Annotated in this window: 39 protein-coding genes and 1 pseudogene; 15 read left to right on the top strand and 25 right to left on the bottom strand. The window is 45.1% G+C overall.

Features of this window, described 5'->3' with window-relative positions; genetic code table 11:
• Nucleotides 1-360 precede the first annotated feature (360 nt).
• Together AB4507_RS12950 and AB4507_RS12945 are read right to left on the bottom strand one after the other, a co-directional pair.
• Nucleotides 361-798 (bottom strand): annotated as a pseudogene (locus AB4507_RS12950) (iron-containing alcohol dehydrogenase); the annotation flags it as partial.
• Between the two features lie 260 nt (nt 799-1,058).
• Nucleotides 1,059-1,211 carry a hypothetical protein gene (locus AB4507_RS12945; protein ID WP_017060903.1) on the bottom strand — a complete coding sequence of 51 codons (153 nt, stop codon included), beginning with the start codon at nt 1,209-1,211 and terminating at the stop codon, nt 1,059-1,061.
• A 213-nt stretch (nt 1,212-1,424) separates the two neighbouring features.
• Between AB4507_RS12945 and yjjG the strand changes: the two genes are divergently transcribed.
• Both yjjG and yddG read left to right on the top strand, forming a co-directional pair.
• Complete coding sequence (yjjG, locus tag AB4507_RS12940; RefSeq protein ID WP_372182796.1) at nt 1,425-2,099, top strand: pyrimidine 5'-nucleotidase; 675 nt, start codon at nt 1,425-1,427, stop codon at nt 2,097-2,099.
• A gap of 254 nt (nt 2,100-2,353) precedes the next feature.
• Nucleotides 2,354-3,286, top strand: coding sequence for an aromatic amino acid DMT transporter YddG (gene yddG, locus AB4507_RS12935; RefSeq protein WP_372182795.1), 933 nt, complete (start codon nt 2,354-2,356; stop codon nt 3,284-3,286).
• 47 nt (nt 3,287-3,333) lie between these two features.
• Here the strand turns inward: yddG and AB4507_RS12930 are convergent, their stop codons facing one another.
• A complete protein-coding gene (locus tag AB4507_RS12930) occupies nt 3,334-4,230 on the bottom strand; it encodes a cation diffusion facilitator family transporter (RefSeq protein WP_017064786.1) in 897 nt (298 codons plus the stop codon).
• A gap of 288 nt (nt 4,231-4,518) precedes the next feature.
• Between AB4507_RS12930 and AB4507_RS12925 the strand changes: the two genes are divergently transcribed.
• Nucleotides 4,519-4,869: a hypothetical protein gene (locus AB4507_RS12925; RefSeq protein WP_052880051.1), complete on the top strand. Its 351-nt coding sequence runs from the start codon at nt 4,519-4,521 to the stop codon at nt 4,867-4,869.
• Nucleotides 4,870-4,903: 34 nt separating this feature from the next.
• On the opposite strand, the gene AB4507_RS12920 is transcribed toward AB4507_RS12925, so the two are convergent.
• Nucleotides 4,904-5,782: a LysR family transcriptional regulator gene (locus tag AB4507_RS12920; protein WP_016797108.1), complete on the bottom strand. Its 879-nt coding sequence runs from the start codon at nt 5,780-5,782 to the stop codon at nt 4,904-4,906.
• 161 nt (nt 5,783-5,943) lie between these two features.
• Between AB4507_RS12920 and AB4507_RS12915 the strand changes: the two genes are divergently transcribed.
• The 3 genes from AB4507_RS12915 to AB4507_RS12905 all read left to right on the top strand — a co-directional run bounded on the left by AB4507_RS12915 (nt 5,944) and on the right by AB4507_RS12905 (nt 9,410).
• Nucleotides 5,944-6,543 (top strand): class I SAM-dependent methyltransferase, encoded by a 600-nt coding sequence (locus AB4507_RS12915; RefSeq protein ID WP_372182794.1) that lies wholly within the window; start codon nt 5,944-5,946, stop codon nt 6,541-6,543.
• A gap of 330 nt (nt 6,544-6,873) precedes the next feature.
• Nucleotides 6,874-8,439 (top strand): YjjI family glycine radical enzyme, encoded by a 1,566-nt coding sequence (locus AB4507_RS12910; RefSeq protein WP_372182793.1) that lies wholly within the window; start codon nt 6,874-6,876, stop codon nt 8,437-8,439.
• 56 nt (nt 8,440-8,495) lie between these two features.
• Entirely contained in the window at nt 8,496-9,410 is a 915-nt protein-coding gene (locus tag AB4507_RS12905; protein WP_372114235.1) for a YjjW family glycine radical enzyme activase, read from the top strand.
• Between the two features lie 75 nt (nt 9,411-9,485).
• On the opposite strand, the gene AB4507_RS12900 is transcribed toward AB4507_RS12905, so the two are convergent.
• From AB4507_RS12900 to yccS, 5 genes are all read right to left on the bottom strand, one after another.
• A complete protein-coding gene (locus tag AB4507_RS12900) occupies nt 9,486-10,397 on the bottom strand; it encodes a LysR family transcriptional regulator (RefSeq protein ID WP_065584590.1) in 912 nt (303 codons plus the stop codon).
• Between the two features lie 75 nt (nt 10,398-10,472).
• Nucleotides 10,473-11,735, bottom strand: a complete 1,263-nt coding sequence (locus AB4507_RS12895; RefSeq protein ID WP_029235254.1) for a hydroxymethylglutaryl-CoA reductase — start codon at nt 11,733-11,735, stop codon at nt 10,473-10,475.
• Nucleotides 11,736-11,896: 161 nt separating this feature from the next.
• The gene (locus tag AB4507_RS12890) at nt 11,897-12,217 is read right to left on the bottom strand and encodes a hypothetical protein (RefSeq protein ID WP_017060893.1); all 321 of its coding nucleotides are present in this window, start codon (nt 12,215-12,217) and stop codon (nt 11,897-11,899) included.
• A gap of 121 nt (nt 12,218-12,338) precedes the next feature.
• Nucleotides 12,339-12,524 (bottom strand): hypothetical protein, encoded by a 186-nt coding sequence (locus AB4507_RS12885; protein ID WP_029235859.1) that lies wholly within the window; start codon nt 12,522-12,524, stop codon nt 12,339-12,341.
• A 332-nt stretch (nt 12,525-12,856) separates the two neighbouring features.
• Nucleotides 12,857-15,040 (bottom strand): YccS family putative transporter, encoded by a 2,184-nt coding sequence (gene yccS / locus AB4507_RS12880; RefSeq protein WP_372097306.1) that lies wholly within the window; start codon nt 15,038-15,040, stop codon nt 12,857-12,859.
• A gap of 177 nt (nt 15,041-15,217) precedes the next feature.
• Between yccS and helD the strand changes: the two genes are divergently transcribed.
• Together helD and AB4507_RS12870 are read left to right on the top strand one after the other, a co-directional pair.
• Entirely contained in the window at nt 15,218-17,293 is a 2,076-nt protein-coding gene (gene helD, locus AB4507_RS12875; RefSeq protein ID WP_372182792.1) for a DNA helicase IV, read from the top strand.
• 87 nt (nt 17,294-17,380) lie between these two features.
• Nucleotides 17,381-17,731, top strand: coding sequence for a VOC family protein (locus tag AB4507_RS12870; RefSeq protein WP_017071128.1), 351 nt, complete (start codon nt 17,381-17,383; stop codon nt 17,729-17,731).
• 120 nt (nt 17,732-17,851) lie between these two features.
• Here the strand turns inward: AB4507_RS12870 and AB4507_RS12865 are convergent, their stop codons facing one another.
• Both AB4507_RS12865 and torT read right to left on the bottom strand, forming a co-directional pair.
• Nucleotides 17,852-18,307, bottom strand: a complete 456-nt coding sequence (locus AB4507_RS12865; RefSeq protein WP_017064778.1) for a methylglyoxal synthase — start codon at nt 18,305-18,307, stop codon at nt 17,852-17,854.
• Between the two features lie 60 nt (nt 18,308-18,367).
• Nucleotides 18,368-19,396 (bottom strand): TMAO reductase system periplasmic protein TorT, encoded by a 1,029-nt coding sequence (torT, locus tag AB4507_RS12860; protein WP_372129027.1) that lies wholly within the window; start codon nt 19,394-19,396, stop codon nt 18,368-18,370.
• Between the two features lie 92 nt (nt 19,397-19,488).
• Between torT and torS the strand changes: the two genes are divergently transcribed.
• Nucleotides 19,489-22,494 carry a TMAO reductase system sensor histidine kinase/response regulator TorS gene (torS, locus tag AB4507_RS12855; RefSeq protein ID WP_372182791.1) on the top strand — a complete coding sequence of 1,002 codons (3,006 nt, stop codon included), beginning with the start codon at nt 19,489-19,491 and terminating at the stop codon, nt 22,492-22,494.
• Nucleotides 22,495-22,629: 135 nt separating this feature from the next.
• Here torS and AB4507_RS12850 read toward each other — a convergent pair whose 3' ends face one another.
• The 3 genes from AB4507_RS12850 to AB4507_RS12840 are packed head-to-tail and all read right to left on the bottom strand — an operon-like array spanning nt 22,630 to nt 26,670.
• On the bottom strand, nt 22,630-24,210 hold the full coding sequence (locus tag AB4507_RS12850) for a hydantoinase/oxoprolinase N-terminal domain-containing protein (RefSeq protein WP_372182790.1): 1,581 nt from the start codon (nt 24,208-24,210) through the stop codon (nt 22,630-22,632).
• A 4-nt stretch (nt 24,211-24,214) separates the two neighbouring features.
• Nucleotides 24,215-25,339 carry a DUF917 domain-containing protein gene (locus AB4507_RS12845; RefSeq protein WP_081230672.1) on the bottom strand — a complete coding sequence of 375 codons (1,125 nt, stop codon included), beginning with the start codon at nt 25,337-25,339 and terminating at the stop codon, nt 24,215-24,217.
• 5 nt (nt 25,340-25,344) lie between these two features.
• Entirely contained in the window at nt 25,345-26,670 is a 1,326-nt protein-coding gene (locus tag AB4507_RS12840) for a cytosine permease (protein ID WP_017064775.1), read from the bottom strand.
• Between the two features lie 93 nt (nt 26,671-26,763).
• Between AB4507_RS12840 and AB4507_RS12835 the strand changes: the two genes are divergently transcribed.
• Complete coding sequence (locus tag AB4507_RS12835) at nt 26,764-27,702, top strand: LysR family transcriptional regulator (RefSeq protein WP_017069448.1); 939 nt, start codon at nt 26,764-26,766, stop codon at nt 27,700-27,702.
• 123 nt (nt 27,703-27,825) lie between these two features.
• Here the strand turns inward: AB4507_RS12835 and AB4507_RS12830 are convergent, their stop codons facing one another.
• The 3 genes from AB4507_RS12830 to AB4507_RS12820 all read right to left on the bottom strand — a co-directional run bounded on the left by AB4507_RS12830 (nt 27,826) and on the right by AB4507_RS12820 (nt 33,370).
• Complete coding sequence (locus AB4507_RS12830; RefSeq protein WP_372182789.1) at nt 27,826-30,180, bottom strand: fatty acid cis/trans isomerase; 2,355 nt, start codon at nt 30,178-30,180, stop codon at nt 27,826-27,828.
• A gap of 229 nt (nt 30,181-30,409) precedes the next feature.
• Nucleotides 30,410-32,074 (bottom strand): VRR-NUC domain-containing protein, encoded by a 1,665-nt coding sequence (locus AB4507_RS12825; RefSeq protein ID WP_372182788.1) that lies wholly within the window; start codon nt 32,072-32,074, stop codon nt 30,410-30,412.
• Between the two features lie 57 nt (nt 32,075-32,131).
• Nucleotides 32,132-33,370 (bottom strand): OFA family MFS transporter, encoded by a 1,239-nt coding sequence (locus AB4507_RS12820; protein ID WP_017067032.1) that lies wholly within the window; start codon nt 33,368-33,370, stop codon nt 32,132-32,134.
• A gap of 594 nt (nt 33,371-33,964) precedes the next feature.
• Here AB4507_RS12820 and AB4507_RS12815 point away from each other — a divergent pair.
• Entirely contained in the window at nt 33,965-34,345 is a 381-nt protein-coding gene (locus tag AB4507_RS12815) for a hypothetical protein (protein ID WP_017064770.1), read from the top strand.
• A 179-nt stretch (nt 34,346-34,524) separates the two neighbouring features.
• Here the strand turns inward: AB4507_RS12815 and AB4507_RS12810 are convergent, their stop codons facing one another.
• Nucleotides 34,525-34,869, bottom strand: coding sequence for a YajD family HNH nuclease (locus AB4507_RS12810; protein WP_017060876.1), 345 nt, complete (start codon nt 34,867-34,869; stop codon nt 34,525-34,527).
• Between the two features lie 284 nt (nt 34,870-35,153).
• Between AB4507_RS12810 and yghU the strand changes: the two genes are divergently transcribed.
• From yghU to AB4507_RS12795, 3 genes are all read left to right on the top strand, one after another.
• Entirely contained in the window at nt 35,154-36,011 is an 858-nt protein-coding gene (gene yghU, locus AB4507_RS12805; protein ID WP_017064768.1) for a glutathione-dependent disulfide-bond oxidoreductase, read from the top strand.
• Between the two features lie 276 nt (nt 36,012-36,287).
• The gene (locus AB4507_RS12800; RefSeq protein WP_372182787.1) at nt 36,288-40,775 is read left to right on the top strand and encodes an SslE/AcfD family lipoprotein zinc metalloprotease; all 4,488 of its coding nucleotides are present in this window, start codon (nt 36,288-36,290) and stop codon (nt 40,773-40,775) included.
• 205 nt (nt 40,776-40,980) lie between these two features.
• Nucleotides 40,981-41,304 (top strand): DOPA 4,5-dioxygenase family protein, encoded by a 324-nt coding sequence (locus tag AB4507_RS12795; protein ID WP_017060873.1) that lies wholly within the window; start codon nt 40,981-40,983, stop codon nt 41,302-41,304.
• 169 nt (nt 41,305-41,473) lie between these two features.
• On the opposite strand, the gene fruA is transcribed toward AB4507_RS12795, so the two are convergent.
• The 3 genes from fruA to fruB are packed head-to-tail and all read right to left on the bottom strand — an operon-like array spanning nt 41,474 to nt 45,352.
• Nucleotides 41,474-43,216 carry a PTS fructose transporter subunit IIBC gene (gene fruA / locus AB4507_RS12790; RefSeq protein ID WP_372182786.1) on the bottom strand — a complete coding sequence of 581 codons (1,743 nt, stop codon included), beginning with the start codon at nt 43,214-43,216 and terminating at the stop codon, nt 41,474-41,476.
• Between the two features lie 15 nt (nt 43,217-43,231).
• Nucleotides 43,232-44,209 (bottom strand): 1-phosphofructokinase, encoded by a 978-nt coding sequence (pfkB, locus tag AB4507_RS12785; RefSeq protein WP_017060871.1) that lies wholly within the window; start codon nt 44,207-44,209, stop codon nt 43,232-43,234.
• Nucleotides 44,210-44,218: 9 nt separating this feature from the next.
• Nucleotides 44,219-45,352 carry a fused PTS fructose transporter subunit IIA/HPr protein gene (gene fruB, locus AB4507_RS12780; RefSeq protein ID WP_372182785.1) on the bottom strand — a complete coding sequence of 378 codons (1,134 nt, stop codon included), beginning with the start codon at nt 45,350-45,352 and terminating at the stop codon, nt 44,219-44,221.
• A 363-nt stretch (nt 45,353-45,715) separates the two neighbouring features.
• Here fruB and cra point away from each other — a divergent pair, with 363 nt between their 5' ends.
• Complete coding sequence (gene cra, locus AB4507_RS12775; RefSeq protein WP_372182784.1) at nt 45,716-46,720, top strand: catabolite repressor/activator; 1,005 nt, start codon at nt 45,716-45,718, stop codon at nt 46,718-46,720.
• 33 nt (nt 46,721-46,753) lie between these two features.
• Here the strand turns inward: cra and AB4507_RS12770 are convergent, their stop codons facing one another.
• The 4 genes from AB4507_RS12770 to nirB form a co-directional block, all read right to left on the bottom strand.
• The gene (locus tag AB4507_RS12770; RefSeq protein ID WP_372182783.1) at nt 46,754-48,544 is read right to left on the bottom strand and encodes a protein kinase domain-containing protein; all 1,791 of its coding nucleotides are present in this window, start codon (nt 48,542-48,544) and stop codon (nt 46,754-46,756) included.
• Between the two features lie 167 nt (nt 48,545-48,711).
• Nucleotides 48,712-50,181 carry a NarK family nitrate/nitrite MFS transporter gene (locus tag AB4507_RS12765; protein WP_017060867.1) on the bottom strand — a complete coding sequence of 490 codons (1,470 nt, stop codon included), beginning with the start codon at nt 50,179-50,181 and terminating at the stop codon, nt 48,712-48,714.
• Nucleotides 50,182-50,324: 143 nt separating this feature from the next.
• Complete coding sequence (gene nirD / locus AB4507_RS12760; RefSeq protein WP_136977923.1) at nt 50,325-50,669, bottom strand: nitrite reductase small subunit NirD; 345 nt, start codon at nt 50,667-50,669, stop codon at nt 50,325-50,327.
• 58 nt (nt 50,670-50,727) lie between these two features.
• The gene (nirB, locus tag AB4507_RS12755; RefSeq protein ID WP_372103210.1) at nt 50,728-53,310 is read right to left on the bottom strand and encodes a nitrite reductase large subunit NirB; all 2,583 of its coding nucleotides are present in this window, start codon (nt 53,308-53,310) and stop codon (nt 50,728-50,730) included.
• Nucleotides 53,311-53,557: the final 247 nt, after the last annotated feature.

The raw sequence follows: 53,557 nt of genomic DNA, 5'->3' as shown, positions 1-53,557 counted from the left end.
ATCTAAGCGGAGAAGAGCCACAGAGCTAATGATGATTAGTGGTTAATAAACTCTAATCCGCCTAGTTTATTTTTTAGTTTCTGAGACTAAATCATTCCTTCGAGATTGATAGGAAGCAAAACTCAGGATCAATTAGGAAATCTTCACAGTTCAGTGGCTTTAAATTCTGCCGCTTATCCACAGAGCCACAATCAAAATCTAGCCGCCTTGGTAAAGCATAAGTAAATTAGTGGGTTGACGTTCTCTGGGGGGGGGGGAGGGGAATGTTGCTATATCTTTGTGGCATAGAGAGGAATTGATGAAAACAAAATGTCCAACTTTTAGCCCACTACTTTACGTCCAACTTTTTAGCCCACCGTATGTCATTTCTGATGCTGTACCAGCCGTAGTGTTGATAGCGATAAGAGGCATCATTGGCTTTTCAGATTGGTCTACGCCTTCGTAGTCTGCAATCTTGCCGCCGTTAGAAGCAACCAGAGCAATGCCTTTTGCACAGTCGTGTGGAGAACCGCCACCTAGAGAAACAACGAAATCACAATCGTTGTCAGTCAGCAATTCAAGACCATCGTTAACGTTCGTGATGGTTGGGTTTGGTTGAGTGCCATCGAATACAACTGCGTCTACGCCTCGCTGGCTAAGAAGGTCTTGTACCTGCTTAACTACACCAATTTGATTCAAGATCTTATCAGTTACGATCAGACCTTTTTTAAAGCCTTGAGACTGAATACTATCAGCAGCATCCTTCAGACAGCCAGTACCCATGAAGTTGATTGTAGGGATGTAAAATGCAGTAGACATTGGAAAACTCCGTTAATTATGATTTTTAATTTCCTACATGTTGTCGGCATTCAAGTGGTCGACCATTGATCTGGAACAACTTTGAATTCGAACTACCACTTTGTGGCTAGTCGTTGTGATAGGGCTCATATAGCAATCGTTTTCATGGTTTTTGGCTGTGTTGATTGTCAGTAATAGATCGCGATAAATCGACTAAATTAGAGACAGTATGGAGCTCTATAACAATGAAAAATAAGGTTTTTCATTGAAAACTCTTCTAGTTAGGCTGGTGTCGACGTTTTATCTGAGTCATCGCTGCATTCAATTTCAGGTTCTTGTGACTCTTCAGAATCAAGCGTGTCTTCTGACTCCTCGTCATAGTATTTGACAAGAAAAGGGGTAAGCATGACAGACGATGGTAAAAAGTGCTTCATAGTACCTCCCGGTACCTAAGTGTATTTATTGTATGGTATTGGTTTAATATGTGGCAAAATTTGCGATACATCATGACTTGTGGCTTGTTTTCTATAAATTATTAGAACTATATTCAGGCTCACAAAATTGGTAGTAGAATGAACATCTGGTCTTTGAGCCAATGAACAACTAAAGATAAACGCAGCTCAACAGCGCGAATAATAGGAAATAAAATGAAGTACGATTGGATATTCTTTGATGCGGATGAAACCTTGTTCCACTTTGACGCTTTTCAAGGAATGAAGTTAATGTTCTCACGTTTTGGTGTGGATTTTAGCGAACAGGATTATTCCGTTTATCAAAAAGTTAACCTACCACTATGGGTCGATTACCAAGATGGTCGAATTACGGCTGATCAACTGAAACACACGCGCTTCGAAAGCTGGGCTGAGAAACTAGAGACAACAACTGCCGCTTTAAACAGTGCCTTTTTAACAGCGATGGCGGACATCTGTTCTTTATTACCAGGTGCACAAGAGTTGGTGGAGTCTTTAAAAGGCAAGGTGAACATGGGCATCATCACTAACGGTTTTACAGAGCTGCAGTCAATCCGTTTAGAGCGCACAGGAATGACGGATTACTTTGAGCACGTGATCATTTCTGAAGAAGTTGGGGTAGCCAAACCGGATGCCGAGATTTTTGAATATGCGCATAAGCTGGTTGGATTGCCATCTAAGCAAAGAATATTGATGGTCGGGGATAACCCACATTCCGATATTCTAGGTGGACTCGATTTTGGCATCGAAACGTGTTGGTTAAACAGCCAAGAAAAGGCAGCGCCAGCGGGTATCAATCCTCACTACCAAGTGAAGTCTTTGGCTGACTTGCAAGCTCTACTGCTGGCTTAGTGAATAGTTAACAACTGACCGCCACTAGCGAATACACAATCATAATCGGTTGATTTCTTTAATCGACCAATGTTTTGTAAATTGATTGGCGTTTCGTTAATTGACCAATGATTTGTTAATTGATTGATGCTTCGTAGATTGATAGATACTTTGTAAACAAAGTGTTGATGGCCGAGTACGAAAATGTACTCGGCCAATTATTTTGAACTTGGTTTTACCATAGAGTGACCATCAAAACAGATAAAGGAAAAGGTGTGCTGAAATCTCATCGTTATAGTTGCTGCGGTATTATCGCCATTTTACTATGGAGCTGCTTGATTGCTCTGTCTCGTAGCGTCTCAGAACAGCTAGGTCCAATTGGTGGTGCGGCCAGTCTTTATACGGTGAGTTCGCTGTTGTTGGTCTGTGTTATGGGGCTACCTAAGTTTTCACGCTTTTCTAAGTCTTATTTGCTGATTGGCGGCACCTTGTTCGTTTGTTATGAGATCTTCTTGGCTCTGGCTTTAGGAATGGCAAACAATAGACATCAAGCCTTGGAAATGGCTGTCATCAACTACTTATGGCCAGCACTGACGGTGTTATTTGCGGTGCTGCTGAGCGACAAGAAAATTAACTGGTTGGTTTACCCAAGTATCTTCTTGGCCTTCTTTGGCGTCGCTTGGAGCATCAGCGGCGATCAGGGGCTTTCTGTTGAACAAATCGCTGCCAATGTTGCTACTAACCCAAAAACTTATTCAATGGCGTTTTTCGGCGCGATTATTTGGGCGGTTTACTGTAATTACACTCAGAAAGTGGCGAAAGGGCAGAATGCGATTGTGTTGTTCTTTATCGCAACGGCAATCACCTTGTGGATCAAATACGCATTGAGTAACGAAACCGGCATGGTGATGACAACCAGTGCTGCGATTGACTTAGTGTTGGCAGGCGTGTGTATGGGCGCAGGTTACGCGCTTTGGAATACCGCGATACTTGGCGGCAATATGGTCTTCTTGGCGACCATGTCGTATTTCACGCCTATTTTTGCGACCTTACTGTCTTCTATTATTTTGGGTTTGTCATTGAGCATGACGTTTTGGCAGGGCGTTTGTATGGTAACGATTGGCTCTTTAGCTTGCTGGTGGGTAACCAGAGACAAAAAGCCGACGGTTACGGCGTCGGCTTCTAAAAAGGTTCAATCAGAGTCTTAGTCAGCGAGAGGTTGATTGGTTAGCTCTTGGTTCTTAACTCTCGACTCTTAACTCGCGATATTGAGATTCAATTGAAGCTCATAAGGCATCTTCGATAAGCGTCGCTTAAGTTGGCGGCGCGTACGTTCAATATCATCGACCGCAATCGCTTGTTGGTCGTTGGTATGAATATCAACATTGATTCGTAATTCTGGACCAACCTTAGTCACACCCATCAGCTCCAAATCTTGCTCCGCTTCTTTGTCTACCGCGACAACGTTCTTATCTACCGCATCACAAATATCTTTGTTTGCCGACATCATAAGCAGTTCGCGCATGGCTTCACGTAACATGTCGAAAGGCACTTTGATGAAGTAGAAAGACATTAGCAACATCATCATTGGGTCGGCATACACTGCGTATTCTGCAAGCGGAGAAAAAGTAATTAACCAAGCCGCTACGAAACCCGCTGTTACCGCTACACTCAGTAGCGTATCCATCTGCCACTGCTTAGATTCAGCCTGAATCAGACCTGAAGAAATACGTTTGCTCTTATTCGCGATGTACCACCAAGCGTAACCACAACCCAACACGTTGAAAATACCAAACAGAGTTGCAATAGAAGCATCAACTTCACGGCCACCCGTCATTAGGGCACCAATCGCAGAGTAAAGTGAATAACCAACCACAAGAAGAATCACAACGGCTTTGATGGCAATAACAATCGGTTCGATAATTGCTCGACCAAACGGGAACTCAGTGTCCGAAGGGCGATTGATGTATTTCGAGGCAGCTAGTGACAATAAAGTTAACAGTAAGCTGATAAGAGAATAGACACCGTCAAATACTATGACCAGAGAGCCAACGAGAAGACCCAACACCAATCCGCCAATTGCGAAGCCTGATGCTAAAAGGGCTGAGAACAATAGTACTCGATTTTCGTTTTGGCTTTTCCTGTCACACATAATATTTTCCAGATGTTTTTGATAACTTCATTGTTCTAATAATGAGCTAACTTTACAAACTTTATCTGATGATGTTTATATGTCTTATTTAATTCGAACATATAAATCAATAAAATTCAGTGACTTAAGATCAGGGTGTGGTGTCAATAAAGTTGACGTTGAGTGTTTTTTGGTGATGGTGTGCAACTGAAATAGGATCGTTTATGATTAATAAAACACATTAGTCGCTAAGGTCTTATTGGTCTTCTAGATTTGACTGCGACTGCGATGGACAAGGAGTGAATCAATATGAAGTTTGACGATATCAGTGATAACGAGTTGTGGGTGATTGCTAACCCGATTATGGATAATCTGATGGACGGTTCAACCAAGGTCGATCATGAACAGCACTGTCGAGACTTTACTCAAAGGATGAAAGACATTGTTACGCCGGAATATTTAGAAAAGGTGTGTCACCATTATCAGCACAGTAATGGCTTTTTTGCTGAGCGAGAGCAAGTCGCGCTGTTTAGACGTTCAGACTCCATCGCTTTTGTGTGGAAACAAGCTTACACCATCGCCAAAGGCGAGTTTGTCGCCGAAATGGTATTGGTTGAAGAAGACGGACGCTACTTAGTGGATCACGTGATGGTTTTCTAGAGCAAGACTTAAGTATGGAGTAAAAGTCGTCCGTCTAGAAATCAAACAAATAATCACTAAGCTGGTCGGCCAACCAATTCATTCCTGGGTGCTCTGCCATGCCAGCCGCGGTAAACATACAGTAGTCTTCTTGTGTTAAACCGTAGGTGTGTTTGATCACGGCAAGCTCTTGTTCACGCAGTAAATGGCGAATCAATGGCTCAGGCATTACGCCCCATGCTTCTTCACGTAGAATCGTATCCAACATAAAGTCGAAGCTAGAGAAGCCAATGTAACGACGCGAGAAGGGCTCAAGCTCAGGGTTATCCTTTTCATTAAGATAAACCATGGTTGCTTGCATCGAATTTCTCAGTACTTCATCAGACACTCGTCGCATCGCACTCAAATCATGTCCTTTCTTACATACAGACATCATTCGAATCTTACCAAGCGGGTTGTAGATAATTCTTGGGTCATCGACGCGTTCGTAATCGACACCAAATGCGAAGTCGACTTGCTGAGTTTCAACTAGGTTAGCTAAGTCACCGCTCGATGCGAGAACGAAGTTGAATGAGGTAGAAGGGTACTTGTTATTTAAGGCGTGAGATAAGTCCTGCCACATTTCATCGGGTAGGGAGTCATCTCGTGCTATCCAAATTTCTGCGTTGAATTCGCCCGAAACATGCAAGCAGGTTTGTTTAATACGCGCGGCTGTCACCAACATGCCTTCGCAATCTTTGTAAATCGCTTTACCCGCTTCTGAAAGCTCAACGTGGTTTCCGCTGCGGACGAACAGCTCGACATCTAACTCTTTTTCCAAGGCTTTAATCGACATGCTGAGTTTGGTTCGGTTGCATTCTAACTGGCGTGCAGCTTCAGAAACTGATCCTAAATCAGCAACGGAACAAAAGGCTTGGACTTGAGAAAGGTTCATTTCATTTCCATATTGAGCGGGGGTCGGTGCATATTATCTGAATATTGTGCTGACTATCTTAGAAATAGTCCATCTTTGCATGATAACTCTATGACGAATTGACTAATTTGGTTTACTCTGGGGAAGTTCCGAACCTACAAGAAGTAAAGATGGAGGCCATGATGGCGAAACAATGGGACGAATACGCCGTTGATTGGGATAAAGATCCCGCAACTGCAGTATTCGCACAATCCGTATTTGACCAGTTAACACAGCTCGTTGATTTAAACGGAACCCGTGTCCTTGATTTTGGTTGTGGTACAGGACTACTCAGCCAGAAAATATCTCATTTAGCAAAAGAGATCATCGCACTTGATATCTCTGAAGGGATGATTGAAGAGTTAGATAAGAAAGAGTTACCTAACGTTGAACCGGTAGTTGATATTTTATCGCGCGGACTTGCAGCGCAGCATCCAGCATTCAGAAACCAGTTTGACCTAGTGGTAGCCTCTTCGGTGTGTGGTTTTATCCCGAACCTACAAGACACAGTCAGTCTGATTTACACGCTGCTTGAAAACGACGGCACGTTTGTACACTGGGATTGGTACTTGGAAAGCGACAATGAAGACTACGGTGTAAGCCAACAGCGCTCAGAAAATGTATTGAGTGCAGCGGGCTTTGCAGTCGTTGAAGTCTCCACACCGTTCTCGATTGACACTCCACAAGGAGAGTTAAAGGTATTAATGGGTGTTGGACGTAAACAAGCGCTTCCAGATCTGTAATCGTGTGTATGCCTTGAGCTAGCATTCAGAATGCTCATTTAAACTACTAAACCCACATTAACGACTCTACTGTCAGTTATGTGGGTTTTCTCTTTTTGGCGCTATCGTTTTAAACAGAACGACTCAGCGCTTTCTCATTTCTTCACTATTAACTCTGGTTTCTCTATTTCTCTATTTCTCTGTTTCTCATCTCGCTCATAGAAAACTCAACACCGCTAATTTACAAATCACTTATTTCCATTTTGGAAATATAGTCTTGCATACATTTCATTAGTGGAAATATAGCGGTGAGATATAAAATAAGCCCATAATAACATTAAGGGTTTAATCATGAGCCACCAATCTGCGTCATCTACTTCTTCACCACTTTCAGAGCAACAACAACGCTTTAGCAATATCATTTCAGATGCCAACCTGTCACCAAAACAGAAGTCGAGCTATCTTGCCTTAGAAGCTGAAGCCAGCTTACCGTATATGCCGGTAAGCAAAGAAGTAGAGCAAGCCTTACAACAAGGTGTGCTGTGTGACATGTTTGAAGGGCACGCCCCATTTAAGCCGCGCTATGTACTTCCAGATTATTCTAAATACTTACATCAAGGCTCAGAGTATTTAGAGCTTAGCGCGGCAACCAACTTCGATGAAGCATTGAACATGCTTACCATCCTTTACCACCATGTTCCGTCTGTCACTTCAATTCCGGTTTACCTAGGTCAGTTGGATGATGTGTTGATGCCTTTCGTGGGCGACTTAACAGAAGAGCAGGTATACCAAAAGATTAAGCTATTCTGGATCATGTTGGATCGCACACTGCCAGACGCCTTTATGCATGTGAATATCGGCCCGACAGACAACATTATCTGCCGTACGATTTTACGTGTAGACGCTGAATTGAAGCAGATCGCGCCAAACTTAACCTTTATGTACGACCCAGCCGTGACACCTGATGATCTACTTCGTCATGCGGCGAGCAACATTTGCGAATGCAGTAAACCGCATATTGCGAACTATCCCGCGCATGCCGAGGCTTACGGCGATAAGCGTTTTGGTATTGTGAGCTGCTATAACTCTCTGCCATTAGCGGGTGGTTCAAACACCTTGGTGCGTATGAACCTTAAGCAAGTGGCGTTGAAGTCTGAGGACAGTGCTGATTTCTTACAACAAGTATTGCCGAACTACAGTGGCATCATGGTTGAGTTGATGAACGCTCGAAGCCGCTTCTTGCATGAAGAGTCTAACTTCTTCGAAGGCTTCTTAACCAAAGAAGATTTGATCGAAGAAGATCGCTTTGCGCCAATGTTCGGTATTTATGGCATGGCGGAAGCAGTCAACATCTTGTTGGAGAAAGAAGGTCAAGCAGGGCGTTATGGTCACGATGAACTGGCGAATCAACTTGGTCATCGTATCTCTGAAAAGCTGGCTGAGATCGTTGAACGCTCTGAAGTGAAATATGGATTAGAAGGTAAAGCTCTGCTGCATGCTCAAGGCGGTATTAGCTTAGATGAAGATGTGACGCCGGGTGTCCGTATTCCTTATGGTACCGAACCGGATCCTGTCTCTTACGTTCGTGCAACCGCGGGTCACCATAAGTTCTACACCTCGGGCATCAGTGACATTCTGACCATCGACGAAACAGTGAAATCTAACCCTGAAGCGATGTTTAACCTGTGTAAAGGCGCGATTCAAGCGGGTTACCGAGAGTTCACGGCTAACGTTGCATCAAATGATTTGGTTCGTGTCACGGGTTACATGATTAAGCTATCTGACATTGCCAAATATGACGAGCAAGGCTCACGCACCAATACCACCTTTTTAGGTGCCGAAGCTGCGAAGAACACGGGCATATTAGAGCGTAAACCACGCGTGGCGAGTTTAGAGATGTCGCCGACATACGAATAGCTTTAACGTGCGTGCGTTATGTGTATGGTGCGTTTCGAATACGAACAATGTGAATTATGAAAATTTCTGATCTAACAACTCAAATGGCTAGGGTTAAAAATAATAAGACAGAAAAACAAGCGAAGGTCAGCCGTGTGCTGACCTTTTCTTGTGTTGATGGACCGGGAAATCGCCTAGTGCTGTTTCTACAAGGGTGCAATTTCGATTGTATAACCTGCCATAACCCACACACTATTAATCACTGTAACCATTGCGGAGACTGCATAAGTGGGTGTCCAAGCGGCGCATTAAGCTCTGTAGATGGTAAGGTGAAGTGGGATCCGGTCGCGTGTACCAACTGCGATCAGTGCGTCGATATTTGTGATCATAAGTCGAGCCCCAAAATCACCACGATGACGGTATCCGAGGTACTTGAACTGGTTAGGCATAATCAGTTCTTCCTGAGTGGTATCACCGTTTCAGGTGGTGAGGCGACCATGCAATTGCCGTTTATCATCGAGCTATTTCAAGCGATTAAAAGCGATCCGCAATTGGCACACTTAACGTGTTTTATTGACAGTAACGGCTCGTTGCCTCAACAAGGGTGGGAGCGAGTATTACCTTACCTTGATGGCGCGATGATTGACCTAAAATCATGGCAATCTGAAACACACCAATGGCTAGTAGGTAGAGGAAACCATCGAGTATTTGAAACCATTAACTACTTAGCAGATAAAGGAAAACTGCACGAAGTTAGGTTGCTACATATCCCAAATAAAAGCGATCTTGAGGACGAAATTGAACAAGTGGGGCGTTACTTGAAGACTCTACCAAGTGATATTCGAATTCGGCTGAATGCGTTTCAGCATCATGGTGTCATTGGCGACGCGTTAGATTGGCCGAAATGCACCGAAAAACAGATGCAGAGCTTTCACGATAAGCTCTACACCATAGTTCAAAGACCGATGCAAACTCCTGAGGTTTATACCTAGTCTTTAGATTTCTTAGGCGGTCAATCAGGCTTCTAAGAACGTTAACTTTCTAAAGATATTAAGTCTCTAAAAATATTAAGCTTCTAAAAACAGGTCACACAACCATTTGATCGCTTGATCATTCATGTTGGGTTTATTCCACACCAAGCTGTACGCCACCTTACCGTAATCAAAAGGCAAGGGCTTGCTCACTAAGCCCTGAGCTTGTTTAGCATGCTCAGCCCACTGTTTAGAGCAAGTGAACAGGAAAGGTGTGTGGTGACACAACACAGCCGCAGCGCCGAAGTCCGCGACCGATATTGCCATCTCTCTTGGTTGGTGGCATTGAACCAAGTTTTGTTCAAAGTAAGGCTGAGACAGTTCGTTATCTAAAATCCCAATGTGCTTGTAATCTAAGTAGCCTTCTACCGTCAGTTCTTGCTGAGCGAGAGGGTGGTGTGCGCCCATCAAACAAACCATTTCATCTGGAAGAATTGTTTCCCAAACCAGCTCTTTGTTATCGGTCGGCGGCTGAGATATATCATGAGGCAACAAGATCAAATTGACCTTGCCACTGAGTAAAGCATCGAAGCCGAGCTGTTGTTTCGAATAGATGTTGAGCTTCGCGCTTGGCGCGAGCTCAGTGGTAATTTTACTGATCTTTGAGGCAAATACTTCGAAAGTACTTTCACGCATCGAAAGTGAAAAACTGCCTTGGTACTCTTGAGGGGTAAAACTCTTTTGATGAAGCAGTCCATTCATGCTTGAAAGAATTGCGTGAACAGTGGGCGCTATCTTCAGAGCAAAGGGAGTCGGGATAAGCTTGGTACCATCTCGATAGAAAAGCTCATCATTCAGGATGTCACGCAACTGAGACAGGGTTTTGCTTACACTCGAAGGGCTGACACAGAGTTGCTCTGAGGTCTGAGTGACGCTGTGGGTGTTCAGCATAATATGAAGCGCAGTGAGGTGCTTAAGGCTCACCCTAGATAAGTGTAAGTAATCCATTTATGACTCACGCATTCAGATTGGCTTGTGATTTTGCATGAACGACAAAATCGAACAAGCCAAATTGGATAAAGGTTATTTACGAGCTAGCTTATGGTGCGCTCGTGAAAAGTGGCCTGCGCAAAATGCGCCCACAATCGATAGTTCACCCGCTAAACACAGTGCAGCACAAACTTCAGCTAGGGCTTGTGATTTACCGTTACCATGCAGCCCAAGTAAATCTAAACAGGCTTTTTGACTTGGCAAGCCAGTACCACCGCCGACAGTCCCAACCATTAAGTTAGGCAGTGTCACGCTAGCGTATAAACCGCCTTCTTTGTTGAGTTCCATACGCGTCATACCAATCGCTGACTCGGCGACACAGGCCGCGTCTTGGCCACAAGCGATGTAAAGTGCCGCCAGTGCATTCGCATAATGGGCGTTGATACCGATAGTGCCGCTCAAAGCGCCACCGACTGTGGTCATTTGGCCAAACTGGACCATCTTCTCTGGTGTCGTGTGTAGGTACTTCGCGACAAGCTCTGCAGGGATATTAACCTCAGCAGTTACCTTTTTGCCACGAACGCTGCGCAAGGTTTGGGTATTGGCTTTCTTATCGCCTGACAAGTTGCCATCAAGGAAAGCATGGTCAGGCTTAACTGGCGTATTTTCGATGATGTACTCAAACACGGCATTGGTTGCGATGGTCACCATATTCTGACCAGAAGCGTCTCCGGTTAGAAATTCGAACACCAAGTAAACATGGTTACCTTCGATGTTGATATTAATGTCGGTCAGCTTGCCGTGTGATGTTGTTGATTCTGCCAAGATCTTGAACTGGTCATACTGAGTCACAGCCCAAGCCACAAACTGTCCGGCTTCAACTAATCCTTGAAATGCAAAGCCAGGAGTACGTGTTACGCCTTCATTGAGCAACATAGCACTTGCGCCACCACAAGCCGTAATCAGCTTAGAACCACGGTTATAAGACGCGACAAGCGCAGCTTCTGTGGTCGCGAGTGGTACGAGGTAATCGCCCGTAGCAAATAGGCCATTGACTCTTAAAGGGCCAGATATTCCCACAGGGACTTTAACGGTGCCAATAAAGTGCTCAATGTTTTTCTCATAAGCTTGGAACTGACTTTGTGTATGAGGGTCGAGCAGTTCTTGCTGTGAATCTGCATTATCGAGCGCTGTCCAGCGACGTGTGAGATTCTTTTCTGTCAGGTAGGGGCTAGGTGTCAGCTTATTTACTGGCTTTTCAAAATGAGGCTGAAGCTTTTTTTCTAATTCGTCTGCGGAGATGTCGCCTCCTAAAATAGAAACATAGTCACGGCGATGCAGATTTAGTTTTGGCATAAATAGTATGAAGTAAAGTTTGTGCAGCAAATTGGTTTGCGCTGATTCTACCGAGTAATAAACCAGAAACAAGCGCCTGATATAATGAGTTACAGTTTGTGTGGTTGTTGAAGCAAAAAGCAGCGAAGTTTCGCGAAATATAGGCTGTATTTGAGCGAAATTTAGATATGAATGTCGAGAAGGCTACCGATGGCTTCGTTTTGACGATCAACCACACTTGCACCAACGCGGTTATAACTTGCGCTTTGTGTCAGTTTAATCAAGGAATCGGTTGAAGATGAAGCAGGTTCAGGTTCTTTGTCTTTAAAGGAAATGGCTTGTTCAGGCTCTATTTGATTAAAGCTGAGATCGCTAGCTTCGAAAGTGTCGTCGGATTCTAGAGCGTGTTTGGAGGCTTGGTTGAGCTCGATTGCGGCTTCTTCAGCCATGTTGGTGGATTGCTGAATAATGGCGTAACCAGATTGAATACCAGATATCGACATATCAGAACCTTTTATTGACGTATGAAATGAGTCTAGGCGGACGATATTTTGAGCGCAATGGTGAACAGATGAAATTTACGGTGAAAATGTGAACTTAAGCTAAAATAGTGATGTCTGTCTATTAACTGAACAGGTCATTTAGCGCGTTTAATTCTTCATCAGTAAGCAAAGAAGGCTTCTCTGTTTCAAGGTTGCCGTCGATCTCACCCTGAAGTGCTTTTAATTGTTGTGGGCTAAGAAGCTGTATTTGCTGCTTAAATGCTTCAAATTGCTGTGTATTCATAGTGTGACCTTTGTTCAAATCAATATGCTCTTTAGAGCATAGTCTACTGATTCAGGAAATCAAACAAGATTAAGTGAATTTTAAATGATGTTTGAAGTTTCTTGAAACTAAGACAACTATAAATTCCTGTGGTCGTTTTTTGTCCGAGAAATGTTAGGAAAAGTTAAGGCTTGGTCAATCAAAGTCAGAAAATTCCTACAATGTAAAAACGCCTTCAACCCTTGTGGCACAAGGGTAGGTAAGTAATTTCTCTACCCAATTAGGGGTATGGGTAAAGCAATGTATAAATATTTGTGATGATCAAAAGATAAGCAATTGGCGTTATCTTTTTGTTTTTACGGTATTTTGTTTGTTGCTCAAGAAGCTTCTGTTTCAAACGACTTGTCGATCTTAACCTTAACTGCAAACTTGGTCGCTAAGGTATGCAGTTCTGGAAGCATTCGATAGATCAAATGGAGCTGTTGTAGAACCATTTTGACAGAATTCTCATCTTCTTCTCGCCATTCACTCAAACGTTTATCCAGCTCCGGGTCATAAGCGTTTTTCACTTCACAATGCTCTTTATGAGAATAGAGTTGATCATTTAGAGCGTCGAGATGCTGGTGGATTACTCTGTGCGCATCTAGCACCAGTTTGTGTGTCGCTTCATCATCAATACGCGTTCTGTGAGCACCCAGAGCCGAGATATAGCTAAGTAGAGCATGATTGAGTGTTAAGAATCGGAAGCTCTCATCTTCAGAGGTGCGGTACTTACCCGGTTCAACCAACATGCTACTGATCGCGGCAGTCAGGTTTGCATCATTATTATGCGCACTACGTCGAGCGATACGATAGTTTAGGCTATCTTTCTTACCGACACGGTATTGGCCGATGATCTGAGCGAGATAGTTCTTATTGGAATCGAGCGCATTCGCCATCACTTTGTGCAGTCGCTTCGACTGCCAATCAGGTAACACATAAATGACAGCAAGCACGGCGAGAGCACAACCAATAAAGGTATCCGCTAACCTTGGCAATACTACCGCGTAGCCTTCACCTAATTGGTTAAAGCAGAAGAGCACAAGCAGTGTGATAAAGCCGGTCGCAAACCCGTAGTTATTGATTCGAAACGCAAAGAACATCACGCCACTGATCACAATGAACACTAATTGGCTCTCTTGCGACGGGAAGAAAGTCAGTAACGGTACTCCGATCAATAAGCCTGCGACCGTGCCAATGACACGCGCCGTCAGTTTTTGACGGGTTGCACTGTAGTTTGGCTGACACACAAACAGTGTCGTCAGTAGAATCCAATAACCTCGTTCGATATCAAAACCCTGGATAATCCCGTAGCCCAGCGTCAAAGTGATCGCCATGCGAATCGCGTGGCGGAATAGCATAGAATCGGTGTGCAAGTTAGCTTTGATCTTGTGCCACATTGCCGTCAAAGTATGAGGGTTGGTATCGTTCAATACACCTTCTTCAATCTTCTCTGCATCTGGGTTGCTGATATTCGAGAGCTGTTTTTCAACGGTTGCTAGGTTATTGAATAAGTAATCCAACTGGTTCAGCAGTGATTTCCATTTAGGATTATTCTGTTGGTGCAGATGATTGAGCGAAGACATCAGCTCATCGAGTGCCAATACAGACTTGTCACCATGCTGGTATTCAGCGCCAACTTTCAACGAGCTCGCCACTTCTTTACACGCAGTGGCCTGCGCTTCCAGTAGATACTTAAATCGAAACAACACGTCAGAGCGTTCAAAGTGTTTTGCTAGCTCTTGATAACGATAATGGCTTGAGCTTACGCGTTCATGAATATCTTGTGCGATAAAGTAGGTGTTAAGAAATCGGTCACTAGGGCCGTCAATGTGTCCGCGCTTAGAGCGGTTAAGTAGCGTCGCCTTACACATGTTGAGTGCGTTAACGGTACTCGCGTTGAGTTTGGCTTCAATGATTCGGTGTGGCTGGGGAATCAAGTCAGAAACGGGGTAGAAGAGTTCCGCTTTTGAATCGATGTAGTTACCGATTTGATCGAATACCGTGGCTAAGTTTTGCTGCACGGGTTGCATTGGCCACACTATCTGCCAAATCATCGACATGAAGTAGTACCAAGCGGCGCCAGTTAACAGTAGAAGCGGTTGAAACCAAAGGTTGGTGCTCTCGTGTGCACCAAGCATGGTATAGATGGCAACCAAGAGAGAACCAAACGCGATACTCGCGTATTTAGGGCCAATTGCCCCGAGAATGATAAAAAAGAAGGTTGAAACAAAAAGCCCTATCGCGAACAGCCAAGGCGTATCGAAGAGAAGCTCAATAGAGAAAGCCGCAACGGCGAAACAGATAAAGGTCAGCGTGAGTGCTTTCAAGCGCCCGGTAAAGCTGTCATCACTTTCCGCAAGAGCCGCAGCAATAACGCCTAAGATCAAAGGCGTGATCAGTGTGTTTTGTCCATAATACCAAGCAGGCACCACCACGCCGAGCAGAGTGATGAGAATTAATACGCTGTAATTTATGGTTTTATTCGCCCAATAGAGGCGTAATTTGGCTGAAAAGTCCACAGTCGCTCACTTGACACACTAAAAACCATAATCCTAACAGAAATCAAGCACAAGAATTTGATACTTATCCATAATTGCCCGTAGGTGGTCATGAAAGCGTCGATAAGATATGAGATATTATTAATTCTCATTGCATCATGATATAAATTCAATATTCCCAATTAAGAGCACACTCCAATGCAGCTAAGCGCTAACAAGACTGCACAGTTTTTTATTCAAAATGAATATCATCAGGTTGAACTTGATGGTCCACGCTTGCTGTTATCTTCAGTAGGCAGTGAAGAGCGTATCCCATTTACTATTTGGAGTGGCAAGATCGCGATAAAGCGCGGATTGTTCTGGGGATCGCTACAATTTTTTGCTAATCAACAAGATGGAACACAGCGCAGTTGGTTAGTACAAGGCTTACCTTGGGATCAATGCCGTCAATTTGCACGCGCGTCAGTTAGTGCTTATCAGAAGTGGCACGACACTCAATGTGAACAATTGGCTGAACACGTACCTCAGTGGGAAGCTGAATTAACACGTCTTGAGCAATTACCAGCCTTTCTACCGCATTCTAAGGTCAACACTTGGGTTGATATGGTCAACTCAGGCTTAGAGAGTATGACAATGACGCTAGAAGAGGCCGCACAACGCATGCCAAACCGCATCGCAAGAATGCAGCCATGGTTATCTGAAACGGAAATCAAGCAAGCTGAAAGAAACCAGCAATGGCTAGAGACCGAGCGAAAAAACTGGGAAGTGTTGTTTGCGCAATGTGAGTCGTCACCACTGAACTTATCGCAGCAATATGCGGTTTTGATGAATGATGATCACAACCTTATTTTAGCGGGTGCAGGCTCGGGTAAAACCAGTGTTCTAACGGCTCGCGTCGCGTATTTACTGCAAAGCCATCAAGCTCAAGCTGAAGAGTTGCTATTGCTCGCTTTTGGTCGTGAAGCGGCAGAAGAGATGAAGCAACGTCTCGACAGCAAAATTGGTTTATCAGCAGAGAAGGTGCAAGTCAGCACTTTCCACCAGTTGGGTTTAAAGATACTGAATCAAGTTGAACCCGAACGTGTGGTTATTTCTCCTTTAGCGCTCGATGACAACCAACGCCAAGCATGGTGCATTGATTGGTTGAAGAAGCACTGGATGACACCGACCAACTTTAAACGTTGGCAAAAGCATTTGTCTAAATGGCCAATCGCTTATTTAACCGGTGACGATGAGCTTGGTAGCCACGTTTCAAACCTCAAATTGATCGGTTGGCTTGAAAAGCAGCTAGAACAGTTGAATGCGTCGGGTTTAACCAAAAAAGAAGTACAGCAACAGCTGATTGATCACCGAGACTATACGCGCCTCAACAGCGAGCTTTCACTGTGTTGGCCATGTGTAACCGCGTGGCAAAAGGAGTTGAAAGAACAGAATCATATCGACTTCTCAATCATGATCAGCCGAGCGACTCAGTATGTCGAGAAGGGCAAGTTTATCTCACCTTGGAAGTTCATCATGATCGATGAGTACCAAGACATCTCACCTGATCGTCTTGCCTTGGTTGAAGCACTGTGTAATCAGTCTAAAGCCGAGCATCAAGCCTCTATTTTTGCAGTAGGCGATGACTGGCAGTCGATTTATCAGTTTGCGGGTGCGGATGTGGATTTGACCACGGGCTTTAAGGATCGCTTTGAAAGCTCGACCATTCATCACCTAGATACGACTTATCGCTTTAACAATCAGCTAGGTGCAGTTGCCAATCGCTTTGTACAAGAAAACCCAATTCAGATTCCGAAAGAACTGAACAGCTTCAAGCAACAAAAGCAGAAGGCGGTGTATAGTGCGCCAAGCAAAGAAGTTGAGAAGATTCTTGATCAACTGAACCGTCAATCCAAAGGCAAAACCAATAAATCGGTGTTGCTACTTGGACGTAATCATTACCACAAGCCAGAGTTGTTGGAAGATTGGAAGAAGATCTTCACCTCCATTGATATCAAGTTCATGACTTGCCACGGCAGTAAAGGTAAAGAGGCGGACTTTGTCATTATTCTTTGTGTTGATGAAGGACAGTTCCCGACCAAGAAAAAACAGCTGCATATTGATGGCGCATTGACTGAATCATCAGACGCGTTCCCTTATGCGGAAGAGCGTCGTTTGTTCTATGTAGCAATGACGCGGGCAAAAGAGAAAGTATGGATCACGCACAGCGGTGACGGTTCTGGCTTTGTGCAGGAGCTGCATGGTTTTGATTACCCAGTTGTTCGTAAAAAGTGATGTTACTTGACTTGATTGTCTAAGATTAGATCTTCAATCCCTGCCCTAATATCACAAGGCAGACGCATAAAGCATAAGGAATTTGCTATGGAACACGGCTCTATTAACTACATTGAATTTGCTGCGAAAGATATCGCCGCAACTAAGGCGTTTTTCAGCCAAGTGTTTGGTTGGAGCTTTGAAGACTATGGCCCTGAGTATTCTGCGTTTGAAGGCAAAGGCTTAATGGGCGGCTTCTATTTGGCGGATCTGGCGTCGAATACGGATAATGGCGCGGCGCTGATGGTTTTTTATAGCCAAGATCTTGAGCAAACCGAGCGCGATGTAATTGATGCTGGTGGTCAGATAAACCGTGAGATCTTTAGCTTTCCCGGCGGCAGACGTTTCCATTTCAGAGAGCCAAGTGGCAACGAGATGGCAGTGTGGAGCGATAAATAGAGAGACTCTCGCACTGTTTTATGATTGAACTGTTTAATGTCTGAAAACGAGACATAAAAAAGCCTGCGATAAAATGCAGGCTTTTTAGTCTGTTCAGTAGAGAGCACATTTAACGTGCGATTACGTGCGCTCAGCTAGGTACGCTTCGTAGTCTGGGATCTCGATGATTACTTCTTCTTCAAGCAGTGAAGAGTTAAACAAGAAATTAGCGGTAGCGCGGTTAGTGGCCACAGGAATGTTCCAAACACTTGCGATACGAAGCAGTGCTTTTACGTCTGGGTCATGTGGTACAGCATTAAGCGGATCCCAGAAGAAAATCAGCATATCGATTTTGCCTTCAGAGATAAGCGCGCCAAGTTGTTGGTCGCCGCCCATTGGGCCGCTGATCATGCTCTTGATTGCTAAGCCTGTCTCTTTACTGAGTAGAGAACCAGTCGTGCCCGTTGCGTAAAGGAAGTGCTTTTGTAGTTTTTCTTTGTTCTCTTTGACCCATCTTAGTAGCTCAGGTTTGAAGTGGTCATGAGCGACCAAAGCGATATGCTTGTGTGTTGGCATAGTGCGCGTTGTTTTTTGCATGAATGTTCCCTAAATTGTTGTTTCGTTTTTATTGTTTTGAGTTCTTCAGCCAATATAGCACTATGGATTCACACTGAATACCGGACGAAACTCAGAAGGTGACAATGAGTCGGCGATAATTTGATCTTTGAGAGTTGCAGGTGTCAGCGCTTCGATAATCGGTGCGCTGTGTTGCTCGTAAGGTTGACCGCGTAAGTAACTCGTGGCTTGTTTTACCGACAAGCGACCTTGCTCAACCATTTTATCTGTTGGCGCAAAAAGTACCTTGTTACGGAGTAAACCACGGTAGGTTCCGTGACTTAGGTAACTTGAGATTAACCCAATATCTTCGGTTTTATCGGCCGCTCGTAGCTCACTGATCGCTGCTTCAATCGCGACGGCACTTCCGACTATATATTGGATATCAGGTTCTTCTATCACCTGCTGTACTAGATTTCTTTGAAGTTCTTTATCGTTATCTGCCCAATAGCTGATCGCAATTTTGATATCACTCGACTTGATCGCATCATAAAACCCCAGTGCTACAGGCTTAGTGCCGCCACTCGCTTGTGGGCCAAGTAACAGGGCGATAGGTGTTTCGCCTGATCCTTTCGGGTGTCGTTTCGACAAAAAATCTCCGACTTGGTATCCCATTTGGTACCAATCGACACCGACCGTACCTTTTAATACCTTCTGTTGTTCTTCATTGACGGTTAACTCATTTACCGTAGCAAACACAGGCGTCGAGCCAACCCAATCGCTGAGATTGTCATGATACGCATCGGGTGAAACCGTACCTAAAATAATGGCATCGGCTCTCCATTGCGTGCAAAGCACCAGTTGCGAGGCTTGTTTGGCCACGTTGGGGTAACCGCCAGCTTCCAATACTCTTAGCTCAACTTGCTGCTTTTCTGCTTCAGAGATCATTCCATAGTTTACCGACAACCAATAAGAGTCTTTGAGGTGCGGATAAATGGCACAGATTTTCTCTTTTTGTGATGTGGCATTGGCGGGTTTTATTGGGCTCAAAGGCTCACTAGCACCTGCGACAGTAGTCACTGAGGCCAGTAGTGAGAGAAGAATTATTGAAGCGAAAGGTCTAGATAGCATGAATTGCCGTTTTGTTGGTTTTAGATAAGAAACACTGCAAAATATAGCGTATTCTGCATGGGTAAAGAAGAACGTTTTAAGGTTTAGAGTTTATGTTGTTAGCTTCAGCGAGTATTGGACGCAAGCTGCTGGCCTCATTCTTAGTGATGGCACTGTTGGTTCTATTGTCTGCATTGATCGGTGTTTCTGGTTTTAGCTTTGTAGCCAAAACGGAAAGAAACGTCGTTGATTCGGCGCTTCCTGCCATGATCGAAGCTCGTCAGGTTTCTGAGTTGAGTAACCGTATTATTTCGTCAGTACAAACACTTTCTAATGCGAGAAACGAAGCTGAAAGAAAAGAGGCTGGCACCGTACTGTTTGACCAACTTGAGTCGCTTCTTCAACATATCAAAGAGCTTGGTGTCGACAGTTTCGATTCTCAGCTCCTCAATAAACTCGAAAACAATGTTCAAAGCGTTATTAACACACTGGCTGAGTTGGGTGTGTCGGTTGAGCGTAAGCTTTGGTTAAGCAAAGAGTTGTCGTCTCGTGTCGAAGAGATGCGCCTATTGGCCGAAGAGCTAGAGCAGTTGACGCGAACCCAAGTTTTGAACACGGCTACCATTGCGGTTGCTAACGTCACGCATATCTATGACCTGCTAGAAACCAAAGAAACGGATAAAGCCTACCAAGCCTTAGATGCGCTTGTAGAGGTTGACCTTGATTTGTCTGAGCGCCTACACGAATTGCATTTGCTGGCGTTCAAAATGCTTAACCAAATTGAAGAAACGCAAACCGTTACCAACGTAGAGCGTATTCATCAAATCCAATCAGAATTTGAATCCAACCTAAGAATCATGGCGCGCCGCGTTAAAGCGGTCGAAGATCCTACTCGTTCAGCGCAGATGTCTCAGCTTCTAGAAGAGCTCAGAAAACGCCAAGTCGTGTTCGATATTTCATTAGAACAATATGAGAACACCAAAAAGTCAGAGTTTCTGATGCAAAATACGTTGGAGCTGTTCTCTCAGCTGAATACAACGGTTAACCAACTGGTTGATGATTCAAACCGCAGTACCAAAAAAGCGGTTGATGAGCTGACCAGCACGTTGAATTTGGCTCAATGGTCACTGTCTGTGATTTCGGTTATTGGTTTGGTTATCGTTGCATTTATCGTGTGGCGAGTGGTGTATATCTCGGTTGTTAAACGTCTTACTGAATACTCATCGGCCTTGATGTCTATCGCACAAGGTCGCCTGAATATTGATATCTCGGTAAAGGGTAATGATGAGCTGGCTCATATGGGCGAGGCGATCATCACTGCCAGAAACACCGCGCAGGCGCTACAAGTGGTTGCGGTGGGTGAAGCAAAGGCGAAACGCGAACTTGAAGAGCACAAAGAACACTTAGAAGAGTTGGTCACAGACCGAACCTACCAGCTGCAAAAGACCAATGAGAAGCTGAACATCGAGGTAGGGAACCACGCTAAGGCTCGTAACGCCGCAGAACAAGCAAGCCGCGCAAAATCCGCTTTCCTTGCGACGATGAGTCATGAAATACGAACGCCGATGAACGGTGTATTAGGTACTGCAAGATTGCTCAAAGATACCGGGTTAGACCCGCTGCAATCCGGCTATGCAGACATCATTAACCGCAGCGGTAAGAACCTACTCGCGATTTTGAATGACGTGTTGGATTACTCAAAGATTGAAGCAGGGCATTTAGAAATCCGCACTGCTTCGTTTGATCTTCATCAGATGGTTCAAGATACCTACCAATTGATGGAAGGGCGTGCCGCTGAGAAGAAGCTGAACTTTGATTTCCATATTGAAAGTGATGTGCAACGCTATTGGCGTGGTGACGTAACGCGAATCAGCCAAATCTTGAATAATTTGGTCGGTAACGCGATTAAGTTTACGGAAAGTGGCTCGGTCGATATCTTTATCAGCTTAGATATCGAAGATGAAAATCGAGTGATGTTTGAAGTGTCAGATACAGGTGTCGGTATTGATGCTAGCGAACAAGCTTGTCTGTTTGATGCCTTTACCCAAACCGATAGCGGTCGCAACAAAACCGGCGGCACAGGGCTTGGATTAGCGATCAGTAAAAGCATCATGTTGGCAATGAACGGGGATATTGGCGTTCATTCTGAAGAAGGCGAGGGTAGCCAGTTTTGGTTCTCACTGCCACTTGAAGCCGGTGAGAAGATAGAAACGAAAGTACCGGTCATTGAAGCGTGTATTCGAGCTAAAGTACTTCTGATTGAAGATAACCCCGTAAACTGCATCGTTGCTGAAGGCTTCTTGCATAACTTGGGGCACGAGGTTGTGATTGCGACAACCGGACAAGAAGCGAGAGCCATATTCAGTGAGCAAGAGTTCGATATTGCGCTGGTGGACATTAACTTACCCGACTGCGATGGCGTCGAGTTAATTCAACAACTCAAAGACGATGCGCTTCAGCATAAAAGTGAAGAAGACGTAATTCGAAAAGTACCCCCAATGATCGCAGTATCGGCTCATGTGTTTAACGAAGAAGTGGAAAGCTATTTGTCGTCTGGCTTTGATGGATTCTTACCTAAGCCGTTAGAGAAGGAAGCATTATCGGAATTGATTGTTGAGCAGTTGGACGGTCACACGCTGTTGCTGCCTCAGCCGGATCCGTCAGATGCTGTTTGCTGTCAGCTAAACTCTAAACCTCAGGAAACCGAGCTAGACTTATCAGCATTGGCATTTGCAAGCTCGACACAACGAGCAAACCAAGACGCGGAACATAATCAAGGAGAACCGATTGTGCAGATGATTAACCCTAAGATTATCAAAGACGACTTGGCCATTCTCGGTCGAGAAAAAATAGTGCAGATTGTTGGGTTGTTTGACCAAAGCAGCCAAGTCACTCTCGATGAACTGATTGTGGCAAGTGCCGCTGACAACGCTCGTGAAATTAAGTCTTTAGCTCATAAACTGAAAGGGTCTGCCGGTAGCCTAGGATTATCTGCACTGTTTACTTTATGCCAGAGCATTGAAGCGAGCGAGGATCCATTACTTCAATATCGCGATAATGCAGACTCATTACCTGAATTGGTGAAAGACTCGTTAGCAGCGCTCCGAGAGCAACTATAGAGTGGCTATTGGGCGGAAAGCCCCAAAATAAGAACAGAAAACAAAAAGCAGGCTATTTCTCCGTTTTAATATGAAGAAGTGACCTGCTTTTTTATTGTCGAATAAGAATCTAAGTAAGGCTTTCAAGGAACGGCTCTAAGCCATCTTGATATGTCCAGCAGCTTTGATCTTAACGTGAACCATATTGCCTTGTAGGTAGCTTAATGGAATCTCGCTGCGTTCAATGATCGCGACATTATCGCTGCATGCGCCAGCTTCAATCGCCAGTTGCTTTGATTGCGCTTCCAAGCCCTTTAAGGTCTCTTCACGTGATGCTGGGTCAATCGGTACGATCTTATCGAATTGACCTGATATTTCACCCAACGCAACACCAATCGCATTAGCCACTTCAAAGTGCTCAGGACGAACCACTTGGCTCACACCTTCAAAATGATCTGGGAATAGGGCACTACCACCACCAACCATGATTACGGGTACACTCGCTGCAGAGGTCTTCATCTTATCGATGCCTTCTTCAACATCCGTGACCATTTGTTGGTAAACCTTGCTTGCTTGTTCGGCCGAAACACCAATCTCATCACTCAATTGATGCTCTGCCTGCCACTGCATTTGACCTGTTTTGAGTGCAATATCGGTGAGCGTAAGTTCATCACCACCAAAGCTACGCGCCGTTTGCGTTAGAGTGTGACCAACACTTTCAGGGCCTAGTTCGATACGTTCTTGCTCAAAACGAACCTTGGTGCCTCCACCAATGGCTAACGCCAAAATATCAGGCATGCGGAAGTTGGTTCTCACTTCGCCAATCTCTACCGCTAAGCTCGACTCTCTTGGGTAACCGTGAGTTAGCACGCCGATATCAGACGTAGTGCCACCCACATCGACCACGATTGCATCTTTTAACTTGGTCAGGTGGCTTGCTCCGCGAATCGAGTTTGTTGGGCCACAAGCCACGGTAAGAATCGGGTACATCAATGCGAATTGCTGCGACATCAGTGTTCCGTCGTTCTGACCGAAATAAGGCGTGGTGTGGATTTCATGATTGATGAGTGCATTACAAAAGCCGTCTACGAATCGTTTTGCTGTACCTTGCAGAGCAGCATTGAGGATAGTGGCGTTCTCGCGTTCTAAAAGCCCTAAGCTGCCCACTTTATGGGATAACGAAAGGTTCACCCCCGGAAGTTCTTGTTGAATCCACTCTGCTGCTTGAAGCTCCTGGTCGCCATTGACGGGAGAGAACACTCCGCAGATAGCAATGGAATCCACTTGGCCTTTCATTTTCTGGCAAAGCTCGCGGATTTCAGATTCTTGAATGTCGGCAATCAACTGGCCGTCATACTCATAGCCGCCGTGAGCTTGATAGAAGTGCTCCCCAAGCAGTGTTTGCCAAGCTTTGCTCCAACCACAGAGTGGCGGAACACTATCACCACTTGGAAGCGCTAAGCGAATCATGCCGACTCTATCTAAGCCTTTTCGTTCAACGATTGCGTTGGTGCATTGAGTGGTACCAAGCATCGCATGTTTCACTTGCTGACCATCAATGTTTGCTTGGCTTAATAGCGCAGCTATCGCGTTATCAATGCCGGTTGAAATGTCATGTGTGGTTGCGGTTTTTACTTTGGCAATCACATTCAAGTCTGCGTCGAGCAGTACACCGTCGGTATTGGTGCCACCTACGTCAATGCCAAGGCGGCAGTAATCAAGCGTAATGTTTGTCATGCGACTACCTCTTCAATGCAGACTTTAGTTGTTCAATGGTTTGATACTCGACGGTGTAGCCAAAGTAACCCGGGCCCGCGACTTCGATGCCTTTGTCAGTGCGCCATTTAGGGTCACAAGGGTAGGCAATTAGGTCGATGCGCTGCCCGTAACGAAGTTGTTCGGTTGTGATTGGCTTACCCGTTTCATGATCCAAGATCGAAATAAGATCCGGTGTTGATGCCAGCAGGTTATCTTGGTTCATGTCGGCGCGGCTTGTGCCTTTGTGCGCGAGAAGCAATTCGTTTTGGAACTGCACAAACACGTTATCGACGCCTGTATCTTCAAACTGAGCCAACTTTTCAATCACGACACCACCTGTTGCAAAGCCACCGTCGGTTTCACGTTGAATATCAACAATCTTGCCACTGATGATGGTATGGCCGCCGACAATATCTAAAACGGCCTGTGTGCCACTCTGATTGTTGTCGTTCGCCAATCTAATCGCTTCACCAATCTTCATTGCTTGGGTCAGTGTTGCAGGCAGTGCGCTGCGTTTTAGGTTCTTACCGTTCATTGGGTAATCGCACATTGCTGCAGAGCCGCCCATCTGCTCGGTAATTGGCCTCGCAAACTTTTCAGACCAAATACCGTCAATTGGGTAAAGCGTGACGACATTGCCACGCTCATCGGCCAATGTGTTCGGTGCAGAAGGGAGACCATCAAGAAAGAAGGTCACCATCTGAGCTTCTGGAAACGCACGTCCCATCGCATCACAATCGATCACAGGAATGTTCTTTTGCGCTGCAACGAGAATTGGAATCAATGAATTAAAACCGCCCACTTCGATAGGAAACGTTGCCGCTACTTCAGTGCCGAGCGCTTTTTCCATCGCTTCGAAAGCAATCAACATTTGATCTTTCGAATTGAGTTTCTCTACTGCAACGGTTGGTGCGCCAATCATTGAAGAGGGCACCGTCATCCAATCGTCTTGCACGTCTTCTAAAGGAATCATGCGTACAGGGTGCTTTGCCGTTGCAATGGCTACTTTCGCCATCAAGGCACCGCTGTATGGGTCACCGCCGCCGCCAGTACCTAATACCGTCGCACCCAGCGCGATATCATCAATCATTTGTTCAGTAATAATCACAACTACTATTCCTTATCACTTGAAGGAGAAAGTTTCATTAGGGCGAGGTAAATCACACCAGCGGCAAGAATGCCGTCTAACGCCGAGATGCTGGTGAACGAAAACAGATTGAAAAACTCTGGTGCAGTACAAGCGCTGAATGCAGTACCAAATGCCCAAGAAGCCAAGCCTTTAAACATCCAAGCTGGAACTTGTTGGATGTTCTCAAAGCTCATTTTTGTCGAATCTAAAACATAATATTGAACGATGTAGACACCCGCAGCAGGCGCAATGGTTACGCTGAGTAGCATTAAGAAGTCGGTAAACTTGTTCACCATGCCGAGTTGAGCAATGCCAATGCCGACGATGGTCATGATCACAACCAGAACAGGGCGCGGAATCTTAGGTAGAACCATCGACATGCATAAGCCGCCAGAGGTCAGGTTGCTACTGTTGGTCGTCCATTGTGCGAACACCAGCACGATGATAGCCGCCATGCCTAAACCTAGGGTGAAGAAGACTTCGACTAGGTCGTCGGTGCCGGTCATTTTGGTCAAGATCAATGCGATAAGAATGATGGCACTGTTGCCGACGAGGAAACCGATACCCGCTCCTAAAATCGCATCACGGCGTGTTTTGGCGTAGCGAGCAATATCAGGTGCAGCAACCGCAGCTAGAATCCAGATAGACATAACAAAAGAGATGGCTTGGCCAAGCGTCAAAGGATCTTCAATCGATGGCGCTGCGCCACCTTGATAATCAGCAGCCATAAACAAACCGATGGTAATCAACGTCACCATCAATGGAACAGAATAGGTACTGAGTTTGCCTAAAGCACGAACGCCATAGATAGCCGTCATCATCATTAACACACTGCCGCCAATAAGAGCGGTGAGGTGTGAAATTATGATGTCGTATTTCGCCAGTGCATCGACCATGATGAAAGCGAAGAAATCAGCCTGGAATGCGAACCAGCCGACTAATGAGATGCCGTTGATGAAGCCAAGAATTTTACCGCCGTTACGGCCAAATACCGCGCTGCTCACCAGCGGGGTAGACACGCCAGCTTGAAAGCCAATGTTGGCACACAGCATCGCGATGATCGCCAATAAGCCTGAACCAATAAACGTGGCAAGCAGTGCGTCTTCAAAACCAATACCGCTGCTTAGAATCGAGCCGAGAAACAGTCCCGAAATGTCGATGCCGATTGCCAACCAAATAAGGCTGATGACCCACCAAGATCGTTTGGCCTTCTCGGGAACGGGTTCCAACTCGAAGTCATCTATCTTTTTGTGGCTGTGTGTTGCTTCGGGTTTATTCACGTAAGCTTCTGCCGCCATAGTGCCATCCATGCATTGTTATTCCATAAGTGTGAATAAAGCATACTGATGTATTTATTGTTAATAAATGAATATAATCAGATGTAAACATAACAAAAAACAAATGTGAGTGGCAAAGTGAATCCAAACAATAAGTTAGATAAAAGAGACCTACGTAGATTAGAGCTTTTTTGTGAAATTGTTGAACAAGGAGGCATCAATCAGGCGGTCGCAAGCACTGGGATTAGTCAACCAGTGCTGAGTAATCAGCTTATTGCCTTGGAAAAAAGCTTAGAATTAACATTATGCCAACGTGGTCGACGTGGTTTTAAGCTGACTCATGAAGGTGAGCAAGTGTATAAATATGCGAACCAACTAAAATCGACCTTAACCGACTTCGCTTATAAGTTACGAGGTGTACAGACGGAACTCTCTGGGCATGTGCGAATTGGATGTTTGGATAACACCGTCACTTTGCCTTATAACCCACTTCCCAAAGCGATCGAGACGTTTTACCAACGCAGTAACAGTGTAGAGGTGAGTGTTGATGTCGGGGATTTCACCCAGTTGAATGAGAAGTTAGCAAAGAGCCAGATTGATATGATGATAGTGGTTCTAGGGTCACATCAAAAATCAGCGTTTCAACATAAATACCCACTGTTTGAAGAGCACAGTTATCTGTATGCGCGTAAGGATCTGGCTGAGAAGATCATGGACAAGGATTTCTCATTGGATGGCTGTCGTATCAACATGGGCGGCTATGCCAAAGATGAGATGTTCCGATTACTGAATATTGAGCAGTACGATTCCGTAAAGCCTTTTGATGGCTGGCATGTCGAGTCGGGTGTCATTCTAACCTTGGCGGGCACACACCTGAGTTTTTTACCGTCTCATTTAATCGACCGTGGCCATTATGACCAAGCCTTGATTCCGCTTCAGCCCGAGAAGTGGAGCCTTAAGAGTCAGTTTTATGTGGTGTTGAAGCAACCTGTAGATTCCCTTTCCCCCGCCGCGCGTGCGTTTTTTGATGAGCTACACCAACCGGAAGCATCGGATTCAATATAGAGAGCTTTTCGCTTCTCAAGAGCACTTCTCGCTTCTCAATAGCACCTAAGATACTTTTCCCCATATACAAAAAATCCTCGGCCAAGACAGAGGATTTTTGCTTTTATGCTTTATGAGTGAAAACTAACGGTTCTCGAAGCGGTTGTAATCCAACAATCCGAACTCGATCGGTTGGTCTTGTTGATACCAACGATGCACGCGATCACTGAATGGCCAGAACTCGCTAGAACTGCGTCGTACCGCAAACTTATCCAGCAGCGCCACGTAGTCTTCTTCAGTGCTTAAGTTTTGCAGCGTTTTAACCAGAGTAGGAATCTCGCTCTCGGTTAATGATAGGTAAGCCGCAGGGTAGCTACCGACAACGCCTCGTACGAGGGTAAGGTCATCATTGGCGTAATCACGGTTACCTTCTTCATTAAACAAGCTAGAAATGTTGCTGTGCGCGTTATTGTGAATCATGGTGAACAGTTGCTCTTCGCCGTTTTCGCCTTCAATCATGATCATCACTAATTGAGGCACATGACGCAGGCCTTCGCCCTTTATCAAATTCACTTGGTTAAGCAGTGCTTCATTCTTCCTACCAAAACCTGTTTCAACAATCTCAAAGCGATTATCGAGAACAGGTGCGAGCTTATCTTTGATCATATCAAGCAGTTCGTGTTTCGGATCCGCCGTTTTGTAAACCACGCTGGTCGGCTGATCAAAAGGTGCAATGTTTCGCTGCAAATAGTCACTCAGTTGTGCGCTTTGGTTCTGGTACCAACTAGAGTGTTCAATGTGACGAACGTCTTTAGGAAGAAGGCTTAAGAAGTTACTCTCACCTTCAAGACGCAAGAAGTCCATGAACATGCGTGTAATCAGCTGGTGGCCAAAGTTGCCGTAAACATCGAAGCCTGCAACGAGAAGATAATGAATACGCTCTAGAAGAGCATAATCAAGAATCCACGCAGTCTTAGGTTGCGTGCCAACTAACCCTTGTACAACAGAGGCGCTATCGAAGTGCCTAAAGACGGTGAGAGCAGCATTCGGGTTGATGCCATCGCCATCCCAAATGATGCCAGTGTCTAGGTGGACGCCACTCTCGAACCATTGGTTAGTGAAGTCTGATTTCGCGTTTAGGTATTGCGCTTGTTGCTTTGCGTATCTTACCCAGTTGGTCACAGGTACGGTGTTACTTTTTAGTTCGCTAGGTAGCTTTAAATTTTTCTTTTGACTTGCGTAGAAGGCGTTGATTTCCGGAACATCGGCTTTCTCTGGGTCGATGAAGAAAACCCAAAAACGGTCGTTAATTACGTTCAAGGCAAGTTGACCACGACACACAGGTCCTTTGATATAGGCCATGATGGTGTTTTGCGCGTTATCTAACATGAAGTTGAAGCGCGAGTTTACTGTCAGTGCTTCAAACGAAGTCATTGGGTTAGCTGAAACATCGATGTCGTAACTAGGTAGTTGTTTTACTTCGTAATTTACGTCGACAAACCAGGTATTCCACTTTTGTAGACGCTCTTTATTAAGTGCGAAAGGCATGTGCGTTTTGTCGACGATAGTGCCTTGTTCTGGAATCAGACGGTAGTAAACACGGTCTACTTTTGGATCGTCATAAGGGCGACGAGTCGTGATGCGCTGTACCGCTTCACCTGGTGGTGTTGCAGAGCGAACAACAGTGAAGAAGCGTGTTGGCTGAGCTAAATCAGAAAAATAGACATGAGATAAAAACAGGTGCTCGTAGATGTAACGTGCTGAAAGTTGACTCTTATTGTCGCTCTTGTTTAAAAAGCTTTCGTAGACATTAACGAGCTCTTGTTCTGCATCAGTCAATGGAATGTGGTCGTTCATTAACGCGCCATTTTCCAACCAACTCATTAAAGTCGCGTATTCGGTTTTGTCTAAGTTTGGCATCCCATAAGGCATTCCCCAAGTTGGGTAATCTCTCTCGTATTGAGCGTATTCTTCAATGGTTGGGCACTGTTGGTCGCGATCGATTGAAAAGTCGAAACCTTCAAGCTGGGTTTGATCGGGCAGAGGGTGATTCTCTTTCTGGATCAACATACGAGAAACAAGACCAGCATCGAGGTTAGCCGTTGAGTTCTGCATACGCTCATTGAGGACTGGATGAAAATCCGCATCGCGCCACTCTTGCGTGGTTAACGCATCTTCAAACAAGCGAGTAGGGGCTGATGCCGTTAAGCGGGTGCCTTGATAAACGAGTGCCTTGCTCGCGCCTCGGTCTATACCTTCCACTGAAGACATTTTGAGTTGGCAAGGGGCGTCATAACAAGCGTGACAAACCACGCATCGGTTATCAATGATGGGCTTTACTTCGTCAATGAAGTGCTGCGCTTGAGCTGAAAGAATAGGTGCTTGGCGATCGCGTACTTGTTGTTCACCAAACAGTTCGTCGAAGTTTAAACCCGCGTAGACGGCACAACCTGAGAAGACGCTAACAAAAGCTAAAATGAAGAGTTTTCTTAAATTCATACGTATTTAAATATTAGGCATTTTCTATAATTATATCGAAAATGATTGAAAATGCTCATGTTCTAACAATTTTGTAGACAAGATCTTGATGGGGCGAGTGACTTGTCGATGCGCGTTACTCGCTTGTGATCAGAAATTGGAGTTTAGACTTAGCTAGATTTAAGTCCCAAGAGCTAAAAGCTAGCAGTTAAGAGTTAAGAGTTAAGAGTTAAGAGTTAAGAGCTAAGACTCATTGATTGACGTAACAAACAGAGAAGGGGACAGACAATCGCTCAAACTCTTTGATCCAGCGCCACTGGTTGTCTTGCAGTTTATCGCCAGGGCCTTTGACTTCAATCCAATGAAACTCATCGCCCTTGAACGCAATCAAATCCGGCATCCCAGTTCTAAATAGCTTTAAGTCACTCAATATCACTTTGAAGAGGTCTACAACCAAGGCATTTGGAATTGAAGCCATGCCGTGTTCGATGAGTGCCTTAGGAAAATAATTCCAATGAACAAAGGGGTTCGCGATACCTTGCTTTTCATCGTAAGTATTGAGCAAATGGTTCAGCCCATGTTTGGATATCGTCTGAAACACGGCTTCAACCTGTTCGGCTCGCTTGTCTACGAAATCTGAATGGTACAGATCCAATGGTCGATGTTGGTATCGATTGATAAAGGCGCCTTCAATGTCTGCGAAAATGACATCCCAGAAAGCCAAACCAAACAAGCCACATAAAAAGCTGTTTTCAGAAAAGTAGACGTCCCAACCTTGGTTCTCAAAATGCTGCTTTACCGCAAGCTCTACTCGCGTTTGGCTGAGGTCCAATTCCAGTCTTATCTCTTTGCAGCTAGGCTTTATGGTTCGTGAAACCTTGTGCCCCTGTTTCCGGAGTAGCCTGTCTTCAAGCTTAATCGCGACTTCCAACTCTGACACATCCGTTGGAGTAGCTTTCATTTGCGTGACAATGTCACACATTAAGTCTAGCGTACCTTGCTTATCACAGATGCGCGCAAGTCGCTCTCTGCTCGGAGGAAGTGTAGATTGCTTGAACCAAAAGATAGCTTGGTCGTTTAGGTTAAGCCTTTCTAGATCGCGAGCAATATCATTGATCAAACGCGATCGTTTTCTGGCAATGCTTCTGTGTTCTGACTCTTCAGGAATCGAGTTTAAAAGCAGTTCCAGAAACTCACCGTCTTTACGGTCACCTTCTGAATATAAGCGCTGAATATCGCGCATCTGGATTAATTGATTGAGTTGATCTCTAGAAGTGAAGAAGCGGCGCTGCTTGCTTAATGGGTAGTTCTCAAAGGTGTTTAGCCCAAGGTCACTTAACACGAACTGACTTAAGTCTTGATAGGTGTTGGCAAAGAACAGCAACAGTAATACATCAATCACTTGAGATTCGATGACGTAAATACAGTCGAAAGAGAGGTTTTGAAATTGATCAAAAGGTTGCTGATCAAGCCGTAACAACAGCTCGTCTTTCTTGGCATTTCTATGGCTCTTAAGGGCGGGGAATACACTCAACAGCTCTGGTTTGGTGAGCAAGTGAAACCCGAGCTCGACCTCACTAATGGCGAGGTCATGCTGTTCTTCGGGATGACTCAACCCAATGAAGCCTGAGCTGTTTAGCTCTTGCAGTACGGTCTTTAGATCTGGGATCTCAACATAGTTGAGTTTATCGCTGCGAAACCAACGGCCTTTACGAGAAAGCAAACGAACCATTAGGCATTGGCTTGAAACAGAAAGACGTTTGTATGCGGACAACCAACGACATTCATCATCACTCAGAAGATCGGGGTAGAGCGTTTGAGCGTGTTCAACCAGTCGATTGAAGTTGTCGAGATAATAAGTGGGGGAGAGCTGAAGAGTGGTTTCGGTCGTCAATGGAGAAGTCGCTTGATACAAAAAGAGCCTAACCCTAAGGTTAAGCTCTTCAGTAACAAATTCAATCTTTTCTGTTGATTAAGCTTGTGATGCTTTTAGTTCAGCAACTTTAGCTTCAGAGATTGGTTTAGTGATGATTGCTAGAACAATACACACTGCCATCATAACTGCAGAGATTGTGTAAGCTAGGCCGTAACCTTCGCCGTTTGACATTGAGAAGCCAACAACTGCTGCACCGATAGCGCCGCCGATACCCCATGCCGTGTAAAGCACGCCGTAGTTAGTACCGTAGTTTTTCAGGCCGTAGAACTCAGCAGTTAGTGTTGGGAATACTGCTAGAAGCGTACCGTAACCAACCGCTGCGATAGCCGTACCAATGATTAGCGTGAATTCAGAGTTGAACGTAGCGAATAGAGCCATGTTCGCGCCTTGAAGGATGAACGCTAGAAGTAGAGTACGTACGCCACCGATTTTATCTGCAAGCATACCCGCAGCAACACGGCCGCCTGAGTTGAATACTGCAAGGATAGACGCTAGGTAAACTGCGTTTGGCAGGTTAGCTTGAACGCTAGCAATTGTAGTGATGTTACCGATGATCATTAGACCAACAGATGCAGCGAATGCGTACATGATCCATAGAGAGTAGAACTGAGGAGTCTTCAGCATTACTTTCCAAGTTAGGTCTTCAGTCTTCTTAACCGCTTTAGGAGCTTGGCCTGCTTTTACTTTAGGCTCAGCTGGCGTGTAATCCGCTGGTGGGTTGTTGATTGTTGCTGCTAGAGGTACTGCGATTGCAAGTACACCAACACCAAGAATCATAAAGCTAGTTTGGATACCCATGCTGTCGATTAGCGCAGAAGTTACTGGTGCTAGGTAAATAGCCGCAAGACCGAAGCCTGCTGCGATAAGACCGTTAACCATACCTTTCTTAGAAGAGTGGAACCACTTCATTGCTGATGGAGACAGACATGCGTAACCGAAGCCGATACCTGCACCTGTTATAATACCGAACGTGATGTTCAGCATCATAGGCGTTGTAGCGAAACCAGAAGCAATCATACCTAGGCCTGTAAGCGCTGTACCTAGGATAAGGATCTTACGTGGACCCATACGGTCTTGTAGGATGCCCGCAACAAGAAGACAAACAGAGAATGTGATAGTTGCAATAGCGTAAGGTGAAGATGCTTCAGCAGCACTCCAACCAGCTTCAGTTACTAGCGCTTTGTTAAATACACTCCAAGCATACAGGATGCCAAGACAAAGGTTGATACAGAAGCCTGCTAGCAGGATACGTGTTGCTTTATCAATCTTGCTCATTTTTATTCTCAGTTTTGTCATCGGTTAGTGGAGAGCCACTTAACTAAAGACGGGTTATTGTGATTGTTTCTTCAAAATTAGTTTGCGTTTATCAACAGATAGCGCAAAAGAGCGCGGATTATAACCAATTAAAATGTGATTGGAATCTCTTTTTCCATTTTTGGTAAATTAAATTCAATTTGTTAATAAGTTGTTTTTCATTGGTTTTTGAAATGTTTTTAACACCTCTCTATTTTGTTCTTTTTCGCTCTGTCTTCTTATTATTTCAGGGATTTTGAGGTGATGGTTTTTGAATAGACGCGTATTGCGTGCGGATATCACAGAGTTACAAATAATTTTAATTAATTTCCAAGGTTAAATTTGTGTAACAAAATAAATCGTAACAGCGCTTTGTTCATATGAGACAAGGAGTAACGGAGTTTTATTAAAAACGGAATGTTAAGCAATTGTTAAGGGTGATTTTTGTTAGTACTTTTGCTTACATTTTGTTCGATTGGAGGGGTTGTGTTGTCCGTAAAAAGTGGGAAAATAGTATGCAAACTGAGATTCCAAATTTGAAAGGATGCGTTTCCAACTTATGGTGAGGCGAGTATTATGAAACTGTTTTTAATTTTATTGATGTCAATTTCTGGTGGTGTAGCGGCAGCTGACCATATTCACTCTTTCCTATTCGGCTTCTATGTTGCGGCTCTAGCAGTTGGTAGTTGCTACTGGCTTGCATTCCGCAGTACGCGTTTCCCACAGTTGGCATTAGTGCTATTGATGTGTGGCTTTTTTGCGAAAATTGCAGTGACTGTTATCGGTGTTTCTTGGGGTATCTCGAACGATATCATTCAATCGCCGTTCATTTTCTCATTGTCATACCTGTTCTTCTTAGTGGTTGTGTCTTACGTTTGGTTTGCATACCGCGATAAATTGACGCTAAAACAACGCGCTAAGAAGGTAGAAGAGTCTCGCAAGCAAGCGGCAGCATAATTCGATTTGATTCTTAAAAAGCCTTCTTCGGAAGGCTTTTTTGATCCTGCCTACCTGAACTCTATTATTTGGTTATGACGGCAGATAAAAGAAACCCAGTATGGTGACATACTGGGGTTACTTGTTATGTATCTATTATCTAGCAGTTACCATCTACCAAAGACTACTCTGAAGGTGTGTTATTTCTTCATCATCTTAGCGAGATCGGCGAACGGGTTGTGTGTCGCTGACTGATGATCATCTAAACTCGCTTTTGCATCCACACCATAACGCTCATGGTCAGTGTATTTTGAATGCTCATGATCGTGACAGTACAGGCACAGTAGCTCCCAGTTGCTGCCATCTTCAGGGTTGTTTGTATGGTCGTGATCCACGTGGTGAACGGTAAGCTCTCGGAGGTTTGAGTAAACAAATTCGCGCGCACATTTACCACAAACCCAAGGGTACAGTTTTAGTGCTTTTTCGCGGTAGCCTTTCTCTTGGCGAGCATACGCTGCACTCGAACCTGTGAAATCAGAAGACATTGCCAAATCCTTATCAATTGTAATATCCCGATTTTATCACAGCTTTCTTGAAGCTGTCGGTATGTCGTTCGTAAAATCATTGCTAAATGATGCAGTGGACTTATCGATATTAGATTGAAGTTTGAATACAGACTTACCTTCTACACACTAACGCTTAAGCGGGTTATGTCTTTCTGGAATAAGCCATGCTTAACAGTTTGAAAATAAATCGTATTCAGGGGTTTTAACCGCAGGCATGTGACCTAATATCAGTTTGTGAGACCCTATATTAATAAGGAAATATCATGTCAGAACAATACACTCCGCCAAAAGTTTGGGTTAACGATACTGCTGGTGGTAACAAGTGGGCAAACATCAATAGTCCTGAATCTGGAGCTCGCTTTGATAAAGAGCTTCCTGTTGGTGACCATGCTTTTCAATTGTATTCTCTTGGCACACCTAACGGTCAAAAAGTCACTATCTTGCTGGAAGAGTTGTTAGCAGCGGGTGTTAAAGAAGCTGAATATGATGCGTACTTGATCAACATCGGTGAGGCTGATCAGTTCTCTTCTGGCTTTGTTGGCGTGAATCCAAACTCCAAAATACCAGCACTTGTCGACAAGTCTGGTGACGAAGACGTGAATGTATTCGAATCGGCATCTATCTTGATGCATCTAGCAGAAAAATTTGGTCACTTCTTACCAAAAGAAGGGGCAGCAAGAACGCAAACCATTAACTGGTTGTTCTGGGCACAAGGCTCGGCACCATTCCTAGGCGGTGGTTTCGGCCACTTCTACGCTTACGCGGATGAAAAGCAAGAGTACCCAATTAACCGCTTCGCAATGGAAGCTAAGCGTCAACTAGATGTGTTAGACAAACAGCTCGCAAATAACACATTTGTGGCGGGTGACGAGTTAAGCATCGCTGATATCGCGATTTGGCCTTGGTATGGCAACCTTGTGCTAGGCAAAATTTACGATGCGGCCGAGTTTCTACAAGTTGAGTCATACACCAACGTTGTGCGCTGGGCGAAGCAACTAGAAGCGCGCGAAGGCTTCCAACGCGGCCGAGTGGTTAACCGTTCATTTGGCGAAGAGTGGGAGCAAGTACCAGAGCGCCACTCTGCAGAAGACATTGACCGAGTTTTAAAGCTTAAGCCTTAGTTCTTTTTTGAACGTGTTTTTGGCAGATATACCCTATCGGTCTTAATGTTAATGGCTAATTGAAACGCCATATCTCAATCGAGATATGGCGTTTTTCCGTTTTAAGGTAGGGAGAGGTTTTGTAATTGGAATGAGAGTCTCAATTATCATTTTATTTTTCTTATTCAATCGCTTATGAGTAATGGTCTTTGTGGTTAAGACAAAAAACAATAGTCATCGAGGTGGAGTAAATCTATAAGATAACGGTCCACTTTAAATTACGACTAACTTCGCTCAATGAAAAAAAACTTAATTGCGTTGGCTATCATATCCACGGCTCTTTTAGGGTGTAATCACGACTCACTAAGCTATAGTGGTGGCCCTGATACGGCTCCTCCAACAGATATTGTACCACCAACGGACATTCTTCCTCCGACAGATATTGTACCACCAACGGATATTCTTCCGCCGACTGACATTATTCCACCAACAGATATTATTCCCCCAACAACTTACATCGGTTCACTGTTGTCGAGCGGGGCGTTTGTTTCTGGAGATGTGTACTGTGACGGCATTCATCTTGAAAACGGAACGTTCAGTGTAAAACAAGGCGTGAGTTTTAGTTGTACCTTGGGTCACCTTACTTTAGGTGATTTCACGGCTCCTTTCCCCAAAGTCACAGAAAGCACGATTTCAAATGATGCGCTTCATGCGGCATTTGAGTTGACAGAATTACATGGAGACAACGTTACCAAGGTACTCGAATCAATTGATGTTTGTGAGACTGAAAGTGCTATCTGTCTAAAAGAGCTGGATGCTTTTGATATTGAGGATGTGTTCTCGCAGCTTGATGATCAAGATGCTGTCGATGCGTACTTTTCATCGAAAGAAGAGGAGTCTACAGATGAAGTAGGTAAGGCTCCTAGTTCACACGTAGACACAACTGTTGTTCCTGCGGTTGACCCTAATGCGGACAATAACCTTAACGCTGGTTTTGTTTCTGCAGACGCGGAGTCTACCTATGCTTATAAGCCAAGTGTTGAAGGTAAGGTGTTAACTCGCAGTAAGCTTACAGACGCTAATGGTACGCCGATTTCTGGGATCAGTTTCTTTTCGGCTAACGCGACGGGCGTGACGGATGAAGAGGGAGTCTTTGAGTACCTGTGGGGCGACAGAATCGTTTTTGGTATTGATACGTTTGAGTTTGGCTCCATTACGGGTAATCAGGTTGCTTATAAATTGTCTGATGTGACCAATAATGTGGTTGAGAAAGCGAATATCCAGTCATTACTAGAGCGCTATGCGGTTGATCATGTAAGTTATTATGAGATATCTGAAGAAGTCCAAGATACCTTTTCAAATTACCCTAATGTTATAAATGAGTTGATCAACCTAACTCTGCCAAATGGGGGGCTGATAGAGGGTACAGACTTCGAACTTCCTAATGAGTTTGTTGGTCAGTTTAGCCAAGGGTTAACGGCAGTCATTGATGAGCAGCTGCGCCAAACGCCTCAGTTTATGGATTATGTTCGTCAACCTGCCGTTTTATCTATGAATTCTGGTCAGTATGTAACAGAGTCTCTGCAGCAAATCTTCCACAACGTCACCAAATTCCATGTCTTCAATGACAATGGTAGCTTTTACGGTGCAACGGGTTATACCCGTGGTATGCGAGCTCTGAATATATCGAACAGAGCATTCCCTGTGATGATGCCAAGAACTGATAAAAACCGTGAGCTTTACTTTGGTGAGCAACAGGCCTGGACTCGTGAAGGCAAGCCTTACATCGCACAACACCCAAGCATCTCGATGCCGCCGATTCCTTTAGTCTCTGAAGACAACGCGACTTATGGTTTTCCATTCGTTACAGCAGGCGAGATAGGCAAAGGTAAGGTCGTGTTCATAGGTAATGGCTTATATCCAAGTATTCTGTCATGCCCTGAAAATTATTGGGCCAATCGAACATTGCATATCGATAGCAACAAACAACAGTGCACTGTTTCGACGTTCGAAAACCTACTGCATGATGACCAAGGCAGCATGAGGTCGTTTTTCTCGAACTTGTTTGAGTGGTTCAATAATGGTCTGCCTATTGCTGGGATGAATGCAGTCACCAATATTGACCAAGCTTATTCGGCTTATCACCACTCCACAATGGGTAAGCAGTACACGTTTTTTGTTAGTCCTCAGTATGGTTTTGCATCAGTAGAAAAGCGCGGTTCAGGTGACTTTGATGGTTTGGATGCGAGCACCACGCCTATTTTGATCCTTCAGGCATACCCACCTAAGTTGGTTCAAGATGGCATGACTAACCAGTTTGTTGCTGACTTGGATAACCCTAACTTAAACCAAGACGATATTACGGCTCTTATTAACTATGTTAATGACGGTGGCAATATCTTGTTTATGGATGCGATTCAAACGACTAACCCTGAACCTATTGGACGCTTAGCGGACGCCGCGGGTGTATCTCTAGGTGGTGAAAACGTTACGCCAACAAACCAAGCTTTCTGCGGTAGCTCTTATTACTGCCAAGCGCCGTATCCAAATTTTCACGTGAAGAGTGAAAAGGAAATGGTGGTTCTTGAGCGTTTTCAAGATAACCAAGGAGAGCCTCCGTTCACGGTAAATCAAGATGGTACGGTTGAGTGGATTGAAGATGAATCCAAAATCAAGTTTGAAATCCCGACTTATGAGGTTGCTAAGTTAGACGCTGAAGGGAAGCCAGTGCTTGATGCGTCTGGTGTAACGGTAATGGAGGCAAAATCCGCACGTATCTTTGTTGAATCTGTAGCAGAGCGTGAAGCGGCGATCAAAGAACTGCAGTCGGCATTCGTTGGCACTGAGCTTTGTAAGAACGAGTATGAATACGAATTTAACTGTATAGAGACTCGTTCTGGAGACGGTGTGACTGTTCGCGGTGCTTATCATAGAGCCGATTTCGATCGCTATGAAGTGAGTAAAACCATTGTCGACAGTATGGTGAAAGCAGCGAACTTGGGTTCTAACTTTACAGCGCTCTACGAGCACGAGATTTACTATCGCACGAAAGGTACTCAAGGTAAGCGTCTGTCTAACAGCGAATTGACTCAAGCGTTTGATAACCTGTCTGTTTGGATGTGGAATGACAACGCATACCGATTTGAAACAGACATACAAGATGAGTTGGGGTTCAAGCAAGCTGTTCAGTTCCTTAACTGTTATACCGAAGACTTACATCAAACAGATACACTAGAAGCACAGTGTCCTGTTGACCTAAAAGCGTCGTTAGTCGCTAATGGAATGATACACGGCGAAGGTGAGTTATCGGGACAGTTGAATCCGAGCTATCCATTAAATTACATGGAGAAACCTCTGACTCGCATTATGTTGGGGCGCTCATTCTGGGATCATGAAATCGTTGTTGATACCACAATGTATCCGGGTCGAACTTCAGGTGCATCTTCGTCAAGTTCGGTTCTTATCCAAACAGATGGCAAGGGCGTCACGTATTCGGCTGGGAACAATCAATCGACAGGTTTATGGGCTCCTCAGCTACAAGATGTGACGATTAGTCATGGTGTCGCTGCAACGATTACTGTAATGATGGCGGATGATCTTACAGGTAAGCCGAATCACGAAACGAGTTTGAAACGCCCTCCACGTATGCAAACCAGCTTTGACTACAATGGATCGAGCTTAACTTTCAAGGTTCCATATGGTGGCCTTATTTACATTCAACCGAAAGTAAAAGAGCTTGGTGAAGTCTCGTTTAGCATTGATGGCGCGTTAAAAGCTGCTTGGTGGAAAGAGGGACAGTGGATTAACACTATTCAATCGGCAGACGCACCAATTGCAGAAATCGATACGGGTTCATCTATTTACACTACACCAATAAGGAATCTAGAATCCGCTGATTTGAACCAATTCGCAACAGATATGAATCGATTCGCTGACGCTGCTAGTGACTTCTACGGGCGTGATGAGAAACAAAGCACTGGTTTACACCGTAGGTTCACTTATCCAGAACTGAAGGCGTTCCGCCATCGTTTTGTGAATGACGTGCAGATTTCGATTGGTGCTGCTCACTCTGGTTACCCAGTGATGAATTCAAGCTTTAACGCAAATCGGACATACATTCCAACCAACCCTGTGAACGACTGGTTGTTGTGGCATGAAGTTGGTCATAACTTAGCATCAGCTCCTTTCCTAGCGGCTGGTAGTACAGAAGTGACCAATAACCTTCTTGCGTTGTATATGCAGGAGTTAGAGGGGCGCAATGCAAACCCTGAAATGGATCGTATTAAATCGGATATTAAGAAAGCACCTAAATGGCTAGAGCTTAATAATGAACATGCGTGGTCACATGGTGATGCAGGTTTACGATTAGTTATGTTTGGTCAGCTAAAAATCTGGGCAAAATCGAATTTTGCAATTGATGATTGGTATACACGCGGCGCAAGCCAATCTGATGTGTATGGTGAAGATGAAGGCTGGAACATGTTCAAACTTATGCACCGTAAAGCTCGAGGTGATACAGAGGGTGATGCGGTTGAAAACTATTGTAGTGCCAAAGATACTGGGCTAACCGGTGGCGACTTAATGATGGTATGTAGCTCCTACGCTTCGAACTATGACTTAAGTGATTTCTTTGTTGCTTGGAACGTGGGAGAAACCTCGATGACTAATGCTGATGGCTCGAAGTCTTATAGTGGCGGAATTAGCTCTAAAGGTCTTAGTGCGGTTGAACAGTTAAAACTAGAGAAACCAAAGAACAGCCCTTTGAATGTTGATTCAATTTACTAACGCTAATTCTTGCTAAGGCATTTTACAGCTAAAATATAGGCGCCACACTTAAATTACGTGTGGCGTTTTTGTTGCAATGTTCTAGAAACTTTCAGCTAGATCAGCCTTCTACATGATGTTTAGTACTTCGGCTGCCATTGGTTGGCTGTCCTTGCTAGAGAAAGCAGGTTAAACTGTTCGCATCATAATTCTAAAGGATGGTGCCATGTACCACGGTCATATCTATTTCCCTCTGCGATTTGCAGAGCAAGCAGAAACACTGCGTCAGAAAATTTTAGCGGAACGTAAAGATGTATTAGAGGTTTTCCCATTAATACAGCGTTTGGTTGGTCCACATAAGATGCCAATGTTTGAGATTCACTTTGCGAACAAAGAGTCGGGCATTGTTGAATGGCTTGAACAAGAACGCGGTGATATGTCGGTGCTTATTCACCCTGTAACTGGCGGTGAAGAAACTTTGGATCACACAGTACGAGCGATCTGGCTTGGTCGTGAATTGGGTGTCTTTGAAGAAACGCTTACTAGCTAATCAAATATACCAATATTGCACTTAACTCATTCCGACCGGAAAATACATGAACAATAAAAAGGCTCCTCAAATGAGGAGCCTTTGTTTTATTTCAAGGAACCGTTTACCAAGAAACCGGTTATCAAGAGCTTCTGGTTATCGGGCTGAACCGTTAACCAGAGTAGGGGGATTAAGCCTCTGCCGTTACTTTAGATCCGCTCATCTTTTTAAGTGCTGCGTAGCCAAAGCCTGTTACTAGCGTACCTGCTGCAATCGCTACTAGGTACATAAGTACTGGAGAGATAGCGCCAGGAATCAGTAGTACGAATAGACCGCCGTGTGGAGCCATTAGCTGTGCACCAAACATCATTGATAGAGCACCTGTTAGTGCACCACCTGCCATACAAGCTGGGATAACACGCATTGGATCTTTCGCTGCGAATGGGATTGCACCTTCAGAGATGAAACATAGGCCAAGAACGAATGATGCTTTACCTGCTTCACGCTCGCCTGCTTCAAACTTGTCTTTCACTAGGAAAGTCGCAAGGCCCATACCTAGAGCTGGAACCATACCTGCTGCCATGATAGCCGCCATTGGTGCGTAAGTTTGCGAAGCCAGTAGACCAACACCGAATGTGTAAGCGGCTTTGTTTACCGGACCACCAAGGTCGAAACACATCATTGCGCCTAGAATCACACCTAGAAGAATCGCATTAGACGTACCCATGTTGTTTAGGAAAGTTGTCATCGCGCTCATCACGCCAGAAACAGGACCACCTACGATGTAAACCATCACAAGACCAGTGAACAAACTCGCGATAAACGGAATGATCAGGATAGGCTTGAGGGCTTCCATTGACTGTGGAAGTTGAACCTTGTCGGCAATGAGTTTTGCAGAGTAACCTGCAATGAAACCTGCCGCGATACCACCTAGGAAACCTGCGCCCGTTGAGCTAGCCAGCATACCGCCAATTAGACCTGGAGCCAGACCCGGACGGTCGGCAATCGAGAATGCAATGAAACCAGCAAGAACAGGAATCATCAGTGCGAATGCAGAACCACCACCGATAGTCATCAGTGCTGCTGGCAGTGTGCCTTCTTCTTTAAACGCTTCGATACCGAATACGAAAGAGAGTGCGATGATCAAACCACCCGCAACAACCACAGGAAGCATGTGAGATACACCTGTCATCAGGTGCTTGTATACGCCTTTCTTCTCGTCAGCAGGCGCTGAATTTGAAGACGCTGTGTGTTGGTATGGTTTAGCTTCTGCGAATGCTTTTTCCATCTCTTGCTTTGTTTTCTTCAAAGCAGGGCTTGTTGTAGTTTTGTACAGCGCTTTGCCGTTAAAACGATCCAGAGGAACGTCGATGTCTGCTGCGATGATAACTAGATCAGCGTCTGCGATTTCTTGGTCTGTCAGTTGGTTTTTCGCACCTACAGAGCCGCGAGTTTCCACTTTGATTTGGTGACCTAGGCGTTTGCCTTCTGCTTCAAGCGCTTCAGCTGCCATAAAGGTGTGTGCAACACCAGTTGGGCAAGCGGTAATCGCTACGATTTTTTTGCTACCTGTAGCAGGTGACGTACCGGTCACTTCAACAGTGCTTTCAGCTTGAGAAGCGTCTAATACCGTTGCTTCTGCTACCGCTTTCTCTAGAAACGCTTTTGCATCTGCAGTGCATTCAGAGATAGCCGCTTGGTACACTTTCTTACCAACAAAACGTGCTTTATCAACATTTTTGTTAGTTGCGATAACTACAACGTCGCTGCTGTCGATAGCGTCTTGCGATACAGTTGAATCAGGTAACACGCTTGATTGACATTCAATAGCAGCGTTCCAACCTAGTGCTTTTGTCGCTTGCTCTAACAAGCCCGCGGCGATGATGCTGTTTGCTACGCCACTTGGGCAAGCTGTGATAATGGTAATATTCATAATAAACCTTTTGTCCTATTTGCTTGTGTCTAACTGGCTAGTTGGAGCACTAAGCGCCTGTAATTGGATATTTTGTAGTACTGAATCCAGCTCTTGTTGGCTGGTGATGCCCACGCCTACCTGTGAAACTGCTAGAGCAGATAGGGCGGTTGCGAATTTAATAAGTTCTGGTTTTGGCATCTGTTGCATTTGACCCCAACATAGACCAGCAACCAATGTGTCACCTGCGCCTACCGTGCTTACTACTTGCATGCGCGGTGGTTGAGCATGTAACCATTCACCTTGGTTAAGCCACATCACGCCTTCAGCGCCAAGTGATACCACGATATTCTCGATGCCTTTTTCACTTAGGGCTTGGCCCGCGTGTTGGCATTGGTCACGAGTTGTCAGCTCTGCATTGAACAGCTGAGACAGCTCTTCATCGTTTGGTTTGATTAACCATGGTTGTGCATTGATACCGGCTTTAAGTGCGTCACGGCTGCTATCAAATAGCACCTTCTTACCTAAATCGTGTAAGCGTTGAACCCAAGAAGCGCAAAGCTCAGGAGAGATACCTTGTGGCAAGCTGCCTGCAATGACGAAATAATCGTGCGTTTCAGCAAGTTCTAATAGGGTTTCTTCGAACGCTTTAATCGCGTCAGCATCAACAGGAACACCTGGGAAGTTGATGTCGCTTACTTGGCCTGAATTCTCTACCAATTTCACGTTAATGCGAGTTGCGCCATCAACACGGATGAAGCGGTCAGTTGCGCCCATCTCTTCAAACAGTTGGCAGAACGCTTCTTCGTTATTGCGACCAAGGAAACCTGTTACGGTCACTTTCGCGCCAAGCTCTGAAAGAACTTTTGCGACGTTTACGCCTTTGCCCGCTGCATGCAGAGAGCCTTTGTTTACTAGGCTCACTGAGCCCACATTAAGTGCGTCGATAGCGCCTGTTAGGTCGAGAGCAGGGTTAAGCGTTACAGTAACGGCTTTGATTTGTTTATCAGACATATCGACTCCTTAACCTTCGCCAAGGCCTGAAGCGATAGCTTTGCCAATCGATTCAAGTGCTTGTGCTGCGTCTTCACCTTCAGCAACAAACTGAAGCTGGTGGCCGTGTTTAACGCCAAGAGCGATCACTTTCATCAAGCTCTTCGCGTTCACTTCTTTTCCGTCGCCATCTAGGTTTGACACGCGGATTGTTGATTCAAACTTCTTCGCTTCAGCGACTAGCATTGCGCCCGGACGAGCGTGCAGGCCGTGTGCGTTTTTGATTTTGAATACTGCGCAGTTGTCATCGTCTTGAGACGCTGTAGAAACCGCTTCACCTTTCAGAAGGCCAATCACTTGCGCTGCGTCAGCTGTTAACAGTTGTTGCTGTTTACCTTCGAAAACCATCTTGCTTAGGTTTGCCAGAATAGATTGGTGCGCGCTGTTACAAGCTGCGAATGCGACTAATGCTTTCACTGGTGTGCCTTCGTATTCACAATGGTTCGCTGTTGAAACGAAAGATACGCCAGTGCGTGTTACGCCTTTGTCGCTGCCCAACAACCACAGGCCTTGGCCTAGGTGAGTTGGTGTTTTTGTTACTAGGTCAGCAACGAATGCGTTGTCTGTGCAACCTGTGTTCTTAAGTAGGCCACCCGCAACGGCAGACATTTGAATCATGTCGCTCGCAGGGAACAGTAGCTGAACTAAAGAAGCGTCTAGGTCGGCTTCTAGCTGAACTTCGCCGTTAAGTAGGGCGATGATTTCGTCTTCTGATTTAGCTTGCTTTAATTTCTCTTCAACACCCTCTGCCGCTAGAACCTTTGTTAGTTGCTTAAGAATGCCTAAGTGCTCGTCAGATTTCGCTGCAATACCAATTGCTACGTAAACACGGTTGCCGTCTGCCCAATCAATACCTTCAGGGAAGTGGTGTACCGCAACGCCTGTCTCTTTTACTAGGCCACGAGTATCCGTCGTTCCGTGAGGAATCGCGATGCCGTTACCTAGGAACGTAGAGTTCTGGTTTTCACGGTTCAGCATTCCTTCAACGTAACCAGAGTCAACTAAACCTTTAGCTGTCAGGTCGCCAGCAATGTTTTGGATTGCTTTGAATTTGTCTTCGGCAGTTTGGCCTAGAGTGATGTCAGATTTTGATAATTTAAGCATGGTGCCTCTTTAGCGTATCGCTTGAGAATTTGTGTATCGCTACGATTCAGTCTAGAGCAATATTTGCCCGCTGCTTTATGCTTGCTGAATCGGTTCAGCATTCAGTGTAAAAAAATTCAGCAAAGCCGATTTTGGTTTTCAAAATAGTTTTGCTGCGTGTCGTAATTCCAGTTTCGTTAACAACAAGAAGCTGAATCACGACAAATGACGCTCAATCCATTCAAAAGGATGATTGAAGTCACTTTTCAGATTTTGCTGAATCCTTTCAGCTTTTATACTGAATCGATTCAGCATATAATTCAACTAATCCAAGGATCAGAAGATTGGTTATATGATCCTACGCACAAAATACAGGTCACCCATATGACACTAGATGAGATTGCCAAACTAGCCGGTGTATCGAAAACGACAGCCAGTTATGTGATCAATGGCAAGGCGCAGAAATACAGAATCAGTGAAAAGACTCAGCAGAAAGTCATGGCGGTTGTGGAAGAGTATAACTACCGACCAGACCATGCTGCTTCGTCGCTGCGTGCTGGTAATAGCCGTTCATTTGGTTTGATTATTCCTGATCTGGAAAACAGCAGTTATGCGCGTTTAGCAAAACTGATAGAGCAGAACTCACGTAAAGTGGGCTATCAGATTTTGATTGGCTGTTCAGATGATGACGCTGAAACCGAGCGAAAGGTCGCTGAAGCTTTGGTCAGTCGTCGTATTGATGCTTTGCTGGTGGCGAGCTCAATGCCAGACGCCAACGAGTTCTACTTGAAACTGCAAAACTCAGGTACCCCAGTAATTGCGATTGACCGTCCGTTAGACGATGAGCACTTTGCTTGCGTGATCAGTGAAGATTTCGAGGCTGCATTTGAACTGACCCACTCGATTCTCGATGACAGCATTCATAGTGTTGGCTTGATCGGTGCGTTACCTGACCTGAACATTTCACGTGAACGTCAGCTGGGTTTTGAAGCGGCGAATAAAGCACATACTCAACAAACAAGGCTAGCAGAAAACAAGCCGATGGTAGTGGGTTATGGAGAACACTTTGATAGAGAATCAGGGCGCGAGGTTTTTGAAGACTGGATAGCTAAAGGCACGGTGCCTGATGCGATTGTGACTATGTCTTACACTTTGTTAGAGGGTGTGTTGGATGTGATGGTTGAAAAGCCAGAGCTGATTAATCAACTAAAACTGGCAACCTTTGGTGATAACCGACTGCTCGACTTCTTGCCTTTTAAAGTCCATTCACTGCCTCAGCAGTTTGAAGTAATTGCCGACAGCGCTTTTGCTTTGGCGCTGAATGCATCGGCTAAGCGTTACCAAGCTGGCATTGAACTCGTGCCAAGAAGCTTAGTGAAACGAGGCTAAACGCGGTTATATTAGGCTAATTCGTAAACGTATCTAGCTTGGGTTTAACAATAACCCCAGTTCTACGACCGCAACAATGCCGAGCAACAAAGCCAACACTTTCCAAAACTGGATCGGGTTTCGGTTTATCAAAGGTTGCTTGGCTTTGCTTTTCACCAAGCTTTGGTTTGGTGTGTAAAGGTCTGCTACAAAATCCCCCAACACTTGATGACGTTCGCTTGGCGACTCCGCGCAGGCTTTCTGTAACACTAAATCCACCCAACTTGGCAAGTCAGCTCGTTTCTGTGTGATGGGTTGGTATTCCCACTGATGATGACGAGATTGCTTAAGCGATTGTGCAGTCATTTCAGAGTAGGGCAATCCACCTGTTAGCATCTCATAGCCGATCACGGCGATAGAGAACAGATCCGAGCTTGTGGTGGCCGTGTTGTGCTTGATGGTCTCGGGTGCAATGTAATTGACCGCGCCTAATGGAGTGTCGTCTTTGTCGGTGAGCTCTCCCTCTTCAAGGCCTCTCACTAACACCGCACCAAGGTCGATGATTTTTACCTCACCATCACGTTGAATCATGATGTTTTCCGGCTTTAAGTCTCGGTGCACCATGTCTGCACGTTGCAGTACTCGAATGCCTTGAGTGATCTTTTCTAGTATGTCGCGTACTTCATTGAGTGACGGTTTTGGATTGTCGTACATCCATTGTCTTAGCGTGATGCCTTCTACCCATTCGCAGATTTGGTATAAGAATTGCGAGTTCTCTGGCGTCGGGTAAACCTTCATTACTCTCTTGTTTTTTAACAAGATCCCCGCCCATTGTTCATTAAAGAAAGCTCTGAGTTGCGAAGGGCTATCGTGATATTGAACGGAAGGGACTTTCAGCACGAACTCGGTTTGTGTCTCTTTCTGCATCACACGATACACATGGCTTCTTGACCCTGCATACAACACCTCAAGTACCATGAAGTTGTCGATACTTTGCCCGAGCTTTAAAGCGGGTGGGATTGCCCGTTTAGCCAGCTTCTCATGGAATTCAATCAGCGAAGGTTTAGGCAGATGGCTGACTTGCACAATCAAGCAGCTCACGTTGTCTGAGCTATTGTGGCTTAAAGCGGTGTTACAGATGGTTTGCGCTGCGTATTCGAAATCCGCTCCGGGTTTATCGATGTGTTCTTTGAAGGTGTTGGGAGATACAAACTCGTGCACGCCATCAGATGTCAGGATAAAGCAGTCGTTTTTCTTGATAGGCAGGGTTTGATAGTCAACGTTGAGTTGGTTGTCCATGCCTAAGGCGCGTGTAAGATAATGCTTCTGTCCCATATTTTTACGGGTGTGGTCGCGGGTCAGTTGGCGTAATTCTCCATCTCTGAGTAAGTAAATGCGGCTGTCGCCAACGTGGAATATATGTGCGGTGTTTGATTTTAATATCACGCTGCTGAACGTCGAAACGAGGGCATTGTGGTTCACTTGTTGTGCGGGATGAATATTAGAAACAGACGTGTTGAAGAGCCAAGAATTGAGGGACGTTAAGACCTTTTGCGCCGAACGTTGAATGCTCCAGCTTTGGGGAGTTGCGTAATAGTCGTCGATAAACTGCATCACGCTGGTGTGACTGGCTTTCTGGCCGTATTCACTGCAACTTGCCCCGTCTGCAATACAGGCAACACTGCCTTTAAACTCTTGCTCAGTACGAGTTTTGGGGTGCTTTACAATGATGGCGTCTTGATTTTCATCACGTATGCCTTTATTCGAATAACCACCAAACTTAAGCGTTAACTGGTTGTTGGATTCTGGCGTGACGACTTGCCCTTGGCTGAATGAAATTGTCATAACTGATCTTCTTCTTAACTGTTCTTCTTCCCGCTTCCTTGACAGAACATCCTAGGAAGAACAAAAGCCCTAGTGAACTTAGAGCCTTTGAACGAAGCACCTAGCATTGATGTATCCGCTAAGGTGCTTCTCCCGATTCAATAATATCAATGCTTCATAGTACAGACCTAGCTTGAAACATTAATCAGCGTGACACTGCCATCGTCGTTTACTTCGGCGATTTGACCGTTAGGCTCTTCCATGAACAGTAGAGTCACAAAGCCAAGTACCGCTGTTGCAGCAATCACTAAGAAGAAGGTTTGGTAGCTCACGAATGACAACACAGTTAGGTAAACTACTGCACCCACGTTACCGTAAGCGCCCGTCATACCTGCAATTTGACCTGTCATACGACGCTTGATTAGAGGAACCGTTGCGAATACCGCACCTTCACCCGCTTGCACGAAGAAAGAACACGCCATCGCCGCAACAACCGCTAGCCATACAGGCCATGTGCTGTCGACTTGACCCATTGCGAAGTAACCCACAGCAAGACCAATCGTTAGAATAAGCAGTGTTGGTTTACGACCGAATTTATCTGAAATCCAACCACCACCTGGGCGAGACATTAGGTTCATAAAGGCATAAGCCGATGCAACCATACCTGCAAGAACCGGTGTTAATTCAAAGGTTTCAGAGAAGAACAGTGGCAGCATAGAAACCACAGCCAGTTCAGAACCAAATGTTGCGAAGTACAATACGTTAAGTACCGCTACTTGCTTGAACTTGTACTGGTGAATCTCAGGCACTTCTTCTTTAAATACGTTCTTGTTTACTTTCCAAACTTGCGACACTTCGTACACGTAAAGTGCTGCTAAACCTGCATACACAGAGTAAACCGCCATGTCAGACAACATGTTGATGTTGCTTGGTGATAGCTTCCAAGTCAGTAGCGCTAAAGCGGCATACATAGGGATCTTCATAATAAGTAGGAAGAAAAAGTCACCCTTTGATGTCACTTCCATTGCTGTTACTTGAGCAGGCTTGAAGTAAGTCGAACCTTTTGGTGTATCTGACACGTTTTTGTAGAAGATAAACGAGAACGCTAAGCTCATTACGCCGGTAATACCGACCGCATAACGCCAGCCGTCTTCACCACCAAACGCTAGAGCGAGAGTTGGAAGTGTGAACGCCGCTGCTGCTGAACCGAAGTTACCCCAGCCGCCGTAAATACCTTCTGCAGTACCCAGTTCGTTGTGTGGGAACCATTCAGACACAAGACGAATACCGACAACGAAACCTGCACCAATGAAGCCCAGTAGGAAACGAGCGATTGCTGCTTGAATGAAAGAGTCTGCCAGAGCAAACATGAAACAAGGGATAGAACAGACCGCGAGTAGCGAAGAGTAAACCAACCTTGGGCCGTATCTATCGGTTAGCATGCCTATTGCGACACGTGCCGGAATGGTCAATGCAACGTTGAGGATCAGGAGGGTTTTGATCTCTTCAGTAGAAAGACCAAGCGTAGTTTTTACCATTTGCAGTAGTGGGGCAAAGTTGAACCACACAACAAAGGTAATGAAAAAGGCCATCCAGCTTAGGTGTAAGACCTTCATCTTACCCGTAAATGAAAGCAGCGAAAATTTAGTGTTATCCATGGTTTAAATCCTTTAAATCTGGAAAATTACCCGGTTTGTGCACCTGCGTTACTTCCGAACTTAGAACGCTTTTAATGTGCATAAACCCTGTGCCGAAATTGCGCACGCTAATAAGCGTTTGCATGATGGTGTCGGCGGTTTAGTTAACTGGCGATAGTAAGTGGTGCGAGAACTTGAACTTGTTCTCCTTGTTTGCGAACTTCAAATTTCACGAGCTTGAGCTCAGGCTGTTCAAGACATTCGCCAGTTTCTAAGTGGTAATGCTGCTTGTATAAGGGTGAGGCCACGTAAGGTTCTCCGCTTAATGAACCAATTATACCACGTGACATCACATTCGCCTTGCCGATAGGGTCGTAATTAGAGAGCCCATAAAGCGTGTCGCTGCGCTTGCAGTAAAAAATAGCCACTTGGTTATCGTCTACTTTGGCGCAAATTCCCCCGTTTGGGGTTAGATCGCTGGTGCTGCATACGGTTGTCCAATTTTCCATGACTTTCTCCTAGTCTAAAATTGAGTTTTTATTTTTTTATTGATGAACCTGATGAAATTTATGAAACCTCAGTCACTTCGATTTGGTCTGCTTTAGCGAGCTTTTCATCGCGTTTTGAATCGGAAGAAGAGCTCAAGCTCGGCTTAGGAAAACGCTGCTCTCGTTCTTTGATGAAAGAGAGGCTAGTGTCCATTTCTTCGCTGTTGATGTAGTGCTGGAAGCGTTTCATCTTTTCAGGGTTTTCGATGGTGGTTTTCCACTCACACTGGTATTTTTCGATGTTGAGGGCGATATCGGCCTCAAGTTCTTCAGCAACGTTGAGCTTGTCTTCAATCACGACTTGCTTGAGGTATTCGATGCCGCCTTCAAGGTTCTCCATCCATACTGATGTGCGCTGTAGGCGGTCTGCGGTACGTGTGTAAAACATCAGAATGCGGTCGATGTATTGCAGCAGTGTGGTTTCATCAAGGTCGGTAGCGAAAAGGTCACCATGGCGAGGGCGCATACCGCCGTTACCACAGATGTAGAGGTTCCAACCTTTGTCGGTGGCGATAATGCCAAAATCTTTTGATTGGGCTTCTGCACATTCACGAGTACAGCCAGAAACCGCAAACTTGATCTTGTGTGGTGAACGCAGGCCTTTGTAGCGGTTCTCAAGACGAATCGCTAAGCCAACACTGTCGTCGACGCCGTATCGACACCAAGTGCTACCGACACACGATTTCACGGTACGAACCGATTTACCGTAGGCATGCCCAGTTTCAAAACCTGCATCAATTAGCTTTTTCCAGATGATTGGCAGTTCGTTAAGTTGTGCGCCAAACAAGTCGACACGCTGACCACCGGTGATTTTGGTGTAGAGGTCGAATTCTTTAGCGACTTCGCCAAGCACGATCAATTTATCTGGAGTGATTTCACCGCCAGCAATACGCGGAACCACGGAGTAAGTGCCGTCTTTTTGCATGTTGCCAAGGTAGATGTCATTGGTGTCTTGCAGCTCGATATGTTGATCTTCAAGGATGTAATCGTTCCAGTACGAAGCCAGAATCGAACCGACAGCCGGTTTACACACAGTACAGCCCAATCCGTTGCCGTGAGAATCTAACAGCTCGTCGAAGGTCTTGATTTTGTTGACGCGAATGATGTCGGTAAGCTCTTGGCGAGAATAAGCAAAGTGCTCACAGATATCGTTAGAGACTTCCACACCCAAGTTACTTAGCTCGCTATCGAGAACTTGTTTCGCAAGGGCAGAACAACCGCCACAACCTGTTGAAGCGTTGGTGGTTTCTTTTAGAGCCGCCATCGTGGTGCAGCCAGCTGAAACGGCCTCTTTAATATCGCCTTTGGTCACATCAAAACATGAACAGATCACAGCGCTATCAGGCAGAGCTTCAACACCCATTGCAGAGCCAGAATCATCGGCCACGTTAGGTAAAATTAGCACTGATGGGTTTTCAGGAAGGGGCATATCATTTTGCTTGATTTGCAGTAGCGAACCGTAGGCTTCTGCATCACCCACTAACACAGCACCAACAATCTTTGTGCCGTCAGCCGAGATGATCAGGCGCTTATAAACTTGTTCTATTTCATCGTTGTAGGTATACGATTGAGCACCTTCTGTCTTGCCGTGCACTTCACCAATACTGGCAACATCGACGCCAAGCAGTTTGAGCTTGGTGCTCATGTCGGCGCCAGTGAACGCAGCGTCGTCAGTACCGTCAGAGACAATATGCGCAGCCGCGATTTTCGCCATTGAATAGCCAGGGGCGACTAAGCCGAAGATCTTGTTGTCCCAAAGGGCACATTCACCAATCGCATACACGTTGTCGATGTTGGTTTGGCAGTGATCGTTAATCACAATGCCGCCACGTTCACCAATGGCGATATCAGAGCTGCGAGCTAAGGCATCTTGAGGGCGAATACCCGCAGAGAACACGATCATATCGGTTTCAAGGTGGGTGCCGTCTGCAAAGTTCATACGGTAGCGAGCGTTTTCTCCGTCGACTATTTCAGAGGTCGCTTTCTCGGTGTGAACCTGCACCCCAAGGTCTTCAATCTTTCTGCGTAATAGGGCACCGCCACCGTCATCTAATTGAACCGCCATCAGGCGAGGCGCAAATTCAACCACATGGGTTTCTAAGCCAAGGTTTTTGACTGCGTTTGCGGCCTCTAAGCCAAGCAGACCACCACCAATCACCACGCCAGATTTGCTACCTTTGCTTGATAGTTCAATTGCGTCTAAGTCTTCAATAGTCCGATAAACGTGACAGTGTTCTTGATCGTTACCGGGAATAGGGGGAACAAAAGGGAAAGAGCCCGTCGCCAAGATTAGCTTGTCGTAACTTTCAACGTGACCACTTTCAGTGATGACTTGTTGATTGGCAGTGTCTAGCTTGGCAACCTTCTGGTTCAACAAGTAGTTCACGCCGTTGCTTTGGTAATACTCTTCACTGGTCAATGACAGGTCATCAGCACTTTTACCATTAAAGTAAGCCGTCAGCTGAACACGGTCGTACGCTAACCTTGGCTCTTCACTAAAAGTAATCACATCAAATTCATCACTGTCTGATTGCAGGATGTTGTCGATAAATTTGTGTCCAACCATGCCGTTACCAACAACGACGATTTTCTTCTTGCTCATAATCCATTCCTTATTCTCGGCGCCACCATCACTAGCATCTAATTTCTAGTCGTTAGCAGATGAATACCGGGTTGAGATTCCACTCAATTCATAATCATCAAGAAAAACAAAAATGTTTTTTCTAAGTCTTGGTTTTTAGTGGAGCAAGGAGGATGCCAGATTGCGATTTGTTCATTTAAATAAAATTTAATATATATATTTCAGTGATTTAAAAATTGCAGGTGGCACGTAATTACCCCTAAAGTGG

Source organism: Vibrio sp. 10N.222.54.A3 (genome assembly GCF_041474095.1).
GTDB classification, from domain to species: Bacteria; Pseudomonadota; Gammaproteobacteria; order Enterobacterales; family Vibrionaceae; genus Vibrio; species Vibrio crassostreae_C.
This window is presented reverse-complemented; position numbering and strand designations above follow the sequence as displayed.

Bases quoted from the DNA above. Each gene is read 5' to 3' on its own strand.
- AB4507_RS12945 (WP_017060903.1), bottom strand. From the start codon at position 1,211: ATGAAGCACTTTTTACCATCGTCTGTCATGCTTACCCCTTTTCTTGTC.
- yjjG (WP_372182796.1), top strand. From the start codon at position 1,425: ATGAAGTACGATTGGATATTCTTTGATGCGGATGAAACCTTGTTCCAC.
- AB4507_RS12930 (WP_017064786.1), bottom strand. From the start codon at position 4,230: ATGTGTGACAGGAAAAGCCAAAACGAAAATCGAGTACTATTGTTCTCA.
- AB4507_RS12925 (WP_052880051.1), top strand. From the start codon at position 4,519: ATGAAGTTTGACGATATCAGTGATAACGAGTTGTGGGTGATTGCTAAC.
- AB4507_RS12920 (WP_016797108.1), bottom strand. From the start codon at position 5,782: ATGAACCTTTCTCAAGTCCAAGCCTTTTGTTCCGTTGCTGATTTAGGA.
- AB4507_RS12915 (WP_372182794.1), top strand. From the start codon at position 5,944: ATGGCGAAACAATGGGACGAATACGCCGTTGATTGGGATAAAGATCCC.
- AB4507_RS12910 (WP_372182793.1), top strand. From the start codon at position 6,874: ATGAGCCACCAATCTGCGTCATCTACTTCTTCACCACTTTCAGAGCAA.
- AB4507_RS12905 (WP_372114235.1), top strand. From the start codon at position 8,496: ATGAAAATTTCTGATCTAACAACTCAAATGGCTAGGGTTAAAAATAAT.
- AB4507_RS12900 (WP_065584590.1), bottom strand. From the start codon at position 10,397: ATGGATTACTTACACTTATCTAGGGTGAGCCTTAAGCACCTCACTGCG.
- AB4507_RS12895 (WP_029235254.1), bottom strand. From the start codon at position 11,735: ATGCCAAAACTAAATCTGCATCGCCGTGACTATGTTTCTATTTTAGGA.
- AB4507_RS12890 (WP_017060893.1), bottom strand. From the start codon at position 12,217: ATGTCGATATCTGGTATTCAATCTGGTTACGCCATTATTCAGCAATCC.
- helD (WP_372182792.1), top strand. From the start codon at position 15,218: ATGCAGCTAAGCGCTAACAAGACTGCACAGTTTTTTATTCAAAATGAA.
- AB4507_RS12870 (WP_017071128.1), top strand. From the start codon at position 17,381: ATGGAACACGGCTCTATTAACTACATTGAATTTGCTGCGAAAGATATC.
- AB4507_RS12865 (WP_017064778.1), bottom strand. From the start codon at position 18,307: ATGCAAAAAACAACGCGCACTATGCCAACACACAAGCATATCGCTTTG.
- torT (WP_372129027.1), bottom strand. From the start codon at position 19,396: ATGCTATCTAGACCTTTCGCTTCAATAATTCTTCTCTCACTACTGGCC.
- torS (WP_372182791.1), top strand. From the start codon at position 19,489: ATGTTGTTAGCTTCAGCGAGTATTGGACGCAAGCTGCTGGCCTCATTC.
- AB4507_RS12850 (WP_372182790.1), bottom strand. From the start codon at position 24,210: ATGACAAACATTACGCTTGATTACTGCCGCCTTGGCATTGACGTAGGT.
- AB4507_RS12840 (WP_017064775.1), bottom strand. From the start codon at position 26,670: ATGGATGGCACTATGGCGGCAGAAGCTTACGTGAATAAACCCGAAGCA.
- AB4507_RS12830 (WP_372182789.1), bottom strand. From the start codon at position 30,180: ATGAATTTAAGAAAACTCTTCATTTTAGCTTTTGTTAGCGTCTTCTCA.
- AB4507_RS12820 (WP_017067032.1), bottom strand. From the start codon at position 33,370: ATGAGCAAGATTGATAAAGCAACACGTATCCTGCTAGCAGGCTTCTGT.
- AB4507_RS12815 (WP_017064770.1), top strand. From the start codon at position 33,965: ATGAAACTGTTTTTAATTTTATTGATGTCAATTTCTGGTGGTGTAGCG.
- AB4507_RS12810 (WP_017060876.1), bottom strand. From the start codon at position 34,869: ATGTCTTCTGATTTCACAGGTTCGAGTGCAGCGTATGCTCGCCAAGAG.
- yghU (WP_017064768.1), top strand. From the start codon at position 35,154: ATGTCAGAACAATACACTCCGCCAAAAGTTTGGGTTAACGATACTGCT.
- AB4507_RS12800 (WP_372182787.1), top strand. From the start codon at position 36,288: ATGAAAAAAAACTTAATTGCGTTGGCTATCATATCCACGGCTCTTTTA.
- AB4507_RS12795 (WP_017060873.1), top strand. From the start codon at position 40,981: ATGTACCACGGTCATATCTATTTCCCTCTGCGATTTGCAGAGCAAGCA.
- fruA (WP_372182786.1), bottom strand. From the start codon at position 43,216: ATGAATATTACCATTATCACAGCTTGCCCAAGTGGCGTAGCAAACAGC.
- pfkB (WP_017060871.1), bottom strand. From the start codon at position 44,209: ATGTCTGATAAACAAATCAAAGCCGTTACTGTAACGCTTAACCCTGCT.
- fruB (WP_372182785.1), bottom strand. From the start codon at position 45,352: ATGCTTAAATTATCAAAATCTGACATCACTCTAGGCCAAACTGCCGAA.
- cra (WP_372182784.1), top strand. From the start codon at position 45,716: ATGACACTAGATGAGATTGCCAAACTAGCCGGTGTATCGAAAACGACA.
- AB4507_RS12770 (WP_372182783.1), bottom strand. From the start codon at position 48,544: ATGACAATTTCATTCAGCCAAGGGCAAGTCGTCACGCCAGAATCCAAC.
- AB4507_RS12765 (WP_017060867.1), bottom strand. From the start codon at position 50,181: ATGGATAACACTAAATTTTCGCTGCTTTCATTTACGGGTAAGATGAAG.
- nirD (WP_136977923.1), bottom strand. From the start codon at position 50,669: ATGGAAAATTGGACAACCGTATGCAGCACCAGCGATCTAACCCCAAAC.
- nirB (WP_372103210.1), bottom strand. From the start codon at position 53,310: ATGAGCAAGAAGAAAATCGTCGTTGTTGGTAACGGCATGGTTGGACAC.